The sequence below is a fragment of the Streptomyces flavofungini genome (assembly GCF_014650815.1).
Taxonomy (GTDB): Bacteria; Actinomycetota; Actinomycetes; order Streptomycetales; family Streptomycetaceae; genus Streptomyces; species Streptomyces flavofungini.
Genome location: NZ_BMVR01000010.1, coordinates 288358 through 346028, shown reverse-complemented (window position 1 = coordinate 346028; position 57671 = coordinate 288358). Strand labels below are relative to the sequence as shown.

46 protein-coding genes, 1 tRNA gene and 4 pseudogenes (2 of these 51 only partly in view) are annotated in these 57671 nt (G+C 71.5%); 24 read left to right on the top strand and 27 right to left on the bottom strand.

The genetic code is table 11. The features are described 5' to 3' along the window. Together IE274_RS26555 and IE274_RS26550 are read left to right on the top strand one after the other, a co-directional pair. Positions 1-304, top strand: the 3' portion of a protein-coding gene (locus tag IE274_RS26555) for an ABC transporter ATP-binding protein (protein WP_198897800.1). 644 nt of this gene lie to the left of the window's left edge; the window shows 304 of its 948 coding nt (coding positions 645-948); its start codon lies off the left edge, out of view; the stop codon is at positions 302-304. Continuing rightward, positions 301-1098 (top strand): ABC transporter permease, encoded by a 798-nt coding sequence (locus IE274_RS26550; RefSeq protein WP_190118401.1) that lies wholly within the window; start codon positions 301-303, stop codon positions 1096-1098. Before IE274_RS26555 ends, IE274_RS26550 begins: the two co-directional genes overlap by 4 nt. A gap of 85 nt (positions 1099-1183) precedes the next feature. On the opposite strand, the gene IE274_RS26545 is transcribed toward IE274_RS26550, so the two are convergent. Further along, positions 1184-2812 carry a flavin monoamine oxidase family protein gene (locus tag IE274_RS26545; RefSeq protein ID WP_190118400.1) on the bottom strand — a complete coding sequence of 543 codons (1629 nt, stop codon included), beginning with the start codon at positions 2810-2812 and terminating at the stop codon, positions 1184-1186. A 591-nt stretch (positions 2813-3403) separates the two neighbouring features. Here IE274_RS26545 and IE274_RS26540 point away from each other — a divergent pair. Then, a complete protein-coding gene (locus IE274_RS26540) occupies positions 3404-4069 on the top strand; it encodes a P-loop NTPase family protein (RefSeq protein ID WP_190118399.1) in 666 nt (221 codons plus the stop codon). Positions 4070-4291: 222 nt separating this feature from the next. On the opposite strand, the gene IE274_RS26535 is transcribed toward IE274_RS26540, so the two are convergent. Then, positions 4292-7165: a helix-turn-helix transcriptional regulator gene (locus IE274_RS26535; RefSeq protein WP_229909822.1), complete on the bottom strand. Its 2874-nt coding sequence runs from the start codon at positions 7163-7165 to the stop codon at positions 4292-4294. Positions 7166-8472: 1307 nt separating this feature from the next. Here IE274_RS26535 and IE274_RS26530 point away from each other — a divergent pair. Both IE274_RS26530 and IE274_RS26525 read left to right on the top strand, forming a co-directional pair. After that, on the top strand, positions 8473-9876 hold the full coding sequence (locus IE274_RS26530) for a glycosyltransferase (protein WP_190118397.1): 1404 nt from the start codon (positions 8473-8475) through the stop codon (positions 9874-9876). Further along, complete coding sequence (locus IE274_RS26525) at positions 9873-10724, top strand: 4'-phosphopantetheinyl transferase family protein (RefSeq protein WP_229909821.1); 852 nt, start codon at positions 9873-9875, stop codon at positions 10722-10724. Before IE274_RS26530 ends, IE274_RS26525 begins: the two co-directional genes overlap by 4 nt. Positions 10725-10775: 51 nt before the next feature. Here IE274_RS26525 and IE274_RS26520 read toward each other — a convergent pair whose 3' ends face one another. Next, positions 10776-11345: a TetR/AcrR family transcriptional regulator gene (locus IE274_RS26520; RefSeq protein WP_190118396.1), complete on the bottom strand. Its 570-nt coding sequence runs from the start codon at positions 11343-11345 to the stop codon at positions 10776-10778. 68 nt (positions 11346-11413) lie between these two features. Here IE274_RS26520 and IE274_RS40425 point away from each other — a divergent pair. Together IE274_RS40425 and IE274_RS39640 are read left to right on the top strand one after the other, a co-directional pair. Beyond that, positions 11414-12121: pseudogene (locus IE274_RS40425) on the top strand (helix-turn-helix domain-containing protein); the annotation flags it as partial. 335 nt (positions 12122-12456) lie between these two features. Further along, on the top strand, positions 12457-12918 hold the full coding sequence (locus tag IE274_RS39640; protein WP_229909820.1) for a LysR substrate-binding domain-containing protein: 462 nt from the start codon (positions 12457-12459) through the stop codon (positions 12916-12918). 72 nt (positions 12919-12990) lie between these two features. On the opposite strand, the gene IE274_RS26505 is transcribed toward IE274_RS39640, so the two are convergent. Then, complete coding sequence (locus IE274_RS26505; protein ID WP_190118394.1) at positions 12991-14991, bottom strand: ABC transporter ATP-binding protein; 2001 nt, start codon at positions 14989-14991, stop codon at positions 12991-12993. 167 nt (positions 14992-15158) lie between these two features. On the opposite strand from IE274_RS26505, the gene bglX reads away from it, so the two are divergent. Continuing rightward, positions 15159-17462, top strand: coding sequence for a beta-glucosidase BglX (gene bglX / locus IE274_RS26500; protein WP_190118393.1), 2304 nt, complete (start codon positions 15159-15161; stop codon positions 17460-17462). A gap of 51 nt (positions 17463-17513) precedes the next feature. Here the strand turns inward: bglX and IE274_RS26495 are convergent, their stop codons facing one another. Next, positions 17514-18371 carry a GNAT family N-acetyltransferase gene (locus tag IE274_RS26495; RefSeq protein WP_190118392.1) on the bottom strand — a complete coding sequence of 286 codons (858 nt, stop codon included), beginning with the start codon at positions 18369-18371 and terminating at the stop codon, positions 17514-17516. Positions 18372-18485: 114 nt separating this feature from the next. Next, the gene (locus IE274_RS26490) at positions 18486-19193 is read right to left on the bottom strand and encodes a TetR/AcrR family transcriptional regulator (RefSeq protein WP_190118391.1); all 708 of its coding nucleotides are present in this window, start codon (positions 19191-19193) and stop codon (positions 18486-18488) included. A 166-nt stretch (positions 19194-19359) separates the two neighbouring features. Between IE274_RS26490 and IE274_RS26485 the strand changes: the two genes are divergently transcribed. Beyond that, positions 19360-20517: a medium chain dehydrogenase/reductase family protein gene (locus IE274_RS26485; protein WP_190118390.1), complete on the top strand. Its 1158-nt coding sequence runs from the start codon at positions 19360-19362 to the stop codon at positions 20515-20517. On the opposite strand, the gene IE274_RS26480 is transcribed toward IE274_RS26485, so the two are convergent. Then, a complete protein-coding gene (locus IE274_RS26480; RefSeq protein WP_190118389.1) occupies positions 20502-21911 on the bottom strand; it encodes an MFS transporter in 1410 nt (469 codons plus the stop codon). The two genes, IE274_RS26485 and IE274_RS26480, sit on opposite strands and share 16 nt — an antisense overlap. A 26-nt stretch (positions 21912-21937) precedes the next feature. Here IE274_RS26480 and IE274_RS26475 point away from each other — a divergent pair, with 26 nt between their 5' ends. Both IE274_RS26475 and IE274_RS26470 read left to right on the top strand, forming a co-directional pair. Next, positions 21938-22459, top strand: a complete 522-nt coding sequence (locus IE274_RS26475) for a CGNR zinc finger domain-containing protein (RefSeq protein ID WP_190118388.1) — start codon at positions 21938-21940, stop codon at positions 22457-22459. A gap of 327 nt (positions 22460-22786) precedes the next feature. Continuing rightward, positions 22787-24889, top strand: coding sequence for an ABC transporter ATP-binding protein (locus IE274_RS26470; RefSeq protein WP_229909819.1), 2103 nt, complete (start codon positions 22787-22789; stop codon positions 24887-24889). Here the strand turns inward: IE274_RS26470 and IE274_RS26465 are convergent. The 3 genes from IE274_RS26465 to IE274_RS26455 form a co-directional block, all read right to left on the bottom strand. Then, positions 24849-26807, bottom strand: coding sequence for a helix-turn-helix domain-containing protein (locus IE274_RS26465; protein ID WP_190118387.1), 1959 nt, complete (start codon positions 26805-26807; stop codon positions 24849-24851). The two genes, IE274_RS26470 and IE274_RS26465, sit on opposite strands and share 41 nt — an antisense overlap. Before the next feature lie 56 nt (positions 26808-26863). After that, complete coding sequence (locus tag IE274_RS26460) at positions 26864-28285, bottom strand: MFS transporter (protein ID WP_190118386.1); 1422 nt, start codon at positions 28283-28285, stop codon at positions 26864-26866. A gap of 73 nt (positions 28286-28358) precedes the next feature. Beyond that, positions 28359-29159: a 3-hydroxybutyrate dehydrogenase gene (locus IE274_RS26455; RefSeq protein ID WP_190118385.1), complete on the bottom strand. Its 801-nt coding sequence runs from the start codon at positions 29157-29159 to the stop codon at positions 28359-28361. Positions 29160-29363: 204 nt separating this feature from the next. Here IE274_RS26455 and IE274_RS26450 point away from each other — a divergent pair, with 204 nt between their 5' ends. Both IE274_RS26450 and IE274_RS26445 read left to right on the top strand, forming a co-directional pair. Then, positions 29364-30947 carry an amidase gene (locus IE274_RS26450; protein WP_190118384.1) on the top strand — a complete coding sequence of 528 codons (1584 nt, stop codon included), beginning with the start codon at positions 29364-29366 and terminating at the stop codon, positions 30945-30947. Beyond that, positions 30944-31165, top strand: a complete 222-nt coding sequence (locus tag IE274_RS26445) for a hypothetical protein (protein WP_190118383.1) — start codon at positions 30944-30946, stop codon at positions 31163-31165. The genes IE274_RS26450 and IE274_RS26445 overlap by 4 nt, the downstream gene beginning before the upstream one ends. Here the strand turns inward: IE274_RS26445 and IE274_RS26440 are convergent. The 5 genes and pseudogenes from IE274_RS26440 to IE274_RS26420 form a co-directional block, all read right to left on the bottom strand. Further along, the gene (locus IE274_RS26440; RefSeq protein WP_190118382.1) at positions 31162-31560 is read right to left on the bottom strand and encodes a MerR family transcriptional regulator; all 399 of its coding nucleotides are present in this window, start codon (positions 31558-31560) and stop codon (positions 31162-31164) included. The two genes, IE274_RS26445 and IE274_RS26440, sit on opposite strands and share 4 nt — an antisense overlap. Before the next feature lie 126 nt (positions 31561-31686). After that, positions 31687-32172 (bottom strand): phospholipase, encoded by a 486-nt coding sequence (locus tag IE274_RS26435; protein WP_190118381.1) that lies wholly within the window; start codon positions 32170-32172, stop codon positions 31687-31689. A 222-nt stretch (positions 32173-32394) separates the two neighbouring features. Further along, positions 32395-33075 (bottom strand): hypothetical protein, encoded by a 681-nt coding sequence (locus tag IE274_RS26430; RefSeq protein WP_190118380.1) that lies wholly within the window; start codon positions 33073-33075, stop codon positions 32395-32397. Positions 33076-33138: 63 nt separating this feature from the next. Continuing rightward, on the bottom strand, positions 33139-34149 hold the full coding sequence (locus IE274_RS40605; protein ID WP_190118379.1) for a trypsin-like serine peptidase: 1011 nt from the start codon (positions 34147-34149) through the stop codon (positions 33139-33141). Further along, positions 34142-34734, bottom strand: a pseudogene (locus IE274_RS26420) (NAD(P)/FAD-dependent oxidoreductase); the annotation flags it as partial. The pseudogene IE274_RS26420 and the gene IE274_RS40605, both read right to left, overlap by 8 nt. A gap of 551 nt (positions 34735-35285) precedes the next feature. Between IE274_RS26420 and IE274_RS26415 the strand changes: the two are divergent. Continuing rightward, positions 35286-36578, top strand: a complete 1293-nt coding sequence (locus IE274_RS26415) for a helix-turn-helix domain-containing protein (protein ID WP_190118378.1) — start codon at positions 35286-35288, stop codon at positions 36576-36578. 159 nt (positions 36579-36737) lie between these two features. Here IE274_RS26415 and IE274_RS26410 read toward each other — a convergent pair whose 3' ends face one another. After that, positions 36738-37190 (bottom strand): 4'-phosphopantetheinyl transferase superfamily protein, encoded by a 453-nt coding sequence (locus IE274_RS26410; protein WP_190118377.1) that lies wholly within the window; start codon positions 37188-37190, stop codon positions 36738-36740. On the opposite strand from IE274_RS26410, the pseudogene IE274_RS40415 reads away from it, so the two are divergent. Then, positions 37141-37790: pseudogene (locus tag IE274_RS40415) on the top strand (AfsR/SARP family transcriptional regulator); the annotation flags it as partial. The gene IE274_RS26410 and the pseudogene IE274_RS40415 overlap by 50 nt on opposite strands. Positions 37791-37837: 47 nt before the next feature. Here the strand turns inward: IE274_RS40415 and IE274_RS39635 are convergent. Continuing rightward, entirely contained in the window at positions 37838-38407 is a 570-nt protein-coding gene (locus IE274_RS39635; protein ID WP_229909818.1) for a hypothetical protein, read from the bottom strand. Here IE274_RS39635 and IE274_RS26400 point away from each other — a divergent pair. The 3 genes and pseudogenes from IE274_RS26400 to IE274_RS40410 all read left to right on the top strand — a co-directional run. Continuing rightward, positions 38360-39103 (top strand): NB-ARC domain-containing protein, encoded by a 744-nt coding sequence (locus IE274_RS26400; RefSeq protein ID WP_229909817.1) that lies wholly within the window; start codon positions 38360-38362, stop codon positions 39101-39103. The two genes, IE274_RS39635 and IE274_RS26400, sit on opposite strands and share 48 nt — an antisense overlap. Before the next feature lie 331 nt (positions 39104-39434). Next, positions 39435-40052: an SHOCT domain-containing protein gene (locus IE274_RS26395; protein WP_190118375.1), complete on the top strand. Its 618-nt coding sequence runs from the start codon at positions 39435-39437 to the stop codon at positions 40050-40052. Between the two features lie 464 nt (positions 40053-40516). Beyond that, positions 40517-40720 (top strand): annotated as a pseudogene (locus IE274_RS40410) (transposase); the annotation flags it as partial. Here the strand turns inward: IE274_RS40410 and IE274_RS26385 are convergent. From IE274_RS26385 to IE274_RS26365, 5 genes are all read right to left on the bottom strand, one after another. Next, positions 40683-40952, bottom strand: coding sequence for a class I SAM-dependent methyltransferase (locus IE274_RS26385; protein ID WP_190118428.1), 270 nt, complete (start codon positions 40950-40952; stop codon positions 40683-40685). The pseudogene IE274_RS40410 and the gene IE274_RS26385 overlap by 38 nt on opposite strands. Positions 40953-40971: 19 nt before the next feature. Then, positions 40972-41526: a GNAT family N-acetyltransferase gene (locus IE274_RS26380; RefSeq protein WP_190118374.1), complete on the bottom strand. Its 555-nt coding sequence runs from the start codon at positions 41524-41526 to the stop codon at positions 40972-40974. 13 nt (positions 41527-41539) lie between these two features. Next, positions 41540-43123: an asparagine synthetase B family protein gene (locus IE274_RS26375; RefSeq protein WP_190118373.1), complete on the bottom strand. Its 1584-nt coding sequence runs from the start codon at positions 43121-43123 to the stop codon at positions 41540-41542. Between the two features lie 85 nt (positions 43124-43208). After that, positions 43209-43391, bottom strand: a complete 183-nt coding sequence (locus IE274_RS26370; protein ID WP_190118372.1) for a hypothetical protein — start codon at positions 43389-43391, stop codon at positions 43209-43211. 258 nt (positions 43392-43649) lie between these two features. Beyond that, the gene (locus tag IE274_RS26365; RefSeq protein WP_190118371.1) at positions 43650-44012 is read right to left on the bottom strand and encodes a VanZ family protein; all 363 of its coding nucleotides are present in this window, start codon (positions 44010-44012) and stop codon (positions 43650-43652) included. Positions 44013-44164: 152 nt separating this feature from the next. Here IE274_RS26365 and IE274_RS26360 point away from each other — a divergent pair, with 152 nt between their 5' ends. Beyond that, on the top strand, positions 44165-45514 hold the full coding sequence (locus IE274_RS26360) for an NsdA family TPR-like regulatory protein (RefSeq protein WP_190118370.1): 1350 nt from the start codon (positions 44165-44167) through the stop codon (positions 45512-45514). A gap of 43 nt (positions 45515-45557) precedes the next feature. Here the strand turns inward: IE274_RS26360 and IE274_RS26355 are convergent, their stop codons facing one another. Beyond that, complete coding sequence (locus tag IE274_RS26355) at positions 45558-46397, bottom strand: hypothetical protein (protein WP_190118369.1); 840 nt, start codon at positions 46395-46397, stop codon at positions 45558-45560. A gap of 329 nt (positions 46398-46726) precedes the next feature. Here IE274_RS26355 and IE274_RS26350 point away from each other — a divergent pair, with 329 nt between their 5' ends. Beyond that, on the top strand, positions 46727-47062 hold the full coding sequence (locus IE274_RS26350) for a CU044_2847 family protein (RefSeq protein ID WP_190118368.1): 336 nt from the start codon (positions 46727-46729) through the stop codon (positions 47060-47062). Beyond that, positions 47059-50748, top strand: a complete 3690-nt coding sequence (locus tag IE274_RS26345) for an N-6 DNA methylase (protein ID WP_308437276.1) — start codon at positions 47059-47061, stop codon at positions 50746-50748. The genes IE274_RS26350 and IE274_RS26345 overlap by 4 nt, the downstream gene beginning before the upstream one ends. A gap of 745 nt (positions 50749-51493) precedes the next feature. Here IE274_RS26345 and IE274_RS26340 read toward each other — a convergent pair. Further along, positions 51494-51567, bottom strand: a tRNA-Pro gene (locus IE274_RS26340). A gap of 144 nt (positions 51568-51711) precedes the next feature. Here IE274_RS26340 and IE274_RS26335 point away from each other — a divergent pair. The 3 genes from IE274_RS26335 to IE274_RS26325 all read left to right on the top strand — a co-directional run bounded on the left by IE274_RS26335 (position 51712) and on the right by IE274_RS26325 (position 55491). Further along, a complete protein-coding gene (locus IE274_RS26335; protein WP_190118366.1) occupies positions 51712-52287 on the top strand; it encodes a DUF309 domain-containing protein in 576 nt (191 codons plus the stop codon). A gap of 196 nt (positions 52288-52483) precedes the next feature. Next, positions 52484-53260, top strand: a complete 777-nt coding sequence (gene cobF, locus IE274_RS26330) for a precorrin-6A synthase (deacetylating) (RefSeq protein WP_190118365.1) — start codon at positions 52484-52486, stop codon at positions 53258-53260. A 113-nt stretch (positions 53261-53373) separates the two neighbouring features. Then, on the top strand, positions 53374-55491 hold the full coding sequence (locus tag IE274_RS26325) for an MDR family MFS transporter (protein WP_190118364.1): 2118 nt from the start codon (positions 53374-53376) through the stop codon (positions 55489-55491). A gap of 67 nt (positions 55492-55558) precedes the next feature. Here IE274_RS26325 and IE274_RS26320 read toward each other — a convergent pair whose 3' ends face one another. The 3 genes from IE274_RS26320 to IE274_RS26310 form a co-directional block, all read right to left on the bottom strand. Beyond that, complete coding sequence (locus IE274_RS26320) at positions 55559-56302, bottom strand: cobalt-precorrin-6A reductase (RefSeq protein ID WP_190118363.1); 744 nt, start codon at positions 56300-56302, stop codon at positions 55559-55561. Between the two features lie 117 nt (positions 56303-56419). Then, the gene (locus tag IE274_RS26315) at positions 56420-57196 is read right to left on the bottom strand and encodes a sulfite exporter TauE/SafE family protein (protein WP_190118362.1); all 777 of its coding nucleotides are present in this window, start codon (positions 57194-57196) and stop codon (positions 56420-56422) included. Between the two features lie 122 nt (positions 57197-57318). Then, positions 57319-57671: the 3' portion of a thiolase family protein gene (locus IE274_RS26310; protein WP_190118361.1), read on the bottom strand. Its footprint extends 835 nt past the window's final position; only the last 353 of its 1188 coding nucleotides appear in the window; the start codon falls outside the window, past its right edge — the gene reads right to left on this strand; the stop codon is at positions 57319-57321.

Genomic DNA, 57671 nt, shown 5'->3' with positions numbered 1-57671 from the left:
CAAGATCCTGCCCGCGCACTCGACGCTGGCCCTGACGGTGGAGTCGCCGCAGGGCCCGGCGCCGGTGGCGAAGCTGCTGTCCGACCTTCCCGGGGTGCGGCAGGTCGACGAAGTGGACCCGGAGAACCCGCCCGCGGAGGGCGGCTTCCGGTTCCGTATCTATACGGACACCGAGCCGGTGGCGGCGCTCCAGCCGGCGCTCGCCGCGCTGACCGGCGGGGACTTCCGGGTGACGGACGTCGGCGTCGGAAAGGTGTCCCTGGAAGACGTCTTTCTCCACCTCACCGGAAAGAATCTGCGATGACTACGTCGGCCACGGCCGCACCGGCCTCGCGGCAGTTGCACACGTTCGGCGCCATCATGTGGCGCGACGTGTTCGTCGCCCTGCGCCAGTTCCCCACGTTCATCGGCCAGGCCATCATCCAGCCGTTCTTCACGCTGTTCGTGTTCGGTGTGCTGCTGAGCGACGCGGGCTATGTGGACGGCGACTACAGTGCCGTGCTGCTGCCCGGTGTCCTGGCCCTGAACGGATTCCTCGGCGGCATGCAGAACACGGCACTGCCGCTCGTCGTGGACTTCTCGTACACGCGGGAGATCGAGGACCGGCTCCTTTCGCCGATCTCGCTGAGCCTGGTGGCCGTCGAGAAGATTCTCTTCGGCGCGCTGTACGGCTTCGTGGCGTCGCTGATGATGACGCCGGTCGGCATGATCCTTCTTGACCTGTCGTGGCCGATCAGCAAGACCATTCCGGCTCTGGGCATCGCCGGGCTCGGCGCGCTCGCGGGTGCCTCGATCGGTCTGTGCCTCGGCACGTCGGTGAGCAGCGACAAGGTCGACGTGATGTTCACGCTGGTCCTGATGCCGCTGCTGTTCACGGGCTCGACGCAGTTCCCGCTGGTCGCGCTCGACGAGGTGCGCTGGTTCCAGGTGATCTGCGGTGCCAATCCGCTGTCGTACGCCAGTGAGGGCATGCGGGCCGTGACGTCCCCGAACGTGGAGCACGTACCGCTGCCGATCACGCTGATCGTGCTCGTCGGGTCGATCACGCTGTTCGCGTCCATCGGTATCCGCGGGTTCCTCAAGCGCGCGCAGACGTGAGCGGGGGCCCATCGGCCCCTGCTCGCACGAAGGGCCCCGAAGCGGAGTCAGCCGCTTCGGGGCCCTTCGTCCGTGCCCGGCCCGGTCAGTCCTCGGGCAGGTCGACCGGGGCCAGCTCCGTGAACAGGTCGCCGGGTCCGGGGTTCAACGGCATGGTGGCGCCGCCGAGATGACGCTGCACGCCCCAGACGGCGTTGAGGCCCGTCGTCACGGCGCCCTCGGCGAAACCGGCCGTCCAGGAGACGTCGTCACCGGCGAGGAAGAAGCCGCGCTGACGTGGCGTCAGCTCCTCCTGCATGAAGTGGGTGAACAGGCGCCGCTGGTAGCGGTAGTGGCCCGGCAGGTTGGCCTTGAAGGCGCCTTGGAAGTGCGGGTCGGTCTCCCAAGTCACCGTGCGCGGAGGGGCGATGACGCGGGAGCGGATGTCGACTCCGGGGTAGATGTCGGCGAGCACGTCGAGGACCCCGTCCAGGCGCTCCTCGGGGGTCAGCGGCGCCATCTTCAGGGAGTCGTCGTTCCAGGTGTACGACAGGCACATCACGCCGGGGCGGTCGGGGCCCTCGTCGAAGAGGTAGACGCCGCGCGGCATCCGGTCGGTGAGGGTCGTGCTCATCACGTCGCGGCCGGTGCGGGGGTCGCGTTCGCGCCAGAACGGGCGGTCCACGAGCACGAACAGCTTGGAGGAGCCCATGTAGTGGCTGCGCTCCACGGCCGTCCACACGGGCGTGGGCAGGAGTGCCTGGTCGCAGCGGACGTTGGTGACGAGGGTCCGCTTGTGCGGGGTGAAGACGGCCGCCGGATAGGCCTGGGAGCCGCCGTCCCGGTCGTGCACGACGATGCCGCGCGCGGTGCGCTCGATGCGGGCGACGCCGCCGCGGGGGCCGCCGCGGTGCAGGGACTCCAGGGAGGTGCCCGCGGGCCAGTGGGCGGCGTCGTCGGGGGCGTGCGACCACAGGCGCAGGGGCAGTTGCTGGGAGCCGCCGACGACGAGCCGGTGGTCGTCCTCGGCGCCGGTGTAGACGACCCGCAGGATCTCCAGCATGGAGTTGGGGAAGTCGGTGTCCCAGCCGCCCGCGCCGAAGCCGACCTGGCCGAAGATCTCCCGGTACTTGAAGGACTGGAAGGAGGGCGACTGCGCGATGAAGCCGTAGAAGGACTGGTCGTCCAGGGCGCGCACCAGCGGGTTCCAGATGGCCTTGATGGCGGCGGTGTCCCGGCGGCGGATCGCGTCGTCCATGGCGAACAGCTCGGCGTGCTCCTGGAGGGTCTTGTCCCAGGCCATGCCGACTTCCTGGTAGATGTCGGGGAGTTCACCGGCCCGCCGGGCGTAGTGCCGGTCGCCGCCCAGGGCGACGACGGTGCTGCCGCTCGCGGCGGTCAGCGGGTTGGGGAAGGGCCGGGTCTCGAGGCCGACCAGGTCCAGGTAGTGCCGCAGGGCGAGTGCCGACGCGGGGAACCGCATGGCGCCCAGCTCGGCCACGGCGTCGGGGTGGCTGTCGAAGGCCGCGGAGCGCATCCGGCCGCCCATGTGGCCGGTTTCGTACACCACGGGCCGCAGCCCGAGGCGCAGGAGCTCATAGGCGGCGACGAGGCCCGATATCCCCGCCCCGATCACCGCAACCGGTGTCCCGAACTCCGCTTCCGGTATTTCGCCGAGCCCGTGCGCGCTCGACAGCCATTCGTCGTAGGCGAAGGGAAAGTCCGGGCCCAGCATGGTAATGGAATCTGCGGTGCCGGGACGCGAACTGCCGTTGAGGGCAACCAACGGATACTCCTCTGACCGTGGTGGAGGCCGGCCCGGCGGTACGTTCAGACGGCCGCGGTGAGCCGGGCTGCGGCAGCAGGAGGGGGATCTGCGACGTACGCGGCCGAGCTGCGCCCCACGGGGCCGTCGGGCTCGCGAATCGCCTCCGATACACGGCGCGTCTGACGGTGCCCTTGATTATGGCGACGGCACCCGGGGGCGGAGAAACCCCTCAACATCCCCTTACGCCTCCTACGTTCACGCACCAGGCGCCCCAGGGGGCACACGGCCAACGCGATGGCGGGGCCGGAAAAGTCGCGCGACACGCAATGAGTACTTTAGTAGCCAGGTCTCGATCCTGAAGACTGTACGAAAGTCAGGAGACGCCGGGGAATGATCTATGGTGTCCGCACCACGCACCCCCACGCAGTTCCCGTGTACCCAACTGTGCAACATTCGCAATGAAGGAGAGGCTTCATGCATCGAGGGTCGGACGGCCGAAGGTTCGCGGTGCATGATCACCGGCCGGGCGGGACGCCCGGTGGAGCCCGGCCGGAGCCGATGGCCCTGGAGGTACGGCACACGACGGACGGCGGATCGGGGGCGTGCGGAGGCGGTTCGGGGGGCCGTGAGCGCGTCCTGCGGATCGAGCCGCACACGTGCGTGGCGGCGGTCTCCGACGACGACTCCGCGGACCGCTTCCTGGCGCGGCTGCTCTGCGACGACAGACCCGGTCGCGCGGTGTCGGTCCAGGGCCTGGACCCGCGCGCCGACCCCGCGGCCGTACGGCGGCTCGTCGGTGTCGTCTCCGTGGGCATGCCGCTGCCCGAAGTGATGGTCCACGAGGCCCTGGTGGCCGCGGGCCGGCACAAGGGTCTCTCTCCGGAGACGGCCACGCAGCGCACGGCGGACTTAACGGATGTGCTCGGTCTGCGAGCCGTCGAGCGGGTTCCCGTCTCCGGGCTCTCCCCAGGACAGCGCTCCCGCGCCGCCCTGGGATGCGCACTGCTGCACGTACCGAAACTGCTGTTGCTGTGTCATCTTCTGGACGATGTGGACAGCACGTCGGAGAAGATCATCTGTCGGGTGCTGAGCCGCTACACGGCGTCCACCGGGACCGTGGTGTTCTCCACCCGCTCCTGGCAGACCGCACACAGCATGGCGGACCGCGCGTTCGCGGTCCACGACGGCGAGATGTGCCTCGCCTGCCGGTCGGCCGCTCTCTGACCGACGTTCCGGCCCGGGCGCCGCCGTGTCCGCTCCCAGCGGCCGCCCTTCCCTCCGGTTCTCCACGCCTCCCCAGGTCATCGGATGTTCAACTCCGTTTCCCCGACGGATCGTTGACCGTGGAGAACCGTCAGCGCCACGTTGCCGACCGGTTTCACACTGCCGGTGTGCACAACGTTGTCATTGCTTGACAGACCGTGGCCGATCGTCCCGTCCGGGGATTCAGCAGGCCGTGTCGGCGAGCAGATCGTGCGGCAGATCCTTGCGCCGGGACACGTTCAACTTCCGATAGACCCGCGTCAGATGCTGCTCGACGGTGCTGACCGTGATGAACAGCTTCCGCGCGATCTCCCGGTTGCTGTGCCCGAAGGACGCCAGTGAGGCCACGCGCCGCTCCGCGTCGGTCAGTTCCTCCGAGGGGCAGTTCTCCCCGCTCGCCGGCGGCCGGTCCACCGCGCTCACCTCGCCGTCGCTGTACGGCAGGAGTTGCTCGCACAGCGCCTCGGCCTGGGCGTCGCGCGCGATGCGCCAGGCTCGCCGCGCCATCATGCGCGCCTGGCCCAGCTCGCCCAGGGCATGGTGGGAGCGGCTGAGCGCCCCGAGGACCCGCACCAGTTCGAGCCGGTCCTCGCACTCCTCCAGTTCCTCGATCGCCTCGTGCAGCGCGTGGTGGTGGCGCCGCAGTCCGGCGACCTCGGCGAGCACCCGCAGGGTCAGGGCGCGGGTACGCGACTGGCCGGGGCCGCACTTGGCGAGCTGTTCCTTGACGAGCCGGTCGGCCTCGGCCTCGCCGCCGGTGCGCAGGTGCATCTCCGCGGCGGCGGACCGCCACGGGACGAGCGCGGGCTGGTCGATGCCCCAGCGCACCATCAGCTCCCCACAGGTGAGGAAGTCGTCGAGCGCGGGACGGACCCGGCCGGTGGCCGCGTAGAGCTGGCCGCGGGCGTGGATCAGCTCCAGGCCGTAGCGGGTCTCGGGGAGGCCGTCCGGGACGTGGTGGTCGAGGTAGGTCATGGCCTGGTCGTACTGCCCCATCGCGGTGTGCGCCGAGACGAGGGTGGCGAGGACCGAGCCGATGCCGACGCCCCAGCCGAGCGGTGTCATCCAGGCGAGCGCGTTGACGGCGTAGCGGACGGCGTCACCGGCGTTGCCCTGGCGCAGGGCGATCTTCGCTCTGACCGCGGAGAGGGGTGCCTGCCAGCCGGGGCCGCCGAGCTTGGTGGCCTCGCGCAGCAGCGCGTCGCACCAGTGCGCGGCGCGGGTGAGCCGGTCGGAGTAGATCAGGACGTTGAGCGAGCAGGTCAGCGCCTCCAGGTTGGCGTCGTTCAGCGGGGTGCCCTGCAGGACGGCCTCGGCGAGGTCGGCCGCGTGCGGGTCGACGCCGCGGGTGAGGACCGTGTTCAGGGCGGCCCCGGCGCGGCTGCGGGGGTCGCTGCCGCGGCCGGTCACGCCGTCCACGTTGCCGTGCGGCGTCGGCCAGTTGTCGGCGCCGACGCGTTCGCGCAGCGCGGGGTAGGTGGTGCGGACGGCACCGGCGGCGAGGTACGCGGAGACGGCGGAGGTGCCCTCGTACGCGCCCTGGCACTTGCGGGCGATCTCGGCGGCCTCGTCGAACCGGCCCTGCCACAGCAGGCCCGCGAGGAGGGCCGGCACGGCCTGCTCGGTGAGCCAGCCCTCGTCGAACGCGGCGCGCAGCGCCCGCAGATGGGGGCCGACGGTGGAGGGGCGCACCCGCCAGACGCAGCGCGTGAGTTCGGCCAGTATCTCGCTGCGGCGGGCGCCTCGGGGGCAGGCCTGGTCGGCGAGCTGGAGGCAGGCGATGGCGAGCGAGACGTCCTCGTCGCGGCGGGCCCGGGTGGCCGTCTCCCACAGCACGTCGAGCGCTTCGTCGTCGGTGACCTCACCGGCGGCGACGATGTGCCGGGCGACGACGGGCGGTTCGGCTCCACCGCGGCGCAGCAGGTCGGCGGCGCGGCGGTGCAGGTCGATCCGGTCCTCGCGGGACAGGTCGTCGAGGACGGCGGTTCTCGCCAGCGGATGCCGAAACGTTCCCGCCTCGGCCAGGCCGGCCGACTCCAGGGCACGGCGGCTGAGCGTGACGGTCTCGTGGTCGAGTTCGAGCAGTCCCGCCAGGGTCGTGTCGGACGCGGCGTCGTCCAGGATCGCCAGGCCCCGGGCGACGGCGAGCACGGAGTCCTCGCCCCGGTGCAGGCAGCTGAGCACGGACTGGCGGTAGGCGTCGCCGACGGTCAGGGCGTGCAGGGCGGGCAGGGAGGGGTCGGTGGGGGGACGGTGGGCGAGGATGTCGTGGGTCAGGGCCCGGATCAGCAGCGGGTTGCCGCCACTGACACGGTGCACGTCGGGGGCGAGGCGGCGCGCGGTGGCCTCGTCGAGGTGCTCGCGCAGCATCTCGGCCGTCGCCCGCTCACCGAGGGTGGACAGGCGCAGCTGGGTCAGCCGCGGGTGGCGCAGCAGTTCGGCGCTGAACATGGGGCGTTCGGCGCGCGGCCCGGTGCGCAGGCCGAGCACGATCACCAGGGGCTTGGCCCGCAGTTCCCGCATGGCGTGCTGCAGGCACTGCAGGGACGGGATGTCGGCGTACTGGACGTCGTCGACGAGGATCGCGAGCGGCCGGCCCTGGGCCGTCGCGTGCAGGGCCGCGGTGAGCGACCGCATGACGTGGGCGCGGACGTGCTCCTCGCGTTCGTAGTCCGGGTCGCGCAGCATCGCGGTGAACCGCGCGTCGTCGAGCAGCTGCTCCACGCGCGCGGCGGCGCTGTGCTCGCGCTGCTCCCACTGCTCCCGTGGCGACCGGTCGGCCTGCTCCCCCGGTCCTTCCGGACGGTCGATCCGGTCGGCGTGGAGGAGCAGTTGGCCGAAGACCGCCATCGGGGTCCTGCGCTCGGCTCGTAAACCCGTCGCCCGCAGGACCGTGAGTCCGCGCGCCTCGGCCTGCTCGGCGACGCCGTTCAGCAACTCGCTCTTGCCGGTGGCCACCGGCCCTCTCACCACAACAACACGGGACGGCCGATCCGCGCTGTTTGCCAGAACCTCCTCCAAGAGAGCCCATTCATCGACTCGCTCGACCAGGCTCATTGTGCGGTTTCCTCCCCGTAAGAAATTATCGCAAACTGCACTGGGCGCCTTATTTGCATAACGCACTCTCAAGCATCCATCTGGAACCGCTCCGAAGGATACCAGGGCATATTCCAAAAGCCTCTCCAGCGCTTCTGGCGGCACTCAGTCAACAACACAACTATGACTGAAACTTGACGACGAGGTAGCCCCGAAAGAAGTGAGCCCACCCCCCAAATCCACGATGACTCGCAACGTTCAGCCCTCCCCACTCCGGCCCTACGTGTGGTATTGGACCTCGGCCAGGCCACTCTGCACATGCGGAACATTGAATTCCAATTGAAGGAAAGGGGAAGAAGAACCGGCCACGAGGCACATGCATAGTGATCATCCAGCCACCCTGTCCGGAAACACCCCTGGCCACACGCGCGACCACGGACGTCGCCGGGACGGCCGCGCCATCCGCCCCCCTACCCGCCGACGCCCCCCGCCACCCACCAGGGCGCTCCTCGGGCCGCCCTCGCACGCCGCGCTCAACACCTCACGGCGCAGGCGCCGTTGGCCACCCGGCGGGGCCGCCGGGGCCGTTCCCGTCAGCGTGGCCGTTAAGGATGCGTTAGGCGTTCGTGTCCGGGAAAGCCCCTCGCGGAGACCCGGTAACGGTCTTCTGGAGACAATCCAAAGGCAATTTGACGGCAAAATTCACCAAGGAAGTCCATGGTGTTCAGGCGCCTTCGGGAGCTGCACAACAGGTGTGCAACCGGAAGCGTCACGTGCCCCGCGTCACACACTCGCCGTGACTGCCAGATGCGTCACATTGTTACGTCGCCGTTTCCGGCCACCGCTCATTTCGTGGCGGACCCATGGAGACCAACTCGCCGTCGGCGTACACGAACTCGTGAGTACGGCCGGGCGGGTGTCGCGCGCCGTGCCGTGGCGGCCCGTCGGACAGGCCCTAGGGGACGGATAGGGGTGGAGAGCGGCAGGGGGCGCGGATAGCCTCCGGCAGGAGGAATCACCGAGGGTCTCCGGCACCGTGGCGCGGGCACGACGGACACCACCCCTGATCCTCCGCACCGCGGCTCGGCTCCCGGACGACGGCCACCCCCCGGACGACGGCCATCTCCCCCGCTCGGTCACCGGGGTTCCCCGTGCACAGCAGACAGGTTCACCGCCCGCCGCCGGCCCCGGTCGGTCAGGGCACGCCGATGTGACGCGCAGGCGCGCAGACCGTAGAGGACGACCATGGCGAGAATGCACACCGCGGGCTCCACCACCCGGAGCGCGCTGCGGCAGGCGGACGCACCCCACGAAGGGAGCGTGCCCCGATGACCGGGTCCGGCCCCGGTGGCGAGGAGACCGAAGGCAGCGGGCCCGCCGATCCGGAAGTGGTCGCCACCTCCGAGGTGGTCGCAGCCTCCGAAGCGGTCGCAGCCTCCGAAGTGGTCGCCGTCCCGGCGGAAGTCACGGCCCCGGACGAGGCCATCGGCCTGGACGAAGCCATCGGCCTGGACGGAACCGTCACCCCGGACGCGGCGCGCACCACCGTCACCGTGATCATCCCGACCTTCAACGAGGCCGGGAACGTGGAGGAGCTGCTGACGCGGCTCGCCGCCGGGCTGCCCGCGCACCTGGACTGCGAGGCTCTGTTCGTCGACGACAGCACCGACGACACCCCGGCCGCGATCGAACGCGCCGCCCTCACCTGCCCGTTCCCCGTGAACGTCATCCACCGCGAGGTGGCCACGGGCGGCCTGAGCGGCGCCGTGGTGGAGGGCATGAAGGCCGCGGCGTCGGAGTGGCTGGTCGTCATGGACGCCGACCTCCAGCACCCGCCGTCGCTGATGCCCGAGCTGATCGAGACCGGCCGCCGGGCGGGCGCCGACCTCGTCGTGGCCAGCCGGTACGCGGGCGGCGGCAGCCACGCCGGGCTGTCCGGCCGCTACCGCGTCGCCGTGTCCCGCACTTCCACGCTCGCGACCAAGGCGCTGTTCCGCTCGGCGCTGCGCGGCATCAGCGACCCGATGAGCGGCTTCTTCGCGATCCGCCGCAGCACGGTGCACGCCCACTCCGACATCCTCAAGCCGCTCGGCTACAAGATCCTGCTGGAGCTGGCGATCCGCTGCCGTCCGCGCGTCGTCGCCGAGGTGCCGTTCTCCTTCCAGGAGCGGTTCGCGGGCGAGTCGAAGTCGACCGTGCGCGAGGGCCTGCGGTTCCTCGCGCACCTGGTGTCGCTGCGTACGGCGACGCCGGTGGCGCGGATGGTGGTCTTCGGCCTGATCGGCCTGACCGGCTTCCTGCCCAACCTGTTGGGGCTCGCCGGGCTCACCGCGATGGGGCTGCACTATCTGCCCGCCGAGGTGGTGGCCAACCAGTTCGGTGTGCTGTGGAACTTCCTGCTCATCGATCTGCTGCTGTTCCGCGACCGGCGCGGCCACCGCCACTGGGCCGACCGCCTCGGCCGGTTCGCGCTGCTCGCCAACGCCGACCTGGTGCTGCGCATCCCGCTGATCGCGCTGCTCGTCGACGGCGTGGGCATGACGGTCCTGCCCGCCACCGCGCTGGCCCTCCTGACGACGTTCGTCATCCGCTTCATCGCCACCGAACTGCTGGTCTACCTCCCCCGGCGCGGCCAGACCAAGGGCGCGGACGCGGCGCCCGTGCGGGAGCAGGAGGACGGCCGCAAGGAGACGGAGAAGTCGGAAGGCCGGGAGAAGGAAGGCACGCCATGACCGTCGGGACGCAGCACAGTGACAGGGAGGGTGCGACCCCGCCGCCGCCTGTCGGCACCGGCCCCGTGGCAACGCACCCCGGCACCCGTCCCGCGGCAACGCACCCCGGCACCCGTCCCGCGGCAACGCACGTCGGCACGCGCCCCGAGCCAACGCGCCCCGGCACGGCGCCGCCCGCCCTGCTCGCGCGGATCGTGCCCGAGGACGTCGTCTGCCGCGAGTCCCTCGGCGACCCGGACGGCGTCGTCCTGCACCCCGACGAACAGGCCCTGATCGCCCGGTCGGTACCGGCGCGCCGCCGCGAGTTCACCACCGGCCGCCACTGCGCGCACCGCGCCCTGGCCGCCCTCGGGCAGCCCGCCGCGTCGATCCTGCCCGACCCGAAGGGCAGCCCGGAGTGGCCCGCCGCCGTCGTCGGCAGCATCACGCACTGCGACGGCTACCGCGGTGCCGCAGTCGCCCGCACCGCCCGCGTCCGCTCGGTCGGCATCGACGCCACCCCGGGCGAGCCGCTGCCCGACGGTGTCCTGGAGGCGGTGGCGCTGCCCGCGGAGCGGCGGCGGGTGGCCGAACTCCTGGCCCGGTGGCCCGCGGTGCGCTGGGACCGGGCCCTGTTCAGCGCCAAGGAGAGCATCTACAAGACCTGGTATCCGCTGCAGCGCGCGCCGCTGGGCTTCGAGGAGGCCGACGTCATCTTCCACCGGTCGCCGGATCCGGCCACCGGCACGTTCAGCGCGCGGATCCTGCCCCCCGTGCGCGACCGGGGCTTCCCTCAGGAGCTCACGGGGCGCTGGCTGGCGCGGGACGGCCTGGTCCTCACCGCGATCACGCTGCGCCCCGCGGGCTGAGCGCTGCGCCCGGTGGGAGGCTGGGTGCTGCGCTCCGCGGGCCGAGCGGGGTCAGCGCAGGACGCGCTGCGACAGTTCCTCGATGAGCTTGTCCGTCGAGTACGGGGCGAGCAGGTCGGGCACCGTCAGGTCGTCCACGATCAGGCCCAGCATGGCGAGGTAGAGCAGCACGACGCCGGTGCGGTCACCGGGCAGGCCCGCGCCCAGGTGGAAGCCGATGTTGGCGTCGAGCTGCTCGGTCATGAACTGGGTGAGCTCGGCGTGCAGTTCGGGGCGGCGGGTGGCTTCCAGGCGCAGTTCGAGGAGCGCGAGGTGGCTGCTGCGGTCGGCGCGCGTCCGCTCCAGGAGCTGCTTGAGGAGCGTCACGACCAGGGCCGTGTCCGGCTGCTCGCTCATGGTGTCGGCGAGCGCGGCCTCCTCCGGCGTGAGCCGTTCCAGGATCCGCCGCATGACCTGCGCGAGGAGTTCCGCGCGGTGCGGGAAGTAGTTGCTCGCGGTGCCCTTGGGCACCTCCGCCTCCGCGTCCATGGCCCGCAGCGTCAGCCCCCTGGACCCCTCGCGCGCGAGCACCTCGATCGCCGCGTCCAACAGCGCGGTGCGCCTGGCCGGATTCTGTCGCATGGCGGTCCTCTCCTGTTCCCTGTGCGGCACCCCACCCTAACCACTGCAGGCGGAGTGCCACACATGACGTGGTCCCAAGCCCGCACGTCGGTGACGCAGACGAGCCGGCGTCACGCCCTGCCCTGGTCGCTCACGTTCGCGATCATGCGGCGGAGCACGCGCACCGTACGGACGTAGTCGTCCTCGGGGATGCCGTCGTGGATCCGCGCCCGCAGCCGGGGAGCGAGCGCCGCGAGCCGGGCGCGGGCCGCGCGGCCGGTGTCGGTGAGAGTGAACCGGCCCGTGCGGTCGGGGGTGATCCAGCCCCGGTCGAGCAGGTCGTCCAGCACCTCCGCGTAGGTGGAGGGGTCGCCGACCTGGGGGGTCATAGAGGCGCGCAGGGCTTCGGTCAGGCCGTTGCGCGTCAGGCCGTCCGCGGTGACGGCGAGCCGGTTCAGGGTCATCCAGTGCCGTTGGCTGGTGCCGAGGGCGGACTGTTCGGCGTGCATGAAGGCGACGACCGCGGTGTGCGCGGCGCCGGTCCAGTACACGGCGGGCTGGTTGGCCAGGTACTCCGCGTCGGGCTGCTCCATGGGCGGCTCGTCTCCGTGCTCGCCGCGGCCGTGCTCACAACCGCCGTGTTCGCTGCCGCCGTGCTCGCTGCGGCCGTGCTGGAGCGAGTGGAGCTGGAGGCGTTCCTGACGCTGGCCGAGGAGTTGCACTTCGGCCGCACCGCCGAACGCCTGCGCCTGACGACCGGCCGGGTCAGCCAGACCATCCAGAAGCTGGAACGCCGCATCGGCACGCCCCTGTTCGAGCGCACCAGCCGGTACGTCCGCCTCACTGCGGCCGGACGGCAGCTCCACGACGACCTCCTGCCGCCGTACCGCGCGCCGGCGGCCGGGCTGCAGAAGGCGATCAACGCCGCGCGGGACGTCGAGAGCGTGCTGCGGGTCGGCTACGTCGGCCCCGCCGTCGGACAGGTCACGATCCGCGCCGCCGAGGTGTACGCGCGGCGCCACCCCGGCTGCCGGATCCGGCCCCGGGAACTGCAGATCGCCGACGGTTTCCCGCGGTTGCGCGACGGCGACGTGGACGTGCTCATCGTGACGCTGCCGCACCAGGGCCCGGCATGGTCAACGGCCCGGTCCTGTTCTCCGAGCACCGCATGCTCGCCGTGCCCGCGCGCCACCCCCTGGCCGACCGGGACACGGTCTCCCTGGAGGACCTCGCCTCCGTCCGCCTCCTGCAGGCGGCCCGGACGCTGCCTCCCTATGGGCGCGCCGAACGCACGCCCCCGCTGACGCCCTCGGGCGCCCCCATCGAGCCCGGGCCCGCCTTCGACGCCCTCCAGGAGGCCCTGTCCCTGATCGGTGCCGGGCAAGGGGCCTGGGTGGTCGGCGCCCAGGTCACCCGCTACTTCGCCCGCCCCCACGTCGTCTACGTCCCCTTCGACGACGCGCCGCCCCTGGAGTGGGTCCCCGCCTGGCTCGCCGCCACCCCGGTGGCCGCCGTGCACGCCTTCAACAAGGTCGCCCAGGACACCGCCGCGCTGCTCCAACTCGCCACGATCAGCGCCGACGTCGGCGGCTGAAGCCCCCAACGGGACGTGCCGGTCCAAGGGGCGCAAGCCCTCGGACCGGCACGTGGGAGACCACTGCGGCGGCTAGACGGTGACGGCCGCGTCCGCCCCGTCGGCCGGGTCGGCGCAGTCTCCGCCGAGCACGCAGCCCACCGCGCCCTTGTCGGCCGCCCTGTCCGCGGAGGCCTCCGATGCCTCCGCGGCCGCCGAGCCGGCCGCGTCCGGCTTCCCCGCGAACTGCGTCCGGTACAGCTCCGCGTACCGCCCGTCCACCGCGAGCAGTTCGTCGTGCGTGCCGCGTTCCACGATCCGCCCGGCCTCCACGACGAGGATCTGGTCGGCCGCCCGCACGGTGGAGAGCCGGTGCGCGATGACCACGGCCGTCCGGTCCGCGAGGGCCTCCGCGAGGGCCTCCTGGACGGCGGCCTCGGACGTGTTGTCGAGGTGGGCGGTGGCTTCGTCGAGGATGACCACCCGCTGCTGGGCGAGCAGCAGACGCGCGATGGTCATGCGCTGCCGCTCACCGCCGGAGAGCCGGTAGCCGCGCTCGCCGACCACCGTGTCGAGCCCGTCGGGCAGCGACCGCACCAGGGCGTCGAGGCGGGCCCGGCGCAGCACGTCCCACAGCTCGTCCTCGGCTGCGCCGGGCCGGGCGAGCAGCAGGTTGGCGCGCACCGACTCGTGGAAGAGGTGGCCGTCCTGGGTGACCATGCCGATGGTGTCGCGCAGCGAGTCGGCCGCCAGGTCGCGGACGTCCTCGCCGCCGACGCGTACGACCCCGGAGTCGGCGTCGTACAGGCGCGGAAGGAGTTGCGCGATGGTGGACTTGCCCGCGCCGGAGGAGCCGACGAGCGCCACGGTCTGGCCGGGTTCGGCGCGGAACGACAGGCCGTGCAGGACCTCGTCGCCGCCGCGGCCGTCCAGCGCGGCCACCTCCTCCAGGGAGGCGAGGGAGACCTTGTCGGCGGACGGGTAGGCGAAGCGGACGTTGTCGAACTCGACGGCGACCGGGCCGGCGGGCACGGTCCGCGGCTGCGGCTTCTCGTCGATGAGGGGCTTCAGGTCGAGGACTTCGAAGACCCGCTCGAAGCTCACCAGGGCGCTCATCACCTCGACGCGGGCCCCGGCCAGGGCGGTCAGCGGCGCGTACAGGCGGGTCAGGAGCAGTGCGAGCGAGACGACGGCGCCCGCTTCGAGCGTGCCGTCGAGGGCGAAGTAGCCGCCGAGTCCGTAGACGAGGGCGAGGGCGAGCGCCGACACGAGGGTGAGGGCGGTGATGAAGGCCGACTGCGCCATGGCGGTGCGTACGCCGATGTCGCGCACCCGGCGGGCCCGGGCGGCGAACTCCGCGGACTCGTCGGCGGGGCGGCCGAACAGCTTGATGAGGGTGGCGCCGGGTGCCGAGAAGCGCTCCGTCATCCGGGTGCCCATGGCCGCGTTGTGGTGCGCGGCCTCGCGCTGGAGGCGGGCCATGCGGGTGCCCATGCGGCGCGCGGGCACCACGAACACCGGCAGGAGCACCAGCGCGAGGAGCGTGATCTGCCAGGACAGGGCGAGCATCACGGCGAGGGTGAGGACGAGGGTGACGAGGTTGGAGACCACTCCGGAGAGCGTGTTGCTGAACGCCCGCTGCGCGCCGATCACATCGTTGTTGAGGCGGCTGACGAGCGCGCCGGTGCGGGTGCGGGTGAAGAAGGCGACCGGCATGCGCTGCACATGGTCGAAGACGGCGGTGCGCAGGTCGAGGATCAGGCCTTCGCCCAGGTTCGCCGACAGCCAGCGGCTGAGCAGTCCGAGGCCCGCTTCGGCGATCGCGATGACGGCGATGAGCACCGCGTAGCGCACCACTGTCGAGGACTCCGCGCCGGACACGATGGCGTCGACGACACGCCCGGCGAGCACGGGAGTCGCCACGGCGAGCAGCGCGGTCAGGACACTCAGCAGGACGAACTGCGTGATGCGGCGGCGATGGGGCCCGGCGAAGGCGGTGATGCGGCGCAGGGTGGCGCGGGCGAAGGGTCGGCGTTCCTGCTCGGCGTTCATGACGCTGTGCAGCTGGGTCCAGGCTGTGGTCTCCATACTCATGAGAAGAACCGTAGGACCTAAAGTTATGTTGAGGTCAAGGGCCGCATCATGCGTCTCGTTCACCCCTGTCACATCTCTTGACCCGCCTGTAACCGGCACGTACTTTCGCTTCAATTCTTGAGCGCATCACTCCGGTTACTCGTGTCCTGACGTGAGAAGGCGAACGCATGCGAGATGTACGAAGGCGTACCGTGCTGTCCGCGATCGGCGGCACCGCCGTCGCGGGCGGCGCCCTGAACTCGGGAATCGCCGAGGCGGCACCGGCCCCGGCCCCCGCCGCACCGCCCGCGGCGGACCGCGGCACCCCCCACGACGGCAAGGTCCAGCGGCTCCTCGACCGTATGACTGTCGAAGAGAAGCTGGGCCAGCTCCAGCAGCTCGCCTGGTCCTGGGACACCGGTCCCGGCGGCGGTGAGACCAAGGACGTGGAGGACGCGGCGCGGGCCGGACGCCTCGGCTCGGTGCTCTCCATCTTCGGCGCCAAGAGCAGCAACGCGCTGCAGCGCATCGCGGTCGAGGAGTCCCGGCTCGGCATCCCGCTGCTGTTCGGCCTCGACGTGATCCACGGCTTCTGGACGACGTTCCCGATCCCGCTCGCGCAGGCGGCGAGCTTCGACCCGGACGTGACCAGGGCGGACGGCGAGGTGTCCGCGCAGGAGGCCCGCTCCAACGGCGTGCACTGGACGTTCGCGCCGATGATGGACGTCACGCACGAACCGCGCTGGGGCCGCATCGCCGAGGGCTGCGGCGAGGACCCGTATCTGACGGCCGCGTTCGCGGCCGCCAAGGTCGAGGGCTACCAGGGCCCGGGCAAGGGCGAGTTGGGCGCGAAGGACCGCGTCGCCGCCTGCGCCAAGCACTTCGTGGCGTACGGCGGGGCCGAGGGCGGGCGCGACTACAACACCGTCGACGTGTCGGAGTCCCGGCTGCGCAACCTCTACCTGCCGCCGTTCAAGGCCGCCCTGGACGCGGGCGCGGCCACGGTGATGGCGTCCTTCAACACCATCGGCGGCGTCCCCGCGCACGGCAACTCCCACACCCTGACCGGCATCCTGAAGAAGGAGTGGGGCTTCGACGGCGTCGTCGTCAGCGACTGGACCGGCGTGCAGGAGCTGATCGCGCACGGCTTCGCCGAGGACGGCGCGGCCGCCGCCCGGCTCTCGCTGAACGCGGGCGTCGACATGGAGATGGTGAGCACCAACCTCCGTGAGCACGGCAAGAAGCTGCTGCGCGCGGGGAAGATCAGCGAGCGGCGCCTGGACGACGCGGTCGCCCGCATCCTGCGGCTGAAGTTCACCCTCGGCCTCTTCGACGATCCGTACGTCGACGAGGACGCCGCCGTCGACGGGCCGACCGCCGCCACGCGCAAGGCCGCCCGCTCGTCCGCCGCCCGCTCGATGGTGCTCCTGAAGAACACCGGCGGGGCGCTGCCGCTGAAGCCCGCCGTCAAGTCCATCGCCGTCGTCGGCCCGTTCGGGGATTCCGACGACCTGCTCGGCACCTGGGTGGTCCCGGCCGCCGCGAAGAAGTACCCGTCGGTGAAGGTCCTCGACGCGGTGCGCCGCGCAGCACCGGACGCGAAGGTGACGTACGCGCGTGGTGTCGACCCCGAGGGCAAGGACACCGGCGGCATCCCGGCCGCGGTCGCCGCCGCGAAGGCCGCCGACGTGACGATCGTCGTCGTGGGCGAGCCGCCGTCGATGAGCGGTGAGGCGGCGGCCCGCAGCGACATCGGCCTGCCGGGCGCGCAGGAACGGCTCGTCGAGGCGGTCGCGCGGTCCGGCAAGCCGTTCGTGGTCGTCCTCGTGGGCGGACGCCCGCTGACCATGGGCGGCTGGCTGGAGTCGGCGCCCGCCGTCCTGGAGGCCTGGCACCCGGGCGTCGAGGCCGGGAACGCCATCGCCGACGTGCTGTTCGGCAAGGTCAACCCGGGCGGCAAGCTGCCCGTCTCCTTCCCCCGCACGGTCGGCCAGATCCCGATCCACTACAACCACGAGTCGACGGGCCGCCCCTACAACGCCGACAACAAGTACACGTCCAAGTACCTGGACCTGCCGCCGGACCCGCAGTTCCCCTTCGGCCACGGCCTCAGCTACACGACGTTCGAGATCGGCGCACCGAAGCTGAGCCGCGCCGGCGTTCCGGTACGCGCCCTGCGCGACGGCGACACCCTGGAGGTGTCCGTCACCGTCTCCAACACCGGCCGCCGCAAGGGCGACGAGGTCGTGCAGCTGTACGTCCACGACGTCGCGGCGAGCATCACCCAGCCGGTGCGCAAGCTGCGCGGCTTCAAGCGGGTCACGCTCGGCGCGGGCCGCTCCACCGTCGTCCGCTTCCGGCTCGGCGCCGACGACCTGGGCTTCTGGACGAACGACACCCACGGCGAATTCCTCGTCGAGGAGGGCAAGTTCGACCTGTACGTGGGCAACAGCTCCACGGCGAAGAACAAGGTCACGCTGACGGTGACGTGAGCGGGGCGGCGTGAGCGCGAGGGGGTGGGCGGCGCCGGGGCGCCCGCCCCCTCAGCCGAGTTCCAGCGTGGTGGTCGCGAAGACCCGCTCGCGCGCGAACTCCCGCACCGGGCCCGTGTACATGCGCGCCGTGTCGAACGACGGCTTCATGCCGCGCGCCTCGGCCAATGCGACGGCCGCCGTGTTCGTCTCCGGTACGTCCATGGCGACGGCCGCGCCGCCGGACTCGGCCGCGAGCGCGTCGAGCAGCGCCTCGGCGTCGGCGCGGGTGTCGGCGAACAGCGGGCCCACGCGCGGCGCGTCCCGAGCCGGACGCAGCACCCCGTACCCGGTGACGCGGCCGTCGACGACGCTCGCCAGGGCCCGGTGGCCGGGCGCCGTCAGCCAGACGTCGAGGAACCGGGGCCGGTCGGCGGGGTAGCAGGCACTGTCGTACGCGGCGACGGCGTCGCGGTCCACCTCCGCCACGGGCCTGATGTGCGCGGGCAGCGGGCCGGGCGCGCCCGCGGGGCCGACGTAGCGCCGGGTGCCGTGCGCGCGCTCGAAGCCGGAGCGGCGGTAGTTGTCCTGCTGCGCCGGAACGCCGTCCAGGCCCACGACCCGGTCCCCGGCATGGGCGAGGGCCGTCCGCCAGGTCGCCATGCCGTGGCCGCGCCCGCGCATGTCCGGGCGGACCAGGTAGAAGCCGAGGAAGGCGTACGCCGGGCCGTAGTTGACCACCGAGATCGCCGACACCGGCTCGCCGTCGACGCGGCCGACGAAGAATCCCTCCGGGTCCTGCGCGAAGAAGCCCGCCGCGTCGTTGAGGCCCGGGTTCCAGCCCTCCCGTGCCGCCCACTCGGTGACCAGGCGCCAGTCATCGGGCGTCGCCGTCGAGACGACGAGCTGTCCGGGGGCCGTACTCTCCATCGCGCACCTTCCTTGAACAGTGGTTCGCCCGCTAGAACGATGGTTCCACCCGCTTGAGCGGGTGTTTCCGCGCAACGGCCCCATCCTGCCCCGCCGGGCGCGGCCCCATCCGGCTCACCCCGGCAGCCCCATCGCGTCGGCCAGCGTCTCCATCTCGGACTTGAGCAGCGTGGCGGGGCGGTGCCCCATCCCCCCGTAGAGGCCCTGCACTTCGAGGCTGACGATCCCGTGCAGCCGGGCCCAGGCCGTGACCGTGCCGGCGAGGGCCGTGGCCGCGTCGGCGTCCGGGGCCCAGGCCTTGACCCACTCCTCGACGGGCGGGCTGTCGTTCAGCCAGAACCGCATCTCCGCGCGCAGTTCCAGGGCGGCACCCCGGCAGTCCCCCTGCCCGAGCACGCCGAGCAGCGGGCCGAGGACCGCGCGGGCCCGGTCGGTGGTCTCCGGGGGCGCCTGATAGCCGGGGGACGGCGTACCGGCCAGGAGTTGGTAGACGTGCGGCACCCCGATCGCCCACGCGCGAAGGGCGGCGCCGAGGGCGAGGAGCTGTTCGCGGGGCGGGGCGTCCGCGACGCGGTCGGCGGCCGCGCGCATGGCGACAGCTGCCGCGTCGTAGCCGTCGCAGATCAGCTCGGTGAGGAGGTCGTCGCGGTTGCGGAAGTACTTGTAGAGGGCCGGGCCGGTGAGCCCGAGCCCCTTGGCGACGGCGTTGAGGCTGAGCGCGGGCGCACCGCCCGCGCGGATCTGCTCCAGGGCGGCCGCCTTGATCTCGCCGCGCACCTGGTCGCGGTAGCGCTGGCGCGGGGTGCTGCTCTTGTCTGTCATGTCGGTGGTCCCTTCCCCTGATTTCCCTGCCACTCGGCCATCACCCTGGTTAGAGGCTCTAACTCTAGCAAGAGGAGATCTTGACAGGGTTGCGAGCAGGGGTGCATTCTCAAGTTAGAGCTTCTAACTACGGAGAGAAGCACTACCTACCGAGAGAGGCCAAGCCATGCGCGAGACCCACACGATCGAGAACCAGCCCACGGCGAACACGGCACCGGCGACCACGGCACCGGCGACGGCGGCCACCGCGGCCACGGCCGGGGTCATCGCGACCCAGGTCGTCCTGCCCGGCGTCGTCGAGCCCACCGGTCTGGAGATCACGCAGGTCGCCGCGCCCACCCCCGGCCAGGGCGAGGTGCTGCTCGCGATGGCGGCGACCGGCGTCTCGTTCGCGGAGCAGCAGATGCGGCGCGGGAAGTACTACGACCAGCCCCCGTTCCCGTTCGTGCCGGGGTACGACCTGGTCGGGCGGGTGGTGGCGACCGGCCAGGGGGTCGACACCGCGCTGACCGGACGGCGGTTCGCGGCGCTGACCAAGACCGGCGGCTGGGCGAGCCACGTCGTCGTGGCGGCCGCCGACCTCGTCGAGGTGCCGGAGTCCGTGACGTCGGCGGACGCGGAGACGCTGGTCGTGAACGGCATCACGGCCTGGCAGATGCTGCACCGCACGGCCGAGGTCGAGGCGGGCGACACGATCGTCGTGCTCGGCGCGAACGGCGGCGTCGGCTCCGCCCTCGTCCAGCTGGCGCGGATCGCCGGGGTGCGGGTGATCGGTACAGCCTCGCCGCGCCACCACGACAAGCTCCGCGAGCTCGACGTCACGCCCGTCGACTACCGCGACCCTGACCTGTACGGGCGGCTGCGCGGGCTCGCGCCGAACGGGGTGCAGGCGGTCTTCGACCACGTGGGCGGCGAGGCCGTCGTGGAGTCCTTCCGACTGCTCGCGCCGGGCGGCACCCTCGTGTCGTACGGCACCGCGTCCACCCGCGACGCCGCCGGGTCCTCCAAGGCCCCCGTCCTGAAGCTCTTCGCCCGCCTCGCGATGTGGAACGCGATGCCCAACTCCCGGCACGCCCACTTCTTCAACATCTGGGCCGGCAAGCGCCGCGCCGCCGCCTTCCGTGAGCGCCTGCGCGCCGACCTCGGCCAGGTCTTCGCGCTGCTGGCCGAGGGCAGGCTCAAGCCGCAGGTCGCCGCGCGGGTCCCGCTGTCGCGGGCCGCCGACGCGATGCGGCTCGCGGAGTCCGGGACGGTCGCGGGCAAGGTCGTCCTCGTACCGGACGAGGCGCTCGGTGACGCGCGGGACGCTCAGACCGGGCGATGAGGAGCGGCGGGTGCGGCCGCCGACCGGACCTCGGCGGTGTCCGGCGGTCCCCCGGCGCCGGGCGGACCGTGCCTCCGGCGGCGGCGGTCGGGGACGGTGGTGGCCACCAGGGCGGTCGCGGTCAGCGCGGACAGCAGGCCCCAGACCACCGTGAAGCTGCCGGTGAGGTCGCGGAGCAGGCCGAGCGCGGGCGGCATGAGCACGATGGCCACCTGGTTGACGGACATGGCGAGGCCGAGGGTGAACCCGGTGCGGCCCGCCGGGGCCGACTCGGTCACGTAGGCGACCCAGGGGCCGTACCAGCCGTAGCCGAAGAAGCCGAGCCAGACGAGCACACCGCAGGCCAGGGCGGGCGAGCGGCCCAGCGGGGACATCAGGACCGCCATCCCCGCGATCACGGCGACCATGCAGAGGGCGATCGTGCCGTGCCGCCCGGACCGGCTGCGGTCACTGCGGACCGCGAGGCCGATGCGGCCGACGACGCCCGCGCCCTGGGCGGCCACGAGGACGAGGGCCGCCGTCCCGGCTCCGACCGACGCCGCCTCGTGCAGGTGCAGCACGGTCAGGACACCGACCGCGTACTGCACCGAGATCAGGGTCGCCCCGGACAGCATGATCTTCACCATGGCGGGCTCACGGAGGAGCCGCAGGCGGACGCCGAGCCGGGTGGAGAGGGAGGCGGGCGACACGGAGGACGTAGCCAGCGCGGAGGGCACAGGCGGCACGGTGGGCGCAGACGGCACGGACGGCGGTCGCCGGTAGCAGCCCATGAAGACGCCCGCCCCGAGCAGCGCGGCAACCGCCCCGGCCACCAGCGTCGCGCGCCAGCCGTGGGCCTCCGCGAGGAGGGGCAGTACGGCCGAGGCGAGCGCGGCGCCCAGCGGCAGGCCCGCCTGACGCACGCCCATCGCGAACCCCCGCCGGGACGTGTCGAACCAGGACGCCACCGACTTGCTGCCACCGGGCTGGACGGTGCTGTAGCCCGCGCCGACGACCAGCAGGACGCAGAGCAGGGAGACATAGCCGGGTGCGGCGCTCCCCACGCCCAGGCCCACGGCCACCACGCAGGCGCCGATGCCGACGACCCAGCGTTCGTTGTAGCGGTCGAGCAGTTCACCGGCGACCAACAGGCCGACAAGCGGGACCAGTTGGGCCGCAGAGACCAGCAGGCCCAGCTGGGCGGTGCTCAGGTCGAGGGCGCGTTGCAGGGGGATGCCCAGGGCGCCGATGCCCTGGACGAAGAAGCCCGCGGCGGCCTGGGTGAAGGTGGCGATGCCGAGGACGGCCCACCGGTAGCGCCAAGGATCCCGGCCCTTCGTGGAGGGACCCCGGTATCTGGTGGAGGAACCCCGGCCCCTCGCGGACGGATCCCCGTCCCCCGTACGTCGTCGCATGCCGATCACCCTGCTGTAATGGGCTTATGCACCTCAACCCTTACGGCGCGGACGTCGTGAACCTGGCGGCGGAGCTGGCCAACCGGCGCCCGGCGAGCGCCGAGGAACTCGCGGACCGCTGTCGCGCGGCCGGGCTCGTCCTGGAACGGCCGGTCGCCCCACAGGACTTGGACCGAGCCCTGGAAGCGCTGACGGCATGGGAGGAGGTCGTCGACGCCACCGACGAGGAGGCCCGCGCCGACCTGCTCAACCGGATGCTGGCGGCGGCCACCGCGCACCCTCGGCTGACCGACCACGCCGGTACCGGCTGGCACCTGCACTACCGGGACGACCGGCAACCACTCGGCCCGCTCCTCCACGCACTGATCGCCGTGGGGACCGCGCTGCACCTGACGGGGCGCGGCATGCACCGGCTCCGGCGGTGCGCCGTGACCGAGTGCGCCACGATCTTCGCCGACACCTCCCGGACCGGGCGGCAGCGCTACTGCTCCCAGCGGTGCGCCAACCGGGACGCGGTACGCCGCCACCGGGCACGCTCGACGGCGTGACCCACGCGGCCACGCTCGACGGCGTGACCCACGCGGGCGCACTCGACGGCGTGATCCACGCGGGCGCACTCGACGGCGTGATCCACGCGGGCGCACTCGACCACACGCACCACGCGGGGCGCGCACCACGCCGTGATCGGGCGGCACCCGGCCCGGCTGCCCCTCACCCTCTCCGTCCACGCCCTCAACTCCCATCAATACAGGACGCTTTCAGACATCCGTCCGAAAGTTTCGTCCGCGCCGCCCCGTTGTGCCGATCTTCTGGCCAGGATCGACGGAGCCGTCCGGGGAAGGTTCCGGACGGACGATCCTGATCAGGGAGGAACTTTGGCATCCACTCCCCCGGCTGCCGGGAAGCGCGGACCCGGCACTCCGACGCCGCCCGAACAGCTCCTGTTCGGCGGGCGGTTACGCGGTTCGTGGGGCTGGACCACACATGAACTGGCGCGGCTGAACGTGTCGTTCCTGTCGATCCTGCGGCAGATCCCCCGGCTGTTCCGGCACACCGTGACGCTGGCCTGGCGCGCCGACCCGGTGGCCCTGGTGGTGGTCGCGGTGGCCCAGCTCGGCCAGGCCGCGGCGACCGCGTTCGGGCTGCTCGCCACCAACCGCGTCCTGGTGTCGCTGTTCGCCGCGGGCCCGACGGCCGACCGGGTGCGGGACGCGCTGCCGTCCCTGGTGTGGGTGGCCGCCGCCAGCGCGTTCGCGGCGACGCTGCGCGCCGTGTCGTTCGCGGCGGCGGGGCGCCTCGGGCCGAAGGTGGAGCGGGTGGCGGGGCTGTCCATGATGAAGGAGGTCATCCGGGTGGAGATGGAGCACATCGAGCGCTCCGACTTCCACGCGGCCCTGGACTCCGGGCAGCACGGCCAGACCGCGGCCCGCCGCCTCATCGAGCACACCCTCGGCATCGTCGAGGCCCTGATGGCGCTGCTCGCCGTCAGCGGGGTCCTCGCGGTGCTGCATCCGGTGCTGCTTCCGCTGCTTCTCGCGGTGGTGGTGCCCAAGGCCTGGGGCACGGTGCGGGCCGCGCGGCGGACGTACGAGTCGGTGCAGATCTGGCTGGAACACGTCCGCCAGCAAGGGGCGTTGCGGCGCCTGCTGATCTCGCAGAAGGCGGCGCCGGAGCTGCGGGTGCACGGCGCGGGCCCGTTCCTGCTCGACCAGTTCGACCAGATGGCGGCGCAGGCCGCCGACGAGCAGACCCGCCTCGCGCACCTGGAGGCCCGCACCGAGCTGACCACGTCCGCCCTGTCGGGGCTGACCGCGGGCGCCACCTACGCCGTGCTCGCCTGGCTCCTGACGCACGACCAGCTGCCGCTGGCGTCCGGCGCCACCGCCGCGCTCGCGCTGACCAGCGGCACGGCGGGGCTGCGCCGCATGGTGTCGCACATCCACCACCTGTACGAACAGAGCCTGTTCATGAACGACTTGATCCGCGCCCGCGAGGAGGCCGAGCAGCGCGCCATCCCCGCCACCGGCGTCCCCGTGCCCCGACCGCCCGCCGTGATCGAGTTCGACCGGGTGACGTTCCGCTATCCCGAGCGCGACACCCCGGCCCTCGACGATGTGTCCCTGACCATCCGCAAGGGCCAGGTGATCGCCCTGGTCGGCGCGAACGGGTCGGGCAAGACGACGCTGAGCAAACTCCTCGCGGGCCTGTACCTGCCCACGTCGGGCGCCATCAGGTGGGACGGCACCGACCTGTGCGCGCTGCGCCGCGACGACGTCTTCGGCCATGTCGCCCTGGTCCTGCAGGACTTCCAGCGCTGGCCGTTCACGGCCCGCGCCAACGTCGCCATCAGCCGCTCCGCCGACATCCACGACCTGTCCCGCCTGGACGCGGCCGCCGCGTACGCGGGCGCGGACCGCGTGCTCGACGACCTGCCGCACGGCTGGGACACCCTGTGCGAGAAGGGCTACGAGGGCGGCGTCGACCTGTCCGGCGGCCAGTGGCAGCGGATCGCCCTGGCCCGCGCCTACTTCCGCGACGCCGACATCCTCATCTGCGACGAGCCGACCAGCAGCATGGACCCCGCCGCCGAGATCGACGCCTTCCGCAAGATCCGCGCGCTCGCGTCGGCCGACCAGACCATCGTCCTGGTCACGCACCGCCTGCACAGCGTCAAGGAGGCCGACGTCATCTACGTCCTCGACGAGGGGAAGCTGGTCGAGCAGGGGGACTTCGCCACGCTGATGGCGACCGGTACGTCGGCCGCGTCCGACGACGGGCCCCACCTGTTCCGCCGCCTGTTCGAACTCCAGTCGCTCCAGTACCGCACCGACACCCTCGACGCCGACACACTGGACGCCGACACCCCGCTGGACGCCGACTCCCTCGAAGCCGACCCGCTGGACGCCGTCCCCGCGCAACGCCGCCGCACTCGCGACGCTACGCCGGACCAGTCCCCGGCGAGCGGCGCAACCGGGTGAGGCGCAGGGCGAGTTGAAGCTCCAGGGCCCGGTCGGGGCTGTTCCAGTCCGGGCCCAGGAGTCGCGCCGTGCGGTCCAGGCGCTGGACGACGGTGTTGACGTGGACGTGCAGCGCGTCCTTCGCGCGGGACAGGCTCGCGCCCGCCTCGAAGTAGGCGTCGAGGGTGCGGACGAGTTCGGTGCCGCGCCGGGTGTCGTAGTCGATGACGGGCCCGAGGACGCGCTGGACGTAGCCGTCGATGCCGTCGACGTCCGTGTGGTCGCCGAGGAGTACGCCGACGAAGCCCAGGTCGGTCAGGCTCGCGCCCTGGCCGCCGCGGCCGAGGACGGTCAGGGCGCGCAGACAGCGCAGCGCCTCGGCGTGGACGGCGGGCAGCCGGGCCGGCCCTTCGGCGGGTCCGGCGGCGCCGCAGGTCACGGGCGCCCCGACGGCCCGGCCGAGGTCGGCGGCCAGGCGCTCGGCGAGCGGCCCCGGCGCGGCGGTGGGCGCGAGCAGCACGACGTGGCCGCCCTGGGGTCCGGCGAGGCCGCGCAGGATGCGGGCGTGCCGGGCGGCCTCGGTGGCGAGGCGGGTGCGCAGCTCGGGTTCGCAGTGCAGGACGAGGACGGACGTCGGTTCGGCGAGGTCGACGCCGAGGCGCCGGGCGCGCAGGCAGAGGCGGCCGGCGCGGCGCGGGTCGGTGGTGTGGGCGGCGGTGAGCAGGTCGTCGAGGAGTTCGCCGCGCACCCGGTCCTCCGCCTCGGCCACGGAGCGGCGCAGGAGCAGCAGCAACGCCGTGTCCAGGCCCGCGCGTTCGAACAGGCGCCGGTCGCTGTCGGTGAGGTCGGGGCGGCCGCTGAGCGCGATGCTGCCGAGCGGTTCGGGCCCGGCGAGCACGGCGGACACCCAGACGCCGTCGACGGCCACGGCGTGCCCGCTGGCCCGGGACGCGGCGACGCCCCGGGCGGGCGCGGTCGCCGACTCGGCGCCCACGCGGGCCAGTTCGGTGCCGTCGGCGTCCTGGACGACGAGGCCGCCGTCGAGGAGGGCGGCTATCTCGGCGGCGAGGTCGGACACGTCGCCGCCGCGCAGCACGAGGTCGGTGAGCCGGTCGTGGGTCTCGGCGGCGCGCCGCATGGCCTCGCTCTGGGCGCGGGCGGTGGCGGTCGCCGCGTTGAGTTCCACCAGGGCGGCGCGGGTCTCCTCGAGGAGGCGCGCGCTGTCGATGGCGACGGCCGCGTGGTCGGCGAGCGAGGCCAGGAGCGCGATCTGGTCGGGGGCGAAGTCGCGCGGGGTGCGGTCGGCCGCGTACAGGACGCCGATGACGCGGCTGCCGACGCGCAGCGGTACGCCGAGGATGCCGCGCAGCCCCTCCTCGCCGACGCCCGCGTCGATGGTGGCGGTGTGCTTGAAGCGGGTGTCGGCGCGGTAGTCGGCGCTGGCGTAGGGCCGGGCGGTCTGCGCGACCAGGCCCCCGAGCCCCTCCCCCATGCCAAGCCGCAGGAGCTGGAACTTCGCCGACGTGGAGCCGTCGGTGACCCGCATGAAGGTGTCGCCCTCGGCCGGGTCGTTGAGGGTCAGGTACGCCACGTCGGTGCGCAGGAGCAGCCGTGCCCGGCGCACGATGGCGCGCAGGACGGCGTCGAGGTCGCTGAGGGCCGCCAGGTCGCCCGCGGTGTCGAACAGCGCGGACAGCTCGGCCTCGCGGCGCCGGTGCTGGTCGAGGGTGCGGCGGATGCCGAGGGCGGCCTCGGTGGCCTCCTCGACACGGGCCAGTTCCGCCGGGCCCGCCCCCGCCTCGCGGGCCGCGGCGGCGGCTCCGGCGAAGCTCTCGGCCGGGGCCTGCCGCCCGAGCAGGTCGAGCAGGTGCCACAGGGATGCGGCCACGGTGTCGCCGGGGGCCTGCGGTGCGGGGGTGCGGGGACGGGCGGTTGCCATGGGTGGTGGCTGCCTTCCGACGTGCGGTGCGAGCGCCCCGGGGGTGCCGGGGGTGCTCAGGACGGTTCGCCGGAGCGTACTGCCGTCTCCCCGGTACGCGGAGGGGGTGCGGCGGACCGTACGGGAGCCGGGGGCCCGCCCGCCGCCGGGAGGCCGCCCGCCGGGCGGTCGCCGCCCGAGGTGCGCAGGTCCCGGCCCCGGGTCTCGCGGGCGAGGGCCACCGTCACCGTGGTCACCACGGCGGCGGCGGCCAGATAGAGGGCGACGGGCACGGACGAGTCGTACTCCTTCAGGAGTTCCACGGCGATGATCGGGGCGAGGGCGCCCGCGACGATCGAGGCGAGCTGGGAGCCCATCGAGGCACCGGAGTAGCGGACCTTGGTGTCGAACATCTCGGAGATGAACGCGGCCTGCGGCCCGTACATGGCGCCGTGGAACAGCAGCCCCACCGTCACCGCCGCGGTGATCACGGCGAATGACTCGGAGTCGACGAGCCCGAAGAACGCGAAGGCCCACAGTGCCATGCCCACCGACCCGATGAGCGTCACCGGGCGCCGCCCGATCCGGTCCGAGAGCGCGCCCCAGGCCGGGATGGTCACGAAGTGCACGGCGGAGCCGATCAGGACGGCGTTCAGGGCGGTGCTCTTGGGCAGGTCCAGGTGTGTGGTGACGTACACGAGCACGAAGGAGGTGAGGACGTAGTACGAGATGTTCTCGCCGAAGCGGGTGCCGATCGCGGTGAGGACCTCCCGCCAGTTCCTGCGGAACACCTCCACGACGGGCGGCTCGTCCTTGGCCCCGTGCGCGGCGGCCGCCTCGGCTCTGGCCTGCGCCTCCAGGAAGACCGGCGACTCGGAGACGGAGAGCCGGATCCACAGGCCGACCAGCACCAGGACGCCGGACAGCAGGAACGGCACCCGCCAGCCCCACGCCTGGAACGTGGACTCGGACTGCACGGCGGCGAGCAGCGCCAGCACACCGGTGGCCAGGAGGTTGCCGCCGGGCGCGCCCGACTGTGGCCAGGACGCCCAGAAGCCGCGGTGCTTGTCGCCGCCGTGCTCGGAGACGATGAGCACGGCGCCGCCCCACTCCCCGCCGAGCGCGAAGCCCTGCACGAGGCGCAGCACGGTCAGGAGGACGGGCGCGCCGATGCCGATGGCGTCGTACGTGGGCAGCAGGCCCATCGCGAAGGTCGCGCCGCCCATCAGGAGCAGGCTGAGCACGAGCAGCTTCTTGCGGCCGACCTTGTCGCCGTAGTGGCCGAAGACGACGCCGCCGAGGGGCCGGGCGAGGAAGCCGATGGCGTACGTGATGAAGGCGATGAGGGTGCCGGTGAGCGGGTCGGCGGTGGGGAAGAAGATCTCGTTGAAGACGAGGGCGGCGGCGGAGCCGTAGAGGAAGAAGTCGTACCACTCGATGGTGGTGCCGACGAGGCTGGCGCCGACGATCTTGCCGATGCCGCTGCGGGGACGGGCCATGGGGATCACCGAGTTTCACTCGCGGGTCGCACAGGCATGTGCGGGGAGGTCGTGGGGAGGCGTGCGGGGTCGGTCAGGTCGCCGCCCAGCCGCCGTCCATCGACAGGGACGTTCCGGTGACGAAGCCGCTGTGCGGGCCGCACAGCCACAGGGCGGCCGCGGCGACCTCCTCGGGTTCGATGAGGCGCTTCATGGGCGAGCGGGCGAGCAGCACCTCGGCGACCACGGCCTCGTCGCTGATGCGGTGGGCGGCGGCCTGGTCGTGGATCTGCCCCTGCACGAGGGGGGTGCGTACGTAGCCGGGGCTGACGCAGTTGCTGGTCACGCCGTGCGGGGCGCCCTCGACGGCGGTGACCTTGCTCAGGCCCTCCAGGGCGTGCTTGGCGGCGACGTAGGCGCTCTTGTAGGCGCTGGCGCGGTGGCCGTGGACGCTGGAGATGTTGATGACGCGGCCCCAGCCGTGCGCGTACATGTGCGGCAGGGTCTGCTGCAGGAGCAGGAACGGGGCGGTGACCATCACCTGTTGGATCAGCGCGAAGCGCCCGGGCGGGAAGTCGGTGAGCGGCGCGATGTGCTGCAGTCCGGCACTGTTGACGAGGATGTCGGCGTCCGTCGGCAGCTCGGCGATGGCGTCGGCGTCGGCGAGGTCGGCGGTGTGCGCGTGGCCGCCGACGGTGTCCGCGACGGCCTTGGCGGCGGCCGCGTCGATGTCGACGACGTGGGTCTCGGCGCCCGCCGCCGCGAGGGCCTCGGCGCAGGCCCGGCCGATGCCGCTGCCGCCGCCGGTGACGAGGGCGACGCGGCCGCTGAGGCCGACGGCGCCCGGGGCGGCGGGAGTCGGGGTGCCCGACGTGGGGTGAGGTCCACTGGTCATGGCCGGAAACATAGGGACGGCGAGGGGCGGCGCCCATGTGCCCCGGCACCACACTGCGACGCGGCCCCATGGTGCCGCTCACCAGGGCCGGGGTCCGACTCCCGCTCCGGCCTCCACGGCGGCCGCTTGCGTTCAACCCGGGTTGAGTTGGCAGGGTCGCGTTCCACCGGCCGCCGACCGAGGCGGCGTATGCGGAGGTGGCACATGACCGGAGCGTCGGCCCTGACCGGAGCGTTGACCCTGACCGAGACCGCGGCGGCGCTGCGGGACGGCGCCGTGACCAGCGTCGGCCTCACCGAGGCGGCCATCGCGGCGGCCGAGCGCCACGACGGGGTGCTCGGGGTGTATCTGACGCGGTTCGACGAGCGGGCGCGGGCGGCGGCCCGGCGCGCGGACGAGGAGCTGGCGCGCGGGCTCGACCGGGGGCCGCTGCACGGGATCCCGTTCGGCGTGAAGGACACGATCGCGGTGGCCGACGGGCCGACCACCGCGCAGAGCCTCGTCCACGACCGGGCCTGGTGGGCCGGGCGGGACGCCCCGGTCGTGGCCCGGTTGCGTGCGGCGGGCGCGGTGCTCACCGGGAAGACCACCGCCATGGAGTTCGGCTGCGGGCTCCCCCAGGAGGACAAGCCGTTCCCGTTCCCGCGCAACCCGTGGCGGCCCGACTCCTGGGCCGGGGGCTCCAGTTCGGGCTCCGCGAGCGGCGTCGCGGCGGGGATGTTCGCGGCCGCACTCGGCAGCGACACCGGCGGGAGCATCCGGATGCCCGCCGCGTTCTGCGGGGTCAGCGGGTTGCTGCCGACGTTCGGGCGGGTGCCGACGGCAGGGTGCGTGCCGCTCGGGTACAGCCTCGACCGGGTGGGACCGCTGGCCCGGAGCGCGCGGGACTGCTCGGCGGTGCTGAGGGTGCTCACCGGGAGGCCGGGCGGGAGCGGGGCGCCCGGCGGGAGCGGCACATCCGACGGGGGCAGCACGTCCGACGGGAGCAGCACGTCCGACGAGAACGCGGCGGCGACAGGCGGCGGCAGCGGCACAGCCTCGGACGGCGGCCGCCGACTCCCGTACACCGAGCCCTCGTTCGGCGGTGACCTGGCCGGTCTTCGGGTGGGCGTCGCGTGCGAGCACCACTTCCCCGCCGACGGCGACCCCGCGCTGCCCGGGGCGTTCGACGCGGCCGTGTCGGTGCTCACCGGCCTGGGCGCGGACGCCGTGGAGGTGCGGCTGCCGTATTGGCGGGAGCTGATCACCACGGTGTTCGTGTCCGCCGCCAGTGAGGGCCTCGCCTACCACCGCGCCGACCTGTCCCGCCGCTGGGACGACTACTGCGTGGCCACGCGCGGGCTCCTGGCGACCGGCGCGCTGGTGTCGGGCGCGGACTACGTCCAGGCGCAGCGCGTGCGCACGGTGGCGCAGCGGGCCGTGGACGCCCTGTTCGCGGACGTGGATGTGATCGTGTGCCCGACGGCGTCGGTCGGGGCGCCCCCGTTCGACGCCCTGGCGGACGCGGCGGGCCACCAGGACCACGCGGGCGTGTTCGGCAAGGTGCACACGGTGTACTGGAACGCGCTGGCCAACCCCGTCCTCGCGGTGCCGATGGGCAGGACGGCGGCCGGTCTTCCGCTGTCGCTGCAGATCGCGGGTCCGGTGGCGGACGAGGCGACGGTCCTGCGGGTCGGGGACGCGTTCCAGCGCCGCACCGACTGGCACCGGCGCACCCCCGATCCGGCGGCGTACGCGGCGCACACGTCGCGCGGCCCGGTCGGCACCGCCGCGGCGGCACAGGCATGACGGCCCCGCGCGACGAGACCGCCGACCCGTACGGCATCGGCGTCCGGGTGCGCGGTCTGCTGGCCGCCGCCGGGCTGCCCGCGGGCGGGCGGGAGACCGCCGGGCTCGTGGCGGCGTACGGCGTGCAGCGCCCGGCGATGGACGCCCTCTTCGATGTGGCGGAGGCGCGGTACGAGCAGCCCGTCCTGCGCCGGGACGTCCACGTGCCGCGTGCCTAGACGGCGCGTCCCAGGGGCACGGTCGCGCGGAAGTCGGGGCAGCGCTCCAGGTCGTGGCCGTGGGCGCAGGTGAGGAGGTGGCCGAGGTAGGAGCGGGCGGCGTCGAGGCGGGCGATGTGGGCCTGGAGCGCGGTGATGCGGGCGTGCACGGTGTCCTGCCAGTCGGGGGCGGGGGCGTCGCGGCGGAGCAGGGTGTCGATCTCGTCGATGGACATGAGGCCGGTCTCGCGCCACAGCTTGACCAGCGCCACGCGGTAGACCTGCTCGGCGTCGAAGTACCGCCGCCCGGAGCGCCGGTGCGGCGCCACCAGACCGCGCCGCTCCCAGTAGTGCAGCGTCGAGAGCGGCAGCCCGAACCGGTCCGCCACCTCCCGTATCGGGGTCAGCTCGTCCATGTCCCCATCCTCGCCGCAGCGCCGGGCCCGCGTGCACTCGGGCCCGGCGCCATCCGGGCGTGACCGGCCGGGGCCGGTCCTGGCGGTGAGGGGGACGGGTGCCCGCCCGCCCCCTCACCGACGGGGTCAGGCCGCGTTCACGGCGCCCTGCGGGGCGACCTTGCCGAGCTTGTCGACGGCCTGGTAGTAGGTCCAGGCCAGCGCGTCGCAGGAGACCTTCTTGGCGCCGCTGTAGGTGGCGCAGACCCGCTTCAGGTCGGCGTAGAAGGCGCTGTCGACGCGGGCCTTGTTGGCGTTGAAGGTGCCCATCTCCTTGTAGTTGCGGTAGCCGAAGTCGTGCCGGGCACAGGCCGTCTGGAACGGGAAGCCGAACGGGTTGTCCGGGGAGGAGGAGCAGTAGTCCGTCGACCAGTTGAACTGGTACGCGCTCCACGAGCCCTGGTTGTTGCGGGCCGAGACCCACGTGTTGTAGCTGCCCGCGTCGGTCTGCGTCCAGCGGCTGAGCACCTGCGCCTTGTCCGCCGGGACGGCGGAGGCCGGGGCGGCGGCCAGGCCGGTCCCGAGGGTGAGGGCAGCGGCGCTCACGGCCACAGCGGCGAGTCGACGACGCATAGGGGTTCCTCCTTGTGGGGGTCATGACACAACACCGAGCCCGAGTGCGCGGTGTCGCGCTTCTCATTGATCACCTCCGGCCTGTCGGCCGGCGGTCGTGCGCGCCGCGTGGGGGTGGCGTCCCGATGACGGGTTCTTGACGGCATCTGGGCTATACGCCTGGGGAGTTGGCCCCAAACCACCACGCTGACGTTGTCGCGGGCACGCGCGACTGCGAGTGCCTCACGTGCGGGAGTGCTCCTGCCATACGACGGACACGACGCACTCCCCCTCCGGCGGGACGCCCACGTACTCGACGTGCCGCGCCGCGCCGGACGTTCTTGGTTCCCGGCACCGGCCCCGGGCCAGGGCGCCCGAACCCGCCGCGAGCCGGGCCGGTTTGCGGGCCCGCAGCTCCGCCTCGCGGCCGGGTCCGCCGGGCACCGCGAGGCCGAGGCCCACCGGCGCCGCCGCGAGCGCGAGCACGACGAGGTCGCCGTGCGCCGCGCTGGCGATGAACAGGGGCGGGCGGCCCCGTGCGCTCGCCGTCCGGCCGTGGTCGGCGCCGCAGTGCGGGCAGGGGCCCTCGTCGACGGCGATGCCCTGCGGCGCCGCGCCCAGGCACGAGGCCAGGAGCAGCCGCAGTCCGGCGCGCTCGGCCACGTACCTCCGCCGCTCCCCCGCGTCCCCGGGCAGCCGGGCGCGTTCGCCGGCGCTCAGGGTGTCCTCGCGGGCCGGTACGGCGGCCGGGTCCTGCGCGGACAGGAGCAGGGTGCGCAGGACGACCGTGCCGACGGGCCGGGCGACTTGGGGCAGCGGGACGCCGAGGTCGAGGGCGGGTGCGGGCAGCGGGACCTTGGCCCGGCCCCAGCCGCCGTCGGCGTTGGTCGACGGCAGTACGGCGCCGTCCTCGACCTCACTCATCCTGTGTCTCCCACCGTTCGCCCGATTCCCGTCCGTCGCCCGCGGCCGTGGCCTCGCTCATCTCTAGGGCCGCGCCGCGGCGATCCGCTCCACCATCGCCACGAATTCACCCGTCTTGGCGTCGAAGCGGGGTGACGCCAGATAGCCCCGGGTGTCGGAGATGCTGTTGAGGCCGCCGATGCAGCCGGAGCCCGTGTCGTAGTCGTAGTCGAGGAGCCACGGCGAACCGCTGGAGCCCGGCGTCATGTTCGGGCACTCGACCTGCCACATGTTCATCGGCGGCACCGTCGGCTCGATCAAATCCTGGCAGAATTCCTGGTGTTCGCCGTCGTACGGCGGGCCGGAGCAGCCCATGACCGACACCTCCTCGCCGGTCCGCGCGTCCGGCACGATCCGGTAGCCGCCCGCCGCGTCGAGGACGGTCTCGCCCTGGGCGTTGTCGTTGGTGACGACCAAGCCGCAGTCGTGCTCCCAGTCCGGCTCGGCGCCGCTGCTCCACAGCGCCGACGTGGCGACGTTCCAGGCGCCGAACCGGCCGAACGGATCGCTGCCGCCCTCACGCGCCGGGATGAACACGACGTTCTTCGTCCAGGTGCCGCCAGGACCCTCGTGGAGGCAGTGCGCGGCGGTGAGGACGAGGATCTCCGAGTCGCTGTCGACCGCGGTGGCGGTGCAGTGGTCGGGCTTGCCGCCCGCGTGCTCGAAGACGAGCTTGCCGACGGCGGTGGAGTGCGGTCCGGCCGCGGCGAGGCGCGGGTCGTCGCGGTCGACGGTGGGCGCCGCCGCCTTCTTCTCGCCGGTGGCGCGGCGGACCCGCTCGGGCGTCCAGTGGTCGAGCAGGGCCCGCTCTCGCTGTGCGGCGGTGCCGCCCTTGGCGCCGGGTACGTCGACGACGGCCGCCCTGCTGACCACGCCGGGCGTGTCGTCCGTCGCCTGCGCGGGGGTGACCGCGGCGAGCCCGGCGGCGGCGACGGTCAGGGCGACGAGCAGGGTCCTGACGCGACCGAGGCGGGAGCGCGGGGCGCTGTCCTGTCCGCCGGACAAAGGCGGGTGCTCGGACACTTCCTCAGACACAGTTGAGTTCCTTTCCTGGCGCGCCCTGCGTGAAGCGCTCGGCGGCGAGGGCCGAGACGTCGACGAACGGCCGTCGGCCCAGGTAGAGGTCGCGGACGACCTCGCCGACCGCGGGCCCCTGCAGGAAGCCGTGGCCGGAGAAGCCGGTCGCGTACAGGAAGCGGCCGGGGCCGGGGCCTCGCCGATGAGCGCGTCGTGGTCGGGGGTCACCTCGTAGAGCCCGGCCCAGCCAGTGGCGACCTCCGCCTCCGTGAGCCGGGGCGCGCGCAGGGCCATCGCCTCGGACAGGCGGGGCAGCCAGGCGTCCGAGCGGGACAGGTCGAACCCGGAGGGCTCGTCGGGGTCGGACATGCCGAGCAGGACGCCCCTGCCCTCGCCGTGGAAGTAGAAGCTGGTGGAGAAGTCGATGGTCATGGGCACGCGCTCCGGGCGGTCCGGCAGCGGCCCCGTGACCAGGACCTGCCGCCGGTAGGGCCGTACGGGCAGGTCGACCCGGGCCATCGCGCCGAGCGCCGCCGACCAGGCACCGGCCGCACAGATCACGGTGGCGGCCGTGACCGTGCCGCGGTCGGTGACCACGGTGGTGGCCCCGGAGGGGCCGACCGCCCGTTCCAGGTGCTCGGTGACGCGTACGGGTCCGGCCACGTGGTACGACGGCGATGCGGGCGCGAGTTCCTGGAGGAAGAAGAGGGACGCCTGTCCGACAGAGAGTGGAATTTCACGTTCCGTCTCTGGTCATCTTTCGGCCGGGCCATGTTTTTCCGGCATGCACGACATCCACCTGCGACGCCCCCCTCCGTGAGCAGTCACAAACAATGACAACGTCCGTCAAATGCGTGACAGGGCCTGTCGCATGTTGCGCAACACTAGACACGCACCTGTCACACCTCAAACCAAACTTTGCCAGCATCCTGCGGTAGGGCGTTGACCTGCAATGGTGATAAGAAGTCGCTAACGTGGCGGCCAGGCTGCGTACCGGTTCGACAGCCCCGCCCCCCGCGCCCTACTCTGCCGCCGTAATAGCCGGTGAAGGGCCGCACGTTCCTTGCGGCCCCTGACCAAGAGCGGTGCCACGCGGTGTGCCCGGCGGCATCCGCTTGTCGCCTCCCGGCAAGCCGGGGCGATACCTGAGGACGATGATGATCGAACAGCCCGCCTTCGGACGCAGACTGCGACTGCTGCGCGTACAGCGCGGCCTGTCCCAGACCGAACTGGCGGGTGACGAGGTGTCGGCCAGCTACGTCTCCCGGGTGGAGAGCGGTCGCCGCTCACCGAACGAACTGATCGCCGCCTTCTTCGCACGCCGCCTCGACGTCCCCCTGGACGCCCTCACCAACCCCGCGGCCCAGGACGAGGGCGAGCACCGCAGCCGCCGGCTCGACATCGCCGGGAAGCTCCTCGAAGCGCGCGCCCTGCGCAAGGACGGCGAGCTCACCGTCGCCGCGGGATTGCTGCGCGGCATCGGTGCCGCGGCCACCGGGCACGCCGAGGAGGACGTGCTGTGGGAGGCGACCTGGGAGCTCGCCGACGTCCTGCGCGAGCTGGGCGACACCGCCGACGAGCACGCCGTCCTCGCCGACCTCGCCGACACCGCGCTGTCCCAGGAGACGCCCCGGCTCGCCGCGCGCGTCGCCACGGCGCTCTCCGAGAACCTGCGCCGCCAGGGCCGCCTCGGCGAGGCCGTCCGGACCGCCGAGCACGCCGTGTCGGTCACCGTCGCGCTGTCGCCCACCGCCCACGAGCGGGTCGGCGCGATGCTGGCGCTGATCAACTCCTACACCGACAGCGGTGAGCTGGAGAACGCGGCCGGACTCGCCGACACCCTCCAGGAGACGGCCGAGGACATCCCCTCGCGGCAGCTGCGCGGCCAGGTCTACTGGGCGGCGGGCAGCGCCCGCTTCCTGTGCGGGCGCCCCGAGGACGGCGTCCACCTGCACGAACAGGCCTTCGCCTGGCTGCGCCCCGAGGTGAACCTGGGGGCCTGGGCACGGCTGTGCCGGGCCTCCGCGGCGCTCCGCCTGGAGTACGACCTCTCCGACGACGCCACCGGGCACGCGGCGCGGCTGCTCGCACGCGCCCGGCAGGCCCTCGAACTCGTCGGCCGCGACGACGACATGGCCGAGCTGATGCTGGCCGAGGCGCACCTGGCGCTGCGCCAGGACGAGCCGGAGCGGGTCCTGGAGCTCACCACCAAGGTGTGCGACAGCGGCGCGGAGCTGCCGCTGGCCGGGCTCGGGCAGTGCCAGTTGCTCGCGGCCCGCGCGCACGCCCTGGCCGGGAACCAGGCGGCGGCCCGGGACAGCTACCGGCTCGCGGCCGAGACCCTGGACCGGGCGGGCGCCTATCGCAAGTCGTCGGAGGCCTGGCGGCAGTTGAGCGAAATGCTCGCGGCCGGCCCCGGGGACGGGCCGGCCGCGGCCACCGACTGACGGGACCGGAGTGCACGGGGGATGTCGTCCGTATCCGATCAGCCGGAGTTCAGCACACGAGACGCGCCCCACCGGGCCTGCGCGAGCCGCGCGGGCCCGGCTCGGACCCCGACAGGCCGCGGCCGGACCTCAGCAGGGCCGGCCGCACCTCGGTGGGTCTCAGTAGGAGTGCGCCTCGTGGAAGGTCGGGTTGAACGTCCAGGTGTGCAGGGCGGTCACGGGCCCGGCGGCCGCGACGGCGGCCACGGTGCCGCGCGCGCCGGGCAGGTCGCGGACCTGCACCTCGGTCATGCCGGCGCCGTCGGGCAGCGGCACCGCCACCGTGCCCGCGCCGTCCTCGACGAGCACGTCCACCTCGTCCGGCGGCACCCGCAGGCCGTAGCCCGCCGCCCGCAGCACCGCCTCCTTGCGGGTCCACAGGCTCAGGAAGAACATCTGCCGGGCGGTCGGCGACAGCCTGCGCAGGAGCCGCTGCTCCCAGTCGGTGAGGGCCAGGTGCAGATTCTCGCCGTAGGTCACGTCGCCGTCCTGGACGTCGACGCCGACCTCGCTGATCAGTGAGATGGCGACCGGCTGCTGGTCGCCGACGTACGCGCACGGCACCGTGGTCACGCTCTCCGGCGCCAAGATCCACACCGTGCTCGCCACCCTGCTCCTGGCCCGCGGCCGCCCCGTGACGTACGAGCAGTTCAGCTCCCGGCTCTGGGGCTGGGACCCGCCGTCCTCGATGCACGCGCAGATCCACTCGTCCATCCACAAGCTGCGCAAGAGCCTCGGCGAGCGAGTGCTGCTCACCCGGCAGCACCGTGGCTACCAACTCGACGCCGCCGACTCGGTGTTCGACCTGGTCCAGTTCGAGGAGTTGACGGAGGCTGGGCGCCGCGCCCTCGACCGCGCCGACCACCGCACGGCCACGGCGAAGCTGACGGCCGCGCTCCGGCTCTGGCGCGGCACCCCGCTCGCGAACGTCACCACCACCTCGCCGAACTGGAGCGCCCGCCGCTGAAGGAGGCGTACCTGACCACGATCGAGCAGTGGGTCACGGCCGACCTGTCGCTCGGCGCGGACGCCCGCCTCGTCCCCGAGTCGACGAGCCTGGTGCGGGAGCACCCCCTGCGGGAACGTCTCCGCGCCCAGCTCGTCACCGCCCTCGGCCGCAGCAACCGCCAGGCCACCGCGCTCCTCACCTACCACGAGGGGCGAAGGCTGCTCGCGGAGCAACTGGGCGTGGACCCGGGGCCTGAGCTGGCCGAGGCGTATCAGTCGGTGCTGGACGAGGGGACGACGGGGACGACCGGAGCCGCCGGGACGCCGGGAGCGACGCCTTCCGGCTCCGCCACGGCCCCGGCCCTCCGCGCGGCAGGCCCTGAGCGGCCCAGATCCACGGCGGTGCTCCTGCCGCCGACCATCGACCCCTTCCTGGGCCGGGCGGCCGAACTCCGCGCCGTCGAGCGGAAGATCGCCGCGGCGGCTGAATCCGACGAGACCGCCGCGAGGACGGACGCAGCCCCCGCCCGCGTCCTCGTCACCGGCCCGGCCGACTGGGCCGGACGGCGCTCACGGTCCGGGCCGCCCACGCCCGCGCGGGCCTGTTCCCGGACGGCGTCCTGTTCGCACGGGCCGCGGCGCCGGACGGCACCCCGCACAGCGCGGAGCACGTCCTCACCCTCCTCCTCACCAGCCTGGACGAGCGCCCCCCGCCGGACGCCGACACGGCCGAACTGCTCCGCAGGTACCGTCTCGCGTCGCACGAACGGCGCCTGCTCGTCGTCCTGGATGACGTGGTCGCGGAGCAGGACATCGAGCAGTTCGTGCCGAACAGCCCCCACGCGGCAGTCGTCCTGACCGGCGACCGCAGGCTGCCGACGGTGACCCACGAGGACACGGTGTGTCTCGGTCCGCTGGCGAGCGCCGACGCCGTGGAGCTGCTTGCCGTGATCGGCGGCCGGGAGACGGTACTCGGGCACCCCGCGGCGGCGCGCGAGGTCGCCGAGTACTGCGACGGCCTCCCGTTGGCGCTGCGCCTGGTCGGCGCGAGGCTGGCCGCACGCCCACGATGGACGGTCACCGACCTCACGGCCCGCCTGGCCGACCCGTCCCGCCGCCTCCACGAACTGGGCTACGGCGGGCAGAGCCTGCACGGCACGCTGACGGCGGCGGCACGGCGACTCCCCGGGGACGCACGGGAGCTGCTGCGGAGGCTCGGCGCGCTGTCCGGGCCGGAGTTCAGCGCGGCGGACCTCACCGAGGACCCCCACCTGGAGCCCCTGGTCGAGGCCCGGTTGGAGCACCTGGCCGACGCCTGGTTCCTCCTGCCGTCGGCGAACGACGCACGGGGCAGGATGCGGTTCCGCCTCCCGCCGCTCCCCCACCTGGTCTCCCGCGAACTGACGGCCGCACCCACCAACAACAGGCTCTGGCCCGCGTGCGCCGCCGACGCGACCTGCGCACGATCACCAGCCGGACCGAGGCCGTCACGGAACCGGCCCCGGAAACGGTTGAGGGGCCGTGTCAGATTGCTCTGACACGACCCCTCGATCACGACTTCAACAGTCGGGACGACAGGATTTGAACCTGCGACCCCTTGACCCCCAGTCAGGCGCACAATTCAGGTTCAGAGTTCTGAAGTAGGGCTGACGGCCCTACGACGCCATACGCGGAAGTACAGCGCCGCTGGGCTCCGTACCGGCCGATCCCCTGCCTGCCGAACTTGGCGGCAGCTCAGAGACTCGGTCGCCACTCCTCCGCACAGGAGAAGGTGAAGTCGTCATCAACCTGCGCCCATCCGCCCTGCTGCGGGATACTGGGCCGCAGGGGCGGGGTGACTCCCACCCCCCAAAGGGGCTGAGGAGGATCATGTTCAAGCGCGACCCGGAGAAATCTGCGCAGAAGGCCGCTCAGCGCGAGGAAAAGCAGCACGCCCGTACGGAGGCCGCGGACAGACGGCAGGCGGACAAAGAAGCGCTGAAAGACTGGCGTAAGCTGCACCCTGCTGAGAAGACGATGAACACCGCAGCGATGATGCATTTGTGGCCCTCGTCGAAGTTCGGCCTGACCGGGCAAGGACCAGTTCTCGGCGGCCAAGCCGAGTTCGTGGATGCCGGCGCTCATAAGGCGTGGACGGCCACAAGGCTCGCCGGCGGCGTCGCAACAGGTGGTCTGTCCGCCTTGGCGGGACGTAAGAACAAGGGCGCGGCGGTCATCAACCTGACCTTCGGCAACGGGGCTGCGCAGACGTACAGCGTGACGCCCGACTCCACAAACCTGCGAGCGGCCAACCAGTACGTGAATGCGTTCAACATGCTCGCTACGCAGCTGGCCAACGAGCAAGGCTCTGCCCCGCCACCCGAGGCAGTTCAACCGCGACCCCAGTCAGTGGCCGACGAACTCGGCAAACTCAAGGCGCTTGTCGAGAAAGGAGTTCTCACGCAGGACGAGTTCGATCAACAGAAGGCGCGGTTGCTCGGACCCTAGGGCCGTGTGAGCCGCAAATTGCGTCCAAGCAGGTCACCGCAGACATGGCGTCGATCACACGGCGCAGCAGGATGGTCACTCGTGCTGCTCCGTCTCACCTACCTGACCGCTGTTAACCTCTTCGCCTCCCTGCGCCTGCTGCGCACGAGGACCACGCCAAGGTCGCCGGAATCCCCGCCCTACGCCACCAGCGCGCCGTCCCTGAGCGCCAACTCGGCTCGCCGAAAGTCAAGTACAGCCGCGTAGCCCGAGTCGTCCTCGCCATGCTCTTGGCCCCGCCGCCCCGTGCAGCGCCTATGAGGCTTCCGCTCCGTCCTTGGACCGCTCCTCGGCCGATGAGTTCTCTGCGGAACCAACGACTGCGTCGGGATACTGACCGAATGGCAGTGGTTGGTCTCGAAGAGGCGCGGGGTGCGCTCCGTGGTGACGAACCGCAGCGTCTCCTCGGGCTCTGGGAGTGCTTGTCCGTCAACGCGCGGATCCGCCGGGCAGTCAAGGCCCGCGGCCACTTCCCCAACGAGCAGGCCGCGCCGAAATGCGTCTACGTGGCGATCATGTCGCTGGACCCCACCGGCAAGGGACAGGCCCGCTGAACCAGCCGCTGGAAGACAGCCTTGAACGCCTTCGACATCACCTTCGACGGCCGACTCGGCGCAGCACGCCAATAACCACAACAACCCCAATTTCACCGTTGATTGGACAGTCCCTGACGCGGCCGGTGCCCGGAGTGTAGACGATCATCTGGCGGCGGCCTTCGGGAGCGCCGAGGGCCCGGGTCATGCAGGAGAAGACGAGCCGCCCGCCGGGCTTGAGTCGTTGGCGGAGGGAGGGCAGGAGTTGGTGGGGGTCGGCGAACCAAAGTCCATATGCGGCGTCATGCTCGGTGACGGTGCTGGGCATGCGTGCCGCTCCCGAGGAGTCAGGTGCAGGTGCCGGCGGAGTCGGTGGTGACGGGCAGGTGGTTGAGCTCCTCGGCCTTGCGGGCCAGGAGGTAGGCGGGGTGGCCTCCTCGCTCGGTTTCGTGGATGAGGTCGAAGCCCTGGTGGTCGCGGTAGTAGCGCACGAGTCCCGGGTGTCCGCAGCCGCGCCGCACCCAGAGCTTCCCGGCCCGGGCTGCGTGAGCCAGAGCCCACCAGGCCATCAGGGTGCCGGGCTTGGCGGCCCGGTGGTCGGGATGGGTAAAGGTAGTGGCCAGGAAGAGTGCGGGCTCGGCGCGCTCGGTATCGGTCCATCCCCATTCGGGGGTCTGGTCGTAGAGGCTGGTGAAGCCGATGAGCTCTCCCTCGGGAGAGCTCAAAGCCCAGACAGGGGTGTGGCCGTTCCCGGCCTGCGCGGCGATCTGTTCAGTCCGGCCGTCTTCGAGGAGGTCCGCACCGCCAGCCTTGCCCGTGCGCAGCATCCAGGCGGCGCGGGCGCGGATCAGGTCGGCGTAGGCGGCGCGGTCGTGGGCGGTAGCGGGGCGCATCACGTACATGTCTTTGAGGCTCTCAGTGGTGGGCGGCGCGGTGGGCGAGGTCGGCGGCGACGACGTCGGCGAGGCGATCGTCTGTGGTGCGGATGTCGCCGGATTCGATGCGCGTCAGGGCTTGGGTGAGGGTGTCGGCGTCTACGAGCTTGGCGTCGATGAGGGGAGATCCCTGATCGAGTAGGCGTCGTACCTGTGCGGGCAGGGTGGTGCGGACCGCGGTGTTCATGACGTCGGTGAAGTTTTCCGGCAGGGGTGGCTCGACGACCAGTTCGGACAGGCTCAGGGCGGTCAGACGGCGACGGTGCAGGCTCTTGCGGGAGCGCCAGGAGCGGGGCAGCCATTCGCCGAAGCGGATCATGTCCGGATCGGCGAAGGGGTGCAGGGGCCAGATGCCGGCCTCCAGCAGCAGCGGTGCGGCGGATGCCATGGCGAGCAGGGTCATTTCGTTGACGACGGCGGGCGGGCAGGTGTCCCCGTCCACGTCCATGAGAGCCTCGCGGGCGGCAGGGCCCAGCCATTCGGTCATCGCGTGCCCCGGGCCGACGGGTTGGTGTGGTGCTTCCTGCGGAGTGAGGGCGACCATCTCGTCTCCTCCGATCCCGGTGACCACGGTACGGATGCCGGCCCCGGCCAGTTGGTAGATGAGGGCGGCGGTGGACTCGTGGTAAGGCTCCTCGTAGGGGTAGACATATCCGCTCAGGGCGCGTCGTCCGTCTGGGTGCAGGGGTGGCAGGGCGGGCGTGGTGATGTCTGTGCGAAAGCGCCCGGTGCGGAGCATCTCGGCGCGGCGTGTGCGCTGTTGCTTGCCCATGGGTCCTGGGAGCAGCATCGCCGAGGCGGTGATCCTTCCGGGGTGGCGCAGTGACAGGTGAGTGCCGGTGACGGCCGAGTCGAAGCCGCCTGAGAGGTGCGCGCTGGTGGTGTCCGGGTCGTAGAGGTGCCGGTCGAGCACCGCATCGAGCATGCTGGCGTATGCGGTCAGTACATCGGCGTCGTCGGCGAGAGTGCGAGCCTTGGAGTGCAGCGCTGGCGCCGGCCGTTCGAAGCGGATCGGTCCATGGCCGTCGTAGAGGGCGGTTGTGCGCTCGGTCAGCCGGTACAGGCCGGTGAAACAGGTGTGATGGCTGTAGCGGAACCACAGGCTGAGCAGTCGCGCCGTCTCGGCGACGTGGAAGTCCACGCGAGGCATGCGCTTGACAAGGTCGGCGGTGGTCCACGACCCGTGCAGCACACCATCGGCGGCGGTCAGATACAGCGGGGCGGTGCCGCGTTCACCGGCCTGGACGCTGACGGTGCCGTCGGGCACAAGATCGATGGCGATGAAGTTCAGGGGCCAGGCCAAGAGCTCTGCGCGGAGCTGGCGGAAGGTGGTGGTACTCAGCTCCACTACGGCACGTCGGGCATCCCCTGCGCGGTGGGCGTCACGCTCGCGGACATGGACAAGCGCCTGTCCGGTGTCGCGGTCGGTAAGGGCGATCGCGTCCAGGGACGGATGGTCGAGCGGGGCGACCCACGACGGGCCGCACTGAAGGCGGGTGTTGCTCCAGGCCCAGCCGTCGGCATTACGGCTAATCAGGGCGGGTTGGATGCGCAGTTTGAGCACGGGTCCTCCAAGAGGCGCGCTGCAGGGCCCGGCCGCGCGAGGTCTGGGCCTGACCGGGCCTTGCAATCACGGGCGCTGGGGCGGGTCAGACCTTGAGGCTGTCGTACTCGTGGTTGGTGTCCGAGGAACCTGCTTCCTTCTTGTAGGCGAAGCGGGTTGCCAGATCAGGGATCTCGAACTGGGCGCCGTCGGTGAACAGCGGACCCAGTTCGATGCCGCCGAGGGTGGTGGCCTGCAGGCTGGTGGACTGGTCCAGGCGTTGCTTCACGGTGGGCTCCTTTCGTCGGTGGTGCTTCGGGGCGGGCGGATCTGCCCGCAGGACCCCGTACCGGGCCGCCTCGCAGAGGAGCGAGGGCGGCTGGGCAGGCCCGGCACGGGAGTTGGAGAAGGCGTCAGGCGCCCGCCAGGGTGTGGATGAGGAGCAGGCTGAAGGCGATCACGACCGTCGATGCCAGCGCTGTGGTGATGACCGTCTCGGCCACCTTGGAGCGCACAGGGCACCGAGAACGGCGGGTATCCCGGTGGTTCACCACGTCGGCACCATCGCGTTCTTGAGCAGACGGCACGCTCCAGCGAGGAGGTAGAGCCGGGCGGCGGGGTTGGTAAAAGCGCCGGTCTGCTGGTCGTGATGAACGGATCTGGCGTGGCCGATGCTGTCGGCGAGTACATCGCGAGCGCGTTGCTCGGCAGGGCTGCGCCCCGGCATGCGGCCCAGGTGGTACTCGGCGGGCGTAATCAGCGCCGCCAGGTGGGTGGCCAGTTCGGCGGCCACGGCGTCTGCGAGGCGGCTGCTGGGGTCAGCGACGGCGAGTCCTTCGGCGCGGTGGACGGCGTTGTCGACGAGAGCCAGGTCCACGGGGTCGCTGGTCTGGTGGTGAGGGGTGGTCATGAGGGTCACCGTGGGCTCCCTGGGGTGGACGAGATGGTTCCGTCTGGTTCCTGACGTACAGCCAACTACCGGTCACGCTGCGCGGGTACCGTGAAGGAAGAGCGCGGACGTAAACGCCGTAAAAGCTGTCGGAGCTGGCGGGAGAATCACTCATGGCAGGCACCACGCGTACGCCGAACACCAGGCTGGCCAACCTTCTTGACCAGGGGCAATGCCAGCGCGAGGAGCTCGCCCGCGCGGTGAACCGCATCGGCGCCCTCGCCGGGATGCCGCTGACCTACAGCGGTCAGTCGGTTTCGATGTGGCTACGCGGGCACCAGCCAAAGCAACAGGTCAGGGCGATTGTGGTGGCCGTCCTGTCCGAGAAACTCGGTAGGCCCATCACGCACGAGGAAGCGGGCCTGACGCTCCCCGCGTCCGCCGACGGCTCGCAACGCCTCGACACTGTGGAGGAGTTGATCGACCTGGGAAGGGCGGACATGGATCCCTCTCGACGCGGCGTTCTCGCTGCGGGTGTATTCACCGCGGCGCTGGCCGTGCCCGTCTTCGGCACGGCGGCGGCGCACGCCAGTGATCTGGTCTCACCGGGCAAGGCCACCACGCGCATCGGCGGCTCACAGGTCGCCTCGGTACGGCGCACCACCGTCAGGATCGCCGACATCCTGGACGAGGACGGTGCAGGCCACGCACGGCCGATGGCGGCCGCATTCCTGGTGAATACAGTCGGGCCGTGGATGAAGGCGCAGGCGTCGGGTCCCGTCGCGGCCGACATGAAGGCCGCAGCCTCGGACCTGACGTATCTGACCGGCTGGATGGCGATGTACGAGAAGGACCACGCCGCCGCCCAGCGCTGGTATCTCAAAGCCCTCTCTCTCGCGGACGAGGCCGGGGATCATGTGACGTACTGCCGCACGCTGCGGGGCATGTCGTTGCAGATGACGAGCCTTCGCCACGGCCGGAAGGGGCTGGAGTTCGCCGACAGCGCCGCCGAAGCCGCACCGCAGGCCGGCCCCCGCCTGGTGGCTTTCCTGCGCGGTCAGCAGGCCCACGCCGCATCCATGGTCAAGGACCGCAGGCAGGCCCACGCACGCCTGAGCGAGGCCGAAGCCGCACTGTCGAAGGCCGACAACCGGCGTGACGCGGTGGGCGGATACGACCGCACCGCCTGGCTCTTCCACCTCTCGCACGTCCTGTACGAAGAGCGGGACTTGCCCGGCAGCATCAAAGCACTGCAGGACTCCATCAAGGTCCAGCCGGTACAGGAGCGGCAGGGCCGCGTGCACTCCTACGCCTTGCTGGCCCAGCGGCAGCTCGCCCACGGGCATCTGGACACGGCGTGCGCCTCCTGGAATCGATTCCTCGACGAGTACGAACTCGTCTCCTCCGCGCGCGGCGACGAACACTTCGGAACGATGCGCCGGGAGATTCGCGCTCATGCCAACGCACGGCCGGTAAAGGAATTGGTGGGGCGGGCTCGGGAAGTCGCTGCCGTCAAGGCCTAAGGATGCAAGGCCGGGGTTCCTCGGGAGGGTTGGCTACCCCCCCTCATGCCGAACGAGCGTGCCGCCTGACCGAATGCCGCGAGGCCCCAGCAGGCCGTAGCCTGGGCGGCCTCGGCCGCGGCAGCGCTGCCTGCGAAAGTATCCGCAATAAATCATGAGATTGCACCGACAGCTCGTGGCCCAGCGCCAAGAGCGAGTTTCGCGTACGAACCCACCGCAGCAAGGGTGTCGTAGCCGCAGCAATTGCCAGGGTCAGCATGATTACGTGCCCCACGAAAGTATTGCCGGTGACGCCGAAGCGAACCGAGGCCCATAAGGAAACGCCGACCGGGAGGATGAAGGAAGTGACGATAAGCGCCCGGCTCGTGCGCGATTCAGAGCGAAAGGCGTCGCGCCACGTCCGACCTCGCACGCCTGCTGTGATCCGTGAGCCGATCTCACCCAGTGCTGCTACCCGCCTCCGGAGCCTGTGCCGTTCACGGCCTGCAGGCGCCACCCCGTCGGAGAGCAGGCGCGACAATTCCGCCGCGCGCTGCCGCCATCGGGCACGGGGCACCGGGCGAGGGCGCCTCCCCGTCGCCTCGCCGTACTGGTGGCGCGCGACGCCGAACACGATAAGTGCGCTCAGTACGAACCCGAGGACGCTCGCCCCCGCGCCCTCACCGATCATGCTTGTGCTGATCCCTCCACCCAGGCCCCCTACGAAGGCCAGTACGGGAGTGGTGAACACCGCGAAATAGCGATCGTCCGAGATGGCATGCAGACGTCGCTCGAAGCGGTCGATGCGCTTCCACAGCAGCAGCGACAACAACTCCCCCGTAAGCGTTGGAACGACATAGAAAATGTCGGCCGCGATCAACCCGACCAATAAGTACCTCTCCATGCCCCGCAGCGTAGACAACGGCTGCCCGCTCGTGGTCAGAAACTAGAAGCTGGCTGGCATGGCCGGGGTCACTGTGACGCAGTGGTGAAGATCAGATATCCCGTGAAGGGGCTGGGTGGCGCACAGGTGGAGGGCAGGGTCAGTACGCGTCCGCAGGAAAGACAGCCTGTGTTGAACACGCACAAGCGTGGGACGGGACAACACGTGCAGATGCACGGAGATCAGATCGTCGAGCGAGAGGGCGATTTCAGCCGATGTCGTACCCACCGTTTAGGGGTCTTGAGGCCAGCACAGGGATATGAGGTATCACGCCTGACTGGGGGGAACGAATGGCCAAGCGTAACCTCACCGGCGACGGAAACGGTACGGCAGAGATTCTGTTGGAGGTGCAGCCGCGTTCGGTGTCAGGGGACCTCGCACCCCGCTTCGCTGTGCCTGAGCAGTTCGAGCGGCGTGCCGGGGAGATTGCCGACAGTGTGGCTCAGGTAGCCGAACAGTTCCGGTCCCGCCTTGAGCAGGTCCTACGCCCCTCCAAGGCGGGGTGGGGCGTCGAGTCGATCGAAGTCGGTTTCGACATCTCCGTCCAGGCCGACGTTGGGGTCATCATCGCCAAGGCCACGAGCGGAGCGACGTTCTCTGCCCGCCTGACCCTGCGAGCACGGTGACCTCCGTGCGCCTGGCTATCGGTCGGCTTTCGGACGCCGTGTCGGGTTCTCCCCTGGGGACCGTGTTCGCAGTGACGGACCGCTTCGCCCTCACAGCCTTTCACTGCGTCGGTGACCGTAAAACCGACAGAATCGCCGTACGTCGGCTGCGGTGTACATGGGAAGAGGGCTGGAGCGAAGCCACCGTGCACGATGGTGACGCCCTCAACGACGTCGCGCTGCTCCGACTCAAACGCAGACTCCCGACGGGGCTGCAGCCCGTCCCGGTCACCACAGAGGTGGCCGTCGATGTACCGTTCCGTGCCCCTGGAGCTCCGCACGACACCCCAGGTGTCTCCCTCTTCACCGCCTCAGGCAGGGTCACATGGTCCACCCGGCGCCACGAGGAGGGTGCTCAGGTGATCCAGATCGCGTGCCTGGAAGCTGACCATCTGTCCATGCACGGGCTCAGTGGCGCGCCCGTCCTGGTCGGTTCACCCATGCGTGCGGTTGGTGTGATCCGCTGGAACGAACCACGTCGTGAGGCACCGCAACTCGCCGCTGGCTCAACCTTGTTCGCGGCCCCCATCAGCGCCGTCTTGGCGAAATGGCCTGATCTCTTCGCGTCCGAAGCAGATCGAGCCGAAGCCCGCTTCCTACTCGATCGCCTGGCACAGCCGGACACTCGCGGACCCGATCTCACGGTGCCTGAAGACATTAGGCGACTCCTTATCGTGGCGGGACTCGACCTTGGAGAACGGGACATCAGCCTCGGTGGTGACCACCGGCATCTCGAGGGGGGCACCCTCCATGTCGCACGCAGTTCCACCGTCATCCAGGTTAGAGAGGGACTCGGTACCGACGGGACGCGCTCCGCCGCGGAGCACGATTTGGAAGAAGCGCTCGTCTTCCACGCAAGTCGGAGTGGCCGACGGCACATCGGACTACTCACCGACGGAGTCACCTGGCACCTGTATCACCGGTCTGACGGTCGGCTTCAGCACGTGGAAGCGGCGACCTTTCAATCCGGGAGGTCTGCCCGAGGTGGCGGGGACCTGATCGCATGGCTGGAAGCGGTCCTCGCCACCAGACGCAACCTGCCGCCCACTCCACACGCGATCGACAGCAAACTCGGCGCCTCCAGCCCCGCCTACTCTCTCGCATCCGCGGAACTTACAGCGATCTATGCTCAGTGCCGCGATCTCTCAGTGGTCCGCCTGAAACGCGACATGTGGGCCAACCTGCTCACCACTGCCTCGGGCACGAGGTTCAGCGACGACGATGCCCTCTTCGTCGACCACTCCCTGCTCGTCGCTATGGCCGAGGTGATTGGGCACGCCGTGGTCGGCTTCCCGCTGGAGACCCCAGAGGTGGATGCCAAGGCCATCATGTCGGGAAAGTTTTTCACACAGTCTCAAGTCGGGGGTGTGGTCGAGTCCGACTTCTTCGATTGGATCGTTCATGTTCCGGCTGGCGAAAAATTCCTCATGGACCTTGCCCGCCGACTCAGCCGCTTCGCTTGGGGCGAGGTAGAACACGACGTATTAAAAGGGCTCTATGAATCCATCATCCCCAAGCATGTCCGGCACCGGCTCGGCGAGTACTACACCCCAGACTGGTTGGCCGAGGAAATCGTGGCGTCCTGCGTCCGCACCCCGCTGCATGACAGGGTCCTAGACGCGAGCTGTGGAAGCGGCACCTTCCTCTTCCACTCCGTACGCGCCTACATATCAGCCGCGCAAGCGGCAGGACACAACGAACTGGACATCATCAGAGGCGTGACCGAGCATGTCATCGGGTTCGATATCCACCCCGTTGCCGTCACCTTAGCCCGCGTGACGTACCTGCTGGCTCTGGGCATGGAACGCCTTCGCGCACCGGGACGGCCAGCGTTCGCCGTCCCGGTATATCTAGCCGACGCCCTGCAATGGGATAGGGAATCCACTCTATGGGGAAACGATCTCCAAATTCCAACCACTCTGGACCACGAAAGCCTTGTGCAAGATCCTGCGATACATGGCAGCAATCTCTCGGATACGCTACAGTTTCCCGAAAGCTTGGTTTCAGATTCAGGAAAGTTCGATCGACTCGTCACAGAATTCGCCGACAAAGCCACGAGCCGTGAGCGAGGCTCAGCCGTGCCCTCCCTTGCTGGCACGTTCCGAAGGTTCGGCATCCCGAAAGAAGACCGGCCCGGCTTACAGCAGACGTTCGCCGTCATGTGTCGCTTGCACGACGAGGACCGCGACCACATCTGGGGCTACTACATTCGCAACCGAGCACGTCCGCTATGGCTGGCGCGCCCAGACAATCGTGTCGATATCCTCATAGGAAACCCTCCGTGGCTCGCCTACCGCTACATGACGGAGCCGCAGAAGAAGGTATTTCGCAGCATGAGTGCCGAGCGGAATCTATGGGTGGGTCGTAACGTGGCGACCCACCAGGACCTCTCAGCGCTCTTCGTGGTCCGCTGCGTGGAACGGTATTTGAGAAGCAACGGTAGGTTCGGTTTTGTCATGCCACTGGGAACCCTAGACCGAAGTCAGTACATAGGGTTTCGGCGAGGTCGCTTCTCAGTCGCGGCGGAGACAGTGGACGCCGCCTTTGGTCGCCCGTGGGATCTGCAGCACGTCCAACCGAATTTCTTCCCGCAGTCCGTAGGGGTCGTGTTTGGCCAACGGCAGAGCGAAGGCAAAACCGCTGTTCCGCTGACCCTAGCCCCGGAGTGCTGGGCAGGAACCTTACCCAAAAAGACCGCTACCCGGTCGGAGGCGCAAACCCATCTTGCGCGAAGAGTCAGAGACGGTCCGCGGAAGCCGCAACCGCTACATGAGTCCCTTTATTCCGGGAGATTCTTTCAAGGCGCCAACCTAGTTCCCCGTTTCCTCTTCATCGTGGATGAAAAGGACAATGGACCGCTCGGCTCCGGCGGCAGCAGGCAAGCCGTCTCAAGCCGCCGAAGCCGCCTCGAGAAGAGACCCTGGAAGGATCAGCCCACCCTCCACGGATCGGTTGAAGTACCTTTCATCCGCCCCCTGTTCCTCGGTGAATCCATCCTGCCTTTCCGAGCCCTCCCCCCTCTGCAGGCTGTGATCCCATGGGATGGCTCGCGTCTCCTCGACGGCGACAGCGAGGACCTCGACCAATACCCAGGGCTCGCGCACTGGTGGCGTCGAGCCGAGACGGCGTGGGTCGAGAACCGGTCAAGCGGGAGACTGTCCCTGGTCGGCCAGATCAACTACCAGAGAAAGCTGACGCAGCAGTTTCACACAGAAGGGCGCCGCGTCGTCTACACAAAGAGCGGGCTGTACCTGGCCGCTGCGATCGTTCCCACACCCCATGCCATCATCGATCACAAGCTGTACTGGGGCTCAGTAGCCGATCTGGATGAGGCGCGATTTCTGCTCTCGATCCTGAATTCTGCCACCCTCACCCGCCTGGTTCGTCCGCTTCAGGGCCGAGGCATGCACAACCCGCGTGACTTCGACAAGTACATCTTCAAACTCCCCATCCCCGTCTACGACTCCTCGCAGGCCACACACCAGCAGCTGGTCTCCCTGGCTGAGCGGGCCGAGCGCGTGGCAGCGGAAGTCGCCCTCCCTGCCGTCCGGTTCGAGATCCAGCGCCGCCAGGTCAGAGAGGCCCTTATGCGCGATGGAGTTGCGGCGGAGATTGACGCCATCGTGGCGACACTCTTGCAGTGCTGAAGCTGCCCTAGCGGACAGATGCTTGTCGTGTGGCGGCAAGGCCGAAGGCTTGTTATTAGAGAGGTGTGCCGTGAAGCCGGCTACGGAGGTGCGCCCCAACAACGCAGGAGCGCCCAGATAGCCCTGCGCTGGGGCAGGGCCCCCAGCTCCTGGGGAATCCCTGCCTCAAGACAGCCGCAGTGAAGGCAGCACCGCCGTATGTACTGCACTGGCTGACACCTCAGGTACCCAGGAACATCAACGGTCGCCGCCTTCCTCGGACCTGGCAAGTCAGACACCAGCCTCCCCGACGCACGTCCCCAGACATGCCCAGCAGGACGCCCCACCCACTCGGCACATCTCCAAACCGCGCCCTACAGACGCCAGCATCCACTTGCTTCGCGACAAGGGGACCTGCCGGAGCAGTCTCCCCAGCAGGAGGCACCCTCCGACCTGCGCAGCATCTCACCACCGCGTTCAACCTCTGGATGACGTGTGCACCGAGACAGGGAGCCCCCGCAGTCATGGGGTCAGTGAAAGCCGTCAAGGGGTCGAGTGGGAGCACGCCCCCTTGACGAGTATTCGGACAAGGGGGCGAACAACTCGACCCCTTGTCTCGTCCACCAGACCGGGCAGCGGAGATGCTCCCTGGGAGCGACCGGATCGGGTGACCGTCCGTCGACCCCCGGTTGACGTCGCTCCCAGAATTGCTCCCAAACACGAAGTAGGGGCCATCCGAAGATGGCCCCTATCTACGACGTTTCCGTCGGGACGACAGGATTTGAACCTGCGACCCCTTGACCCCCAGTCAAGTGCGCTACCAAGCTGCGCCACGTCCCGTTGCGCTCCTCGCGGTGTCCCGCGTGATCACGCAGGTAGAACTCTACCGCACGCCACGGGGTGGTCCGGCGCGTGTGGGGCTCGGTGGGCGCGAGGGGTGTGCCCCGGCCTGCCGCGGGCTGCGCGGCGCGGGAGAATCGGCGTATGACTACCGCACTTGGACCGGACGGCGCGGGCCGTGGCCGTGACCGTGACGCGGAGGGGCGGGCCCGCAACGCCCGGCCGCGCGACGGGCTCGGGCGGCCGCTGCCGTACGGCTCCGACGGGGTGGAGCGGCAGCCGGAGGGAGTGGTGCGCACGCCCCGGGAGACCGTCGCCGAGGCGCAGGCGCTGCTCGACGCCGGGCGGCCCTTCCACGCGCACGAGGTGTTCGAGGACGCCTGGAAGTCCGGGCCGGAGGAGGAACGCGGCCTGTGGAAGGGGCTCGCTCAGATCGCCGTCGGGCTCACTCATTCCGCGCGCGGGAACACCACGGGCGGGGCCCGGCTGCTGCGGCGGGGCGCGGGCGCCGTCTCCGCGTGGACCGAGGGGGCTGCGGGGCGGGAGCGGCCGTACGGGATCGATGCGCCGGAACTGGTCGGGTGGGCGCGGGAGTTGGCGGCTCGGGTGGAGCGGGACGGGCAGCTTTCGGATGCTGCTGCCTTCGCACCCGTCTTGGGCCCCGGTGATGAGGACGGGGGCGGTGCGGACGGCCGTGGTGCGGGCGGCGTCGAGGGCTGAGGGCGCGGTGTTCGTGCCGCACCGGCGGCGGTCCCCGCGCGCGGGGCGGGGTGGCGGTCAAGCACCGGCGGCGGCCCTCGCCCGCCGAGCTCGGCAGTGGTCAGGGGGCACCCGGCGGCAGCCCCCACGCGCCGGGCGCGGCAGCGGTCCCGCACCCGGCCACAGCCCCCGCGCCCCCGTGCGGCACACTCGCCCCGTGCGAAAGATTCATGTCATCGGCATCGGCGCGGGCGACCCCGATCAGCTGACCCTGCAGGCGGTCAAGGCGTTCGCGGACACCGACGTGTTCTTCATCCTCGGCAAGGGTGAGGAGAAGGCGGACCTCGTGGCGCTGCGCCGGGGGATGCTCGACGCGCACCGGCCGGACGGGGCGTACCGCGTCGTCGAGGCCCGCGATCCGGAGCGCGACCGCAAGGCGGGCGGCGCGGACTACTCGCCCGCCGTCGACGACTGGCGCAGCCGTCGCGCCGACATCTACGAGCGGCTCCTCGTCGAGGAGCTGGGCGCGGACGCGACCGGGGCGTTCCTGGTGTGGGGCGATCCCGCGCTGTACGACAGCACCATCGGGATCCTGGAGGAGGTGCTCGGGCGCGGGGCCGTGGCCTTCGACTACGACGTCGTCCCCGGCATCAGCAGCGTCTCCGCCCTCGCCGCCCGACACCGCACCGGCCTGAACCGCGTGGCGCGCCCCGTCCAGATCACCACGGGCCGCCGCCTCGCCGACGAGGGCTTCCCGGCCGGGGTCGACGACGTGGTGGTGATGCTGGACGCCCGGCAGGCCTTCCAGCGGTACGCCGACCGCGACGACGTGGACATCTACTGGGGCGCCTACATCGGTACTCCCGACGAGATCCTGGTGTCGGGGCCGCTCGCGCAGGCCGCCCCGCGCATCGAGCGCCTGCGCGCCGAGGCCCGCGACCGCAAGGGCTGGATCATGGACACGTATCTGCTGCGCAGGCGCACGGACGGCTGACCCGCCCGGAGCCGCCGCGAGCTCCGCCCGGTCCGCGCCCACACGCCGGCGCCCCGTCACCGGACCGGACGGCCCCGCATGCACATGCCCGGTGCCGGTGTGAGGGTGAGGCTGTGACCGTTACCGATCAGCCCGTGGCCGCGGCGGAGCAAGGGCCGCCGGTCCTGGACAAGCGCCGGCGCAACGTCGTCTTCGTGACGATCATGCTGGGCGTCCTGCTCGCCGCGCTCGACCAGACGATCGTGGGGACCGCGCTGCCGACGATCGTGTCGGACCTGGGCGGGGCCGAGCACATGTCGTGGGTCGTGACGTCGTATCTCCTCGCGGAGACGGTCGCCACGGTGCTGGTCGGCAAGTTCGGTGACCTGTTCGGGCGCAAGATCGTGTTCCAGGTGTCGGCGATCGTCTTCATCACCGGCTCGTTCCTGTGCGGTCTCGCCACGAACATGACGCTTCTCATCGCCTGGCGGGCGCTGCAGGGCATCGGCGCGGGCGGGCTGATGGTGACGGCGATGGCGCTGATCGCCGATGTGATCCCGCTGCGGGAGCGCGGCAAGTACCAAGGGGCGATCGGCGCGGTCTTCGGTGTGTCCACAGTCATCGGGCCGCTGCTCGGCGGCCTGTTCACGGACCATCTGACGTGGCGCTGGGCGTTCTACGTCAACGTGCCCATCGCGATCCTCGTGGTCGCGGCCGCCGCCCGCACGATCCCGGTGGTGAAGTCGGCGTCGAAGCCCGTCATCGACTATCTGGGCATCGCGCTGGTGGCGGTCGGCGCGAGCGCGTTGATCCTGGCGACGAGCTGGGGCGGCAACGAGTACGCGTGGGGCTCGGGCACCATCATCGGGCTGTTCGTGGGCGGTCTGCTCGCGCTCGCCGGGTTCTGCTGGGTGGAGACGCGCGCGGCGGAGCCGATGCTGCCGATGCGGCTGTTCGCGAACCCCGTGTTCACGGTCTGCTCCGTGCTCAGCTTCATCGTCGGCTTCGCGATGCTCGGCGCGATGACGTTCCTGCCGACCTATCTGCAGTACGTCGACGGGGACTCGGCCACGATCTCCGGCGTCCGGACGCTACCGATGGTCGTCGGCCTGCTCATCGCGTCGATCTTCAGCGGCAACGTGGTCAGCAAGACGGGCACGTACCGGATCTTCCCGATCGTGGGCTCGCTGGTGATGGCGCTCGGGCTCTTCCTGCTCTCGCTGATGGGCAGCGAGACCAGTACGTGGCTGGAGTCGCTGTACATGTTCGTGCTCGGTGCCGGGATCGGCCTGTGCATGCAGGTGCTCACGATCGCCGTCCAGAACACCGTCGCCTACGCGGACCTGGGCACCGCGACGTCCGGCGTCACATTCTTCCGTACGCTGGGCAGCTCGTTCGGGACGGCCGTGTTCGGCACGATCTACGCCAACACGCTCGCCCCGAACCTGCGGGACGGCGTCACCGAGGCCTCCCGCACGGGAGCCGCGCCGCCGGACGCCGTCGCGAAGGCCTCGCAGAGCCCGCAGGGGCTGCACGACCTGCCGGGCGCGGCGGCGGCGCCGCTGGTCAAGGCGTACGCGGACACGCTGCAGACGGTGTTCCTGTGGACCGTGCCGGTCGCGCTCGCCGGGTTCGTCGTGGCGCTGTTCCTCAAGCAGGTGGAGCTGCGCGACAGCGCGCGGATGAGCTCGTCCGACCTGGGCGAGGGCTTCGCGTCGCCGCAGACGGGCGACCCGGCCCGGCTCCTCGAACTCGCCGTCGGCAACATCCTGCGCGCCAAGGGCCCGCAGACCGCGCGCGCCATCATCCAGCGCTCCGACACCCGCCTGGACATGGCCGGGGCCTGGGCGGTGATGCAGGTCGCCCTGTTCACCCGGATGGTCGGCCACGCCAACCTCAACCTCATCGCGGCCCGCCGCCAACTGCCGCCCGAGGTCCTGGTGCCCGTGTTCGACCGCATGGTCGAGGAGGGCTATCTGAGCCGCACCGACACGCTGTTCCAGCACACGACGGCGGGCGCGCGGGAGGCCGAGGTGATCGGCACGGCGTGGGCGGGCTGGCTGCGCGAGCAGTTGGAGAAGGACGGCGGCCGCACCCTGGAGGAGACGGCCGGGGGCGACGGGAAGCTGATGGCGGCGGTCGACGCGATCGCGAAGCGGCTGCTCGCGGAGGACCTGGCGCACGGCCTCGCGCTCGACCGGGGGCAGGGGGCACGTCCGGCGGCAACGGCTTCGGCTTCAGCTTCGGCGTAGGGGCGCGCCCGCGACGGCCTCGGCGCCGAGCGCGCCCGCGCCCACCCGAGGCGGGCCCACCGCGCCGCTACGCCCCCGCCTCCCCCAGCCGCGCCAGCACCGCCGCCACGTCGGCCACCACCGGCACCCCCGACGGCGGCTCCGGGCGGCGCACGACCACCACGGGCAGGGCCAGGGCGCGGGCGGCCGTGAGCTTGGCGGCCGTCGCCGCGCCGCCGCTGTCCTTCGTGACGAGCACGTCGACGCGGTGTTCGCGCAGCAGCGCCGTCTCGCCGTCGACGGTGTACGGGCCGCGGTCCAGGAGGATCCGTACGTCGCGGGGCAGCGGCGGCTCGGGGGGCTCCACGGAGCGTACGAGGAAGTGCAGGGCGTCGTACGGGGCGAACGCGGCGAGACCCAGACGGCCGGTGGTCAGGAAGACACGGCGGCCGAGGGCCGGGAGTGCGGCGGCGGCGTCCGCCAGGGAGGCGACGTCGTGCCAGTCGTCGCCGGGGACGCGGCGCCAGCCGGGGCGGCGCAGGGCGAGCGCCGGCACACCGGTGGCCCGGGCAGCCCGCGCCGCGTTGGCGCTGATCGCGGTGGCAAAGGGGTGCGTGGCGTCGACGAGCGCGGTCACCGCGTGCTCCCGCAGCCACCGGGCGAGCCCGTCGGGGCCGCCGAAGCCGCCGATGCGTACGTCGCCTTCGAGCGCCGCGGGCCGGGTGACGCGGCCCGCGAGCGAGGTCGTCACCCGGGTGTCCGGCCGGGCGGCGAGGGCGGCGGCGAGGCGGCGGGCCTCGGTGGTGCCGCCGAGGACGAGCACGTGGGGCATGGGTCGAGGGTACGTGGGGCGCGACCAGGGCGACCCGGGCGGCCCGGGCCCGGCGGCGGCGGCGCGACTCGGCCCGGTGGCGGCGCGGCGCGGGCCCCGTGCCAGTGCGCCAGGACCTCAGCGCAGCAGCAACTGGAGCCCGCCGAGGACCGTCGCGCCGATGACGAGTTGTTCGAAGAGCCGCTGGTTGATGCGGTGCACGCACACCTTGCCGAGGAGCGCGCCCGGGATCACGAACAGGACCAGGGCCGCGTCGAGCAGCAGCGAGGGCCCGTCGATGAGGCCGAGGCCCACGCTGAACGGCACCTTGGAGGTGTTCACGATGAGGAAGAACCAGGCCGAAGTGCCGAGGAAACTCAGCTTCTTGAAGCCCGCGGAGAGCAGATACATCGACATGACAGGACCGCCCGCGTTGGCGACCATCGTGGTGAAGCCGCCGAGCACGCCGTACGAGGGCGCGGCGAGCCGGGCCGCCCCGGCCGACGCCCGCTCCTCGGTCTCCGCCCGCTCGGCGGCGCGCCGCCGCCACACCGTCACGGCCGCCATGAGCAGCAGGATCGCCCCGATCGACGTACGCATCACGGCGTCGTCGGCGAACATCAGGAACACCGTGCCCAGGGCGACGCCCGCGCCGACCGCGGGGAACAGCCGCCACAGCGTGGGCCAGTGGGCGTGCCTGCGGTAGGTGAGGACGGCGAGGACGTCGCCCGCGATGAGGATCGGCAGGAGCACGCCCGTCGACGCGCGGGCCGGGAGGACCGCGGCGAACACGGCGAGGCTGATGGTGTTGGCGCCGCTGACGGCGGTCTTGGAGAAGCCGACGACCCCGGCCGCCAGGGCCAGGGCGCCGAACTCCCAGACGGTGAGGCCGGTGATGGCGGAGGTGGCGTCCATGCTGGGAACCGATGGTATGCCCAAGCACTTCGCGCCGGGGCGGGCCGGGGCCGCTCGCGGTCACCGACCCGGCCGGTACGCCCCGTTCACCCTCGGCGTCCGTCGGCGTCCGTCGGCGTCCGTCAGTCCCTCTCGACGAGGAGCGCCGTGCCCTGGCCCACGCCCACGCACATCGTGGCGAGGCCCCGGGTGGTGCCGGTGCGGCGCATGCGGTGCAGGAGCGTGGTGAGGATGCGGGCGCCGGAGCAGCCGAGGGGGTGGCCGAGAGCGATGGCGCCGCCGTCGGGGTTGACCAGGTCCGGGTCGATGCCGAGGGCGTCCACGCAGGCCAGGGCCTGGGCGGCGAACGCCTCGTTGAACTCGGCCTCCTGGATGTCGGCGACGCTCCAGCCGCGCCGGGCCAGGGCCTTCTGGGTGGCGGGCACGGGCCCGATGCCCATCACGTCGGGGTGCACACCGGCGGAGGCACCGGTCG

Coding starts and splice junctions, on each gene's coding strand:
- IE274_RS26385 (WP_190118428.1), bottom strand. CDS start 40,952: ATGCCCAGCACCGTCACCGAGCATGACGCCGCATATGGACTTTGGTTC.
- IE274_RS26535 (WP_229909822.1), bottom strand. CDS start 7,165: ATGAGCCTGGTCGAGCGAGTCGATGAATGGGCTCTCTTGGAGGAGGTT.
- IE274_RS26350 (WP_190118368.1), top strand. CDS start 46,727: ATGGCCAAGCGTAACCTCACCGGCGACGGAAACGGTACGGCAGAGATT.
- IE274_RS26465 (WP_190118387.1), bottom strand. CDS start 26,807: ATGGCAACCGCCCGTCCCCGCACCCCCGCACCGCAGGCCCCCGGCGAC.
- IE274_RS26495 (WP_190118392.1), bottom strand. CDS start 18,371: ATGGAGAGTACGGCCCCCGGACAGCTCGTCGTCTCGACGGCGACGCCC.
- IE274_RS26360 (WP_190118370.1), top strand. CDS start 44,165: ATGGCAGGCACCACGCGTACGCCGAACACCAGGCTGGCCAACCTTCTT.
- IE274_RS26530 (WP_190118397.1), top strand. CDS start 8,473: ATGACCGGGTCCGGCCCCGGTGGCGAGGAGACCGAAGGCAGCGGGCCC.
- IE274_RS26365 (WP_190118371.1), bottom strand. CDS start 44,012: ATGACCACCCCTCACCACCAGACCAGCGACCCCGTGGACCTGGCTCTC.
- IE274_RS26505 (WP_190118394.1), bottom strand. CDS start 14,991: ATGAGTATGGAGACCACAGCCTGGACCCAGCTGCACAGCGTCATGAAC.
- IE274_RS26540 (WP_190118399.1), top strand. CDS start 3,404: ATGGCCCTGGAGGTACGGCACACGACGGACGGCGGATCGGGGGCGTGC.
- IE274_RS26435 (WP_190118381.1), bottom strand. CDS start 32,172: ATGCGTCGTCGACTCGCCGCTGTGGCCGTGAGCGCCGCTGCCCTCACC.
- IE274_RS26320 (WP_190118363.1), bottom strand. CDS start 56,302: ATGCCCCACGTGCTCGTCCTCGGCGGCACCACCGAGGCCCGCCGCCTC.
- IE274_RS26480 (WP_190118389.1), bottom strand. CDS start 21,911: ATGCGACGACGTACGGGGGACGGGGATCCGTCCGCGAGGGGCCGGGGT.
- IE274_RS26525 (WP_229909821.1), top strand. CDS start 9,873: ATGACCGTCGGGACGCAGCACAGTGACAGGGAGGGTGCGACCCCGCCG.
- IE274_RS39640 (WP_229909820.1), top strand. CDS start 12,457: ATGGTCAACGGCCCGGTCCTGTTCTCCGAGCACCGCATGCTCGCCGTG.
- IE274_RS26550 (WP_190118401.1), top strand. CDS start 301: ATGACTACGTCGGCCACGGCCGCACCGGCCTCGCGGCAGTTGCACACG.
- IE274_RS26475 (WP_190118388.1), top strand. CDS start 21,938: ATGCACCTCAACCCTTACGGCGCGGACGTCGTGAACCTGGCGGCGGAG.
- IE274_RS26445 (WP_190118383.1), top strand. CDS start 30,944: ATGACGGCCCCGCGCGACGAGACCGCCGACCCGTACGGCATCGGCGTC.
- IE274_RS26545 (WP_190118400.1), bottom strand. CDS start 2,812: ATGCTGGGCCCGGACTTTCCCTTCGCCTACGACGAATGGCTGTCGAGC.
- bglX (WP_190118393.1), top strand. CDS start 15,159: ATGCGAGATGTACGAAGGCGTACCGTGCTGTCCGCGATCGGCGGCACC.
- IE274_RS26450 (WP_190118384.1), top strand. CDS start 29,364: ATGACCGGAGCGTCGGCCCTGACCGGAGCGTTGACCCTGACCGAGACC.
- IE274_RS26440 (WP_190118382.1), bottom strand. CDS start 31,560: ATGGACGAGCTGACCCCGATACGGGAGGTGGCGGACCGGTTCGGGCTG.
- IE274_RS26490 (WP_190118391.1), bottom strand. CDS start 19,193: ATGACAGACAAGAGCAGCACCCCGCGCCAGCGCTACCGCGACCAGGTG.
- IE274_RS26395 (WP_190118375.1), top strand. CDS start 39,435: ATGTTCAAGCGCGACCCGGAGAAATCTGCGCAGAAGGCCGCTCAGCGC.
- IE274_RS26335 (WP_190118366.1), top strand. CDS start 51,712: ATGACTACCGCACTTGGACCGGACGGCGCGGGCCGTGGCCGTGACCGT.
- IE274_RS26485 (WP_190118390.1), top strand. CDS start 19,360: ATGCGCGAGACCCACACGATCGAGAACCAGCCCACGGCGAACACGGCA.
- IE274_RS26520 (WP_190118396.1), bottom strand. CDS start 11,345: ATGCGACAGAATCCGGCCAGGCGCACCGCGCTGTTGGACGCGGCGATC.
- IE274_RS26455 (WP_190118385.1), bottom strand. CDS start 29,159: ATGACCAGTGGACCTCACCCCACGTCGGGCACCCCGACTCCCGCCGCC.
- IE274_RS26355 (WP_190118369.1), bottom strand. CDS start 46,397: ATGGAGAGGTACTTATTGGTCGGGTTGATCGCGGCCGACATTTTCTAT.
- IE274_RS26430 (WP_190118380.1), bottom strand. CDS start 33,075: ATGAGTGAGGTCGAGGACGGCGCCGTACTGCCGTCGACCAACGCCGAC.
- IE274_RS26460 (WP_190118386.1), bottom strand. CDS start 28,285: ATGGCCCGTCCCCGCAGCGGCATCGGCAAGATCGTCGGCGCCAGCCTC.
- IE274_RS26415 (WP_190118378.1), top strand. CDS start 35,286: ATGATGATCGAACAGCCCGCCTTCGGACGCAGACTGCGACTGCTGCGC.
- IE274_RS26315 (WP_190118362.1), bottom strand. CDS start 57,196: ATGGACGCCACCTCCGCCATCACCGGCCTCACCGTCTGGGAGTTCGGC.
- IE274_RS26380 (WP_190118374.1), bottom strand. CDS start 41,526: ATGTACGTGATGCGCCCCGCTACCGCCCACGACCGCGCCGCCTACGCC.